This window comes from Streptomyces sp. NPDC015242 (assembly GCF_043079125.1).
Lineage (GTDB): Bacteria > Actinomycetota > Actinomycetes > Streptomycetales > Streptomycetaceae > Streptomyces.
This window is the reverse complement of the sequence record NZ_JBIBUF010000003.1, coordinates 226500-283550: the sequence shown is the minus strand read 5'-3', so window position 1 is coordinate 283550 and position 57051 is coordinate 226500. Positions and strand designations below refer to the sequence as shown.

Below are 57051 nucleotides of genomic sequence, written 5' to 3'. Positions count from 1 at the left end.
CCCGCACCGCACGGACTTCTCCGACCTCTCGCAGACCGGCCTCGCGGCCCTGTACCGCGAACTGTCCCTCAACGCCCCGGGCGCGAGCACGACCCTCGGCGGCAAGCCCGAGGGCCGCAACACCGAACTGGTCCTCAAGAAGGGCTGACACCGGCGGCGGTCCGTCACTACCGGGGCAGCACCACGACGTACGCGGCCGGTTCGCGGTCGGCGGACGCCATCAGCGCCGTGCGGACCACCGTCGCCTGCTGCTCCGGGGAGTCGCGCAGCTTCCTCGGCGTGATGTGCACGACCGTGATCCCGAGCCGCTCCAGGTGCTCGCGCTTGCGGGCGTACTCGGACCAGACCGCGTCGTCGTCCTGCCGGGGCGCCCGGGTGTCCAGTTCGACCGCCACCGCCTGGTCGGGCCAGTAGGCGTCGAGGCCGCCGAGGTAGGGGCCGCCGGGCAGGCGCAGGTCCACGTTCCACACCGGGTCGGGCAGGCCGTACTCGCGGACCATCCGGTACAGGCGGTTCTCGGCGATGGCGCGGCCCTCGGCCAGCAGGGAGTCCACCGCGTCCACCACGTGGGGGCGGCTCAGCAGCCGTGCCTGGTTCAGTTCCCGCACCACGGAGGCCGGGTCGCAGTGGCCGCCGCGCACCGCCTCCGTCAGCAGCCTGCGCACGGTCACGGCGTCCGCCAGCCCGGCCACGGCGTCGGCCAGCGCCCGGGCCACGGGGGCCACCGGGACACCCGTGACCTGCTCGGGGTCGGGCAGGGCGGGGGTGCGGACGATCCGCGCGCAGCCCGTCGAGCGCAGCCGCCGCATGCGCGGGACCAGGACGTCGAACGCGTCCAGGGACGGCAGCGGGGGCGTGGAGGAGAAGCCGTGCAGGGTCAGCGCGGCCAGGCCCGTGATCATCACCTCGGGGTAGGCGGGGGCGTGCGCCGTGCTCGCGCCGGGCTGGGCCGGGACACCGGTGCCGCGCTCCCGCGCCGCGTACATCAGCACCGCGTGCAGTCGCTCCTCGCTGGTGGGCGGGCCCGGGTGGAGCAGCACCACGCCCGGCAGGAGCTGCTGCCAGGGGCCGCCCGGGCGGCACTGCGCGTTCGTCTCGGCCGTGGGGACCCCGTGCGAGCGGAGCCGGGCGATCGTCATGACGCGGGGCCGGCCACCACCGGAGAGGTCGCGCAGCGGGCGGGGGGAGAGCGGCGTGTTCTGGGTCATGACCCGCAATTTCCCGTGTCCGGGGCGCTCTTGAACCGCTGTTACAGGTCCGTCGACAAAGACGGACAACCCAGCACTAAAGGACGGATGTTCGGATGCCGAAACCCCCTGGTCCGTTCGGGTGCGGACCAGGGGTTACGGCTCTTCGGGCACGTATCTCGTAACGAAGCCGGAACGCCCGATCTCAGGCCAAAGCTACTGGTCAGCGGCCTCGTCGCACGCCTGACCGCGCAGCGCCCGCGCCAGATCGTCCCGGGACTCCAGCACCAGCCGGCGCAGCGCCGGGGCCGCCTCCGGGTGCGCCTCCAGCCAGGCGTCCGTGGCGTCCAGCGTCCCCCGCGACTGCTGCAGCGACGGGAACAGGCCCTCCACCACGTGCATCGCGATCTGGATCGACCGCTCGGCCCAGACCCGCTCGATCGCCGCGAAGTACCGCTCCGCGTACGGCGCGAGCAACTCCCGCTGGGAGCCCTGGGAGAAGCCCGCGATGGTCGCCTCGACCATCGCGTTGGACAGCGCGTCCGACTCCACGACCTGCGCCCACGCCTGCGCCTTGACCGCCTGCGACGGGCGGGCGGCCAGACAGCGCACCTGGTGCCGCTTGCCGGAGGCCGTGTCGTCCCGGGCCAGCTCCTCGGCCAGCGCCTTCTCGTCCACGGTCCCGTGCGCGGCCAGCGGCTCCAGGAACTGCCACCGCAGCTCCTGGTCCACCGTCAGGCCCTCGACCGTCGCCGTGCCCTCCAGCAGGTCCCGCAGCAGCTCGAAGTCGGCCTCGGCGGCGGCCGTCCGGGCGAAGAAGCGCGCCCACGCCAGCTGGTGCTCGCTGCCCGGACCGGCGGCGTACAGCTCGCGCCGCGCGCCCTCGGCGAGCAGCCGGGCGGTCGTCTCCCGCCGGGCCGGCGCCGAGTAGTGCGTGACCGCCGACTCCGCCCACGCGTGCAGCATCTGCAGGACGCCGATCTCGGACTCGCGCCCCGCGAACCGCAGGACCAGGTCGACGAACGCGCGCGCCGGCAGCAGCGCGTCCCGGGTCATGTTCCACAGCGCCGACCAGCACAGGGCCCGGGCCAGCGGGTCGGTGACCGACCCCAGGTGCTCGCGCAGGGTGGCCAGCGACGTCTCGTCGAACCGGATCTTGCAGTAGGTCAGGTCGTCGTCGTTGACCAGGACCAGGTCCGGGGCGTCGGCGCCGGCCAGCTCCGCGACGACCGTCCGCGCGCCGTCGACGTCGGTCTCCACGCGCGCGTAGCGCTCCAGCGCCCCGCCGCCTCCCACCCGGTACAGGCCCACCGCCACCCGGTGCGGGCGCAGTTCCGGATGCGACTCGGCGGCCTCCTGCACCACCGCCAGCTCCGCGACGCGGCCGTCGGCGTCCAGCAGCACCTGCGGCGTCAGCGCGTTCACGCCCGCCGTCTGCAGCCAGGACCGCGACCAGGCGCTCATGTCCCGGCCGCTGGTCTCCTCCAGCACCGACAGCAGGTCGCCGAGGCGCGTGTTGCCGTACGCGTGCCGCTTGAAGTAGCGGCGGGCGCCCTCCAGGAACGCGTCCTGCCCGACGTACGCCACGAGCTGCTTGAGCACCGAGGCGCCCTTGGCGTACGTGATGCCGTCGAAGTTCAGCTTGGCGTCCTGCAGGTCGCGGATGTCCGCCGTGATCGGGTGCGTGGAGGGCAGCTGGTCGGCCCGGTAGGCCCAGGCCTTGCGGCGGTTGGCGAAGGTGACCCAGCCGTTGGTGAAGCGGGTCGCGCCGGTCAGCGAGAACGCGCCCATGAAGTCCGCGAACGACTCCTTCAGCCACAGGTCGTCCCACCACTCCATGGTGACCAGGTCGCCGAACCACATGTGCGCCATCTCGTGCAGCACCACGTTGGCCCGGCCCTCGTAGGACGCCTGCGTCACCTTGCCGCGGAAGATGAACTCCTCGCGGAACGTCACCAGGCCCGGGTTCTCCATGGCGCCCAGGTTGTACTCGGGCACGAACGCCTGGTCGTACTTGCCGAACGGGTACGGGTAGTCGAAGTGGTCGTGGAAGAAGTCCAGGCCCTGCTTGGTGACCAGGAAGACGTCGTCGGCGTCGAAGTGGGGGGCCAGCCCCTTGCGGCACATCGCGCCCAGCGGGATCTCCAGCCGCGTGCCGTCCTCGAAGACCCGCTCGTAGGTGTCCGTGACGTAGTGGTAGGGGCCCGCCACCACACAGGTGATGTAGGTCGAGATCGGCTTGGTCTCCGCGAACCGCCACACCCCGTCGGACCGTTCGCCGGCGCCGTTGCTCCACACCGTCCAGCCCTCGGGGGCCCGCACCTCGAAGCGGAACGGGGCCTTGAGGTCGGGCTGCTCGAAGGTGGCGAAGACGCGGCGGGAGTCGGCCGGCTCGTACTGGGTGTACAGGTAGACCTCGCCGTCCTCCGGGTCGACGAAGCGGTGCAGGCCCTCGCCGGTGCGCGAGTAGGCGCACTGGGCGTCGACCACCAGCTCGTTGTCCGCGGCCAGGTCCTCCAGCATGACCCGGGAGCCGTCGAAGACCTCTCCGGGGTCCAGATCACGCCCGTTGAGCGAGACGGACGTCACACTCGGGGCGATCAGATCGGCGAAGCTGCTCGCGCCGGGCTCGTTGCAGCGGAAGCGGATCGTCGTGACCGAGCGGAACGTGCGGGGCCCGTCGCCGCTGTCCTCGCCGACCGCGGACCGCAGGTCGAGGGACACCTCGTACCCGTCGACCCTGAGCAGGGCGGCCCGCTCGCGGGCCTCGTCGCGGGACAGATTCTCACCGGGCACGGGCGGAACTCCTCAAGCGTCGCTGATACGGCTGAACAGCACCGATCCTGCCACGGGCCGCTGACGCCGGTCAGCCGGGAATGGCGGGCGAGAGCGGTGGCGTTCCCTGGAGAAACGGTTTCCTCACGAGGAGAGACATGTCGGACAAGACCCCCGTCGACTTCTGGTTCGACCCGCTGTGCCCCTGGGCGTGGATGACCTCCCGTTGGGTGCTGGAGGTGGAGAAGGTTCGGGACATCAAGGTCCGCTGGCACGTCATGAGCCTTTCCGTGCTCAACGAGAACAAGCTCGACGAACTGCCCGAGAAGTACCGCGAGCTGCTGGAGACGGGCTGGGGTCCCGTCCGGGTCGCCATCGCCGCGCAGCAGGAGCACGGCGCCGAGGTGCTCGGCGACCTCTACACCGCGCTCGGCACCCGCATCCACAACCAGGGCGAGGGCCACGGCAAGGAGACCGTCGCCGCCGCCCTGAAGGACGTGGGCCTGCCCGACTCCCTCATGGAGCACTGGGACTCCACCCCGTACGACGCCGAACTGCGCGCCTCCCACAAGGAGGGCATCGACAAGGTCGGCCAGGACGTCGGCACCCCGGTCATAGCCGTGCCCGGCGCCGACGGCGAGCAGATCGCCTTCTTCGGCCCGGTCGTCACCCCGGCCCCCAAGGGTGAGGAGGCCGCCCGCCTGTGGGACGGCACCCTCGCCGTGGCCTCGGTGCCGGGCTTCTACGAGATCAAGCGCACGCGCACCAAGGGCCCGGACTTCTCCAACCTGTAGGACTCACGTCGCGGTACCGGCTCCCGGGTTCTGCAGTTCCTCCGGGAGCCGTCCCCCGGCCGCCTGGTGGTCCCACGGCTGGTACCACCGGCAGCCCGGCGCGGTGCATCGCCACAGATCCGTGCGCCGCGTCCCGATGGCCTTCCTCTCCTCGGGCTTGAGCGGCGTGAACACCTTGGTGCCGCTGCCGGGACAGGTCGGGCAGTGCTTGTCCTTGAAGAACATCAGCTCCTCCTCGCGCTCACCGCCAGGTCCGGGAAGTCGGTTACGACCGCATCGACCCCCATGTCGTAGTACAGCGCGTATTCGGCGAACGCGTCCCCGAAATCGTTCGGTCCGCTGCCGCGCCGGAACCGCTCCGGCAGGTACTGGTTCTCCGCGCGGAAGGTGTACGGCCCGATCCGCAGCCCCGCCGCGTGCGCGTCCGCGACGAGCGAGGTGCCGGCGACGGAGGACTTGTCGGGCCCGATCCAGTCCGCGTACGCGGCGATCCGCGCGAGCCCGGCCGGGCTCATCATGTCCCGGTACGTCGTCGGATCACCGGTCGACACCAGGTCGTACGGCCCGCCCGTCGTGCCGAGCGCCTGCCACAGCGGCACGCCCAGCCCCTGCGCGGCGATCCGCCGCAGGCTCGTCGGCTCGAAGGACTGCACCACGCACTCGCGCCGCCCGAGCCGGTTGCGGCGGACGGCCGCGGCCAGTTTCGGCTCCAGCGGCAGTCCGATCGAGCGGAAGTACGTGGGGTGCTTGGTCTCGGGGAAGACGGCGACGGTCCGGCCGTGCGCCTTCGACAGCCGCCGCGCCAGGTCCACCACCTCCTGGAAGGTCAGGATCCGCTCCCGCCCGTCGAAGACGGTGTTGCGGTTGCGCACCGCCGGCAGCCGCTCCACCGCCCGCAGCGTCTTCAGCTCCGCCAGGGTGAAGTCCTCCGTGAACCAGCCGGTGACCCGCCGGCCGTCGACCGTCTTCGTGGTGCGCCGGTCCGCGAACTCCGGCCGGCGGGCCACGTCGGTCGTCTGGGAGATCTCGTTCTCGTGCCGGACCACCAGCTCGTGGTCCTTCGTCGGCACCAGGTCCGGTTCGATCCAGTCGGCGCCCGTCTCCACCGCGTGGGTGTACGAGGCCGCCGTGTGCTCCGGGCGCCAGCCGGCCGCGCCGCGGTGGCCGATGACGACCGGGCCGCGCGGGCGGGCGCCGGCCGCCGGCGGGGCCGTGGCGGCCGCCACGGCCGTGCCCGGGGCCGCTGCCGCCGTGCCCGCTGCCGCCGCGAGCAGGAGGGATCTCCGTCCGGGTCGCATGCAACGTCCTCTCCTCGATGGGGCGTTCAGGTCCGTGCCCGCGCCCGTGCCTGAGCCAGCCGCTCCAGGTGCTCCGCGTAGCCCTCCGCGTAGGCCGCGGCCCGGCCGGGGTCCGGCTCGACGACCACCGTCGGCCTCGTCCACGCCTCGGCGTCCAGCCCGGCTCCGAACCGCCCGGCCGCCGCCAGCACCGCCCCCCGCGCCCCCACCTCGCCCTCGACGACCCGCAGGGGCCGCCCCAGCACGTCCGCCAGCAGCCGCGTCCAGGCGGGGCTGCGGGTGCCGCCGCCGCAGACGGCGAGGCTCCCCGTCAGGCCCGCCGCCTCCAGGCAGTGCCGGGCCGCGTACCCGATGCCCTCACAGGTGGCCCGGACCAGGTCGCCCCGGGTCGACTCCAGGCTGACGCCGGTGAGTTCGGCGCGCAGCCGCGGCTCGACGAAGGGGGCGCGTTCCCCGGAGGGCGCGAAGTAGGGCAGGACGCGGACGCCGTGCGCGCCGGGCGGGGTCCGCGCCAGCAGCCCGTCCACCTCGTCGTGCCGCACGCCGGTCGTGGACAGCACCCAGTCCAGCGCGGCCGTGCCGACCATGGCGGGCATGGCACGCAGCCAGTGCCCGGGCCGGTCCGTGGAGATGTACAGCCCGGCCGGTTCGCCGCTCAGGTCGAGCTCGGTCGTGGCGACCAGGGCGGCCAGGCAGGTGCCGACGATGAGCAGTCCGTCGCCCGGGGAGGTCACCCCGGCGCCCAGCGCGCAGGCCGGCAGGTCGTAGGGGCCGTTGGCGATCCGGGTGCCGGCGGGCAGGCCCTCGCCCCGGGCCCCGGCCGTGGCGACCGGGTCGCTGACCGGGGCGAGCAGGTCCCGCCGATGGGTCAGCCCGAGCAGTGCGACGACCCGGTCGTCGTAGGCGCGGGTGAGCGGGTCGAGGAACGGCATGGACGCGTCCGACACGTCCGTCGCCGGACCGGCCCCCGTCAGCCGCTGGAAGACGACGTCCTTGCAGTACAGGGCCGCCCGCGCGGTGTCCAGGGCCGCCGGCTCGTGGCGGTCGAACCAGGCCAGCAGCGGCCCCGGGCAGCCGGGGAACATCGCGCTCCCCGTCCGCCGGAACACCGTCTCGAAGGTGCCGTCCGCGAGCCACCGGTCGACCAGTTCGTGGGCGCGGCCGTCCATCCAGGAGGCCGCCGCCCGCACCGGCCGCCCCTCGGCGTCGACCAGCCACACCCCGTCACCCTGTCCGGTCAGTCCCGCGAACTCCACCGGCTCCTTCACCACGGCCGTCAGCGCGCCCAGCACGCCGACGACCGCCGCGTACACCTCCTCCACGTCCTGCTCGACGACCCCGCCGCGCAGGGACAGGCCCACCGGCCGCGTCTCGACCGCCACCTGGCGGCCCGCCGCGTCGAAGGCCGCCGCCTTGACCACGGACGTGCCCACATCGATACCGACGTACATGCGGCTTCCTCCTCCGGGTCCTCAGGTCAGACAGTGCGCGAGCGGCTCTCCCCGCACCCAGCGGCCCACCTCTTCGGCGGCGATCCGCGCGGCCTTCTCCGCCACCGCGCGCGAGGCGCCGCCCAAGTGGGGTGTGAGCACCACGCGGCCGGCGAACCCCCGCAGCCGGGACTCCGCCGGCAGCGGCTCCCGCGCGTAGGTGTCGAGCGCCGCCGACGACACCTGACCGCTCTCCAGCGCGTCGCACAGCGCGGCCTCGTCCAGCAGCGGGCCCCGGGCCACGTTCACCACCACCGCGCCACGCGGCAGCAGGCCCAGCTCCCGGGCGCCGATCAGCCCCCGTGTCCCGGGCGTCAGCCGGGCGTGCAGCGTGATCACCCGGGAGCGGCGCAGCAGGTCGTCGAGCGAGGTGACGCGCAGGCCGTGGATCTCGCCGTGCACGTACGGGTCGTACACCATCACCCGCGCCCCGAACGCGCACAGCACCCGCGCGACCCGGCTGCCGACCGCCCCGTACCCGATCAGCCCGACGGGCAGGTCCTCCAGCTCGAAGCCGCTCTCGTCGTACGTGTAGTACGCCGCCCCCTCCCAACTGCCCCTGCGCACCAGCGGGTCGTGGGCCTGGGGGATGCGGCGCAGGGCGCAGAGCATCAGGCCGAGGGTGAACTCGGCGGTGGCGGCGGCGTTGCGGCCGGGCGCGAAGCACACCCGCACGTCGCGCCGCTTCGCCGCGTCCAGGTTGACGTTGACCGGCCCGCCCCGGCACACCACGACCAGCCGCAGGTCCGGGCAGGCGGCCAGCACCTTCTCGGTGACCGGCCCCATCTGCGTGACCAGCACCGGCGCCCCGGCCAGTGCCTCGATCAGCTCGTCCTCGGCGTCGCAGGCCTCCCGCACCTCGGCGACGGGACCGAACGGCTCCAGCGGCCAGCCGAGCCGCAGTTCCCGCACCTCGGCCCGTTCCACCTCGTGCTCCACCGCCCGCGCGATCAGCGAGGGCAGGACGAAGTGGTCACCGGCGGCCACGACACGCACGCTGTTCCCGGCAGTCATCGCAGGCTCTCTCCTGTCTCTGCGTCGAAGACATGGGTGTGTGCGAGGTCGGCGGCGACCCGGACCCGGTCGTCGTGGGCGAGCCGCACCTCGGGGTCGGTCAGGACGACCAGATGCCGTGCCACGCCGTCGAGGGCGAGGGTGGCCAGGCCGGACTCCAGAAGGGGTTCGTGGGCGACGACCCGGGCGGGCAGGCCGGCGTCGCCGGTGAGCCGGACGTCCTCGGGACGGACGCCGACCACCACCTCGCGTCCCGGCTCCACCGGCACCGGCAGGGCGATCCGCACCGCGCCGGAGAGGCGGGCGTGACCGTCGCCGTCGGCGATCCCGGGCAGCAGGGTGATCGCGGGCTCGCCGACGAAGTCCGCGACGAACACGTCCGCCGGGCTGTCGTAGATCTCGTAGGGGGTGCCGAGCTGCCGGATCACGCCGTCCCGCATCACGGCGATCCGGTCGGCGAGGGAGAGGGCCTCCTCCTGGTCGTGGGTGACCAGGATGGTGGTGTGCCCGAGGTCCTTCTGGATGCGCCTCAGCTCGCGGCGGGTGGTGTCCCGCTGGGCCGCGTCCAGGTGGGAGAGGGGCTCGTCGAGGAGCAGCACGTCCGGTTCGCGGATCAGGGCCCGGGCCAGCGCGACGCGCTGCTTCTGGCCGCTGGACAGGCCGGCCGGGCGGGCGTCCAGCAGTCCGGTCAGGCCGACCCGTTCGGCGATGTCCCGCACCCTGCGGTCGACGTCCCCCCTGGAACCGCGGGCGGACCTGCGCCGGGCCTTCAGCCCGAAGGACAGGTTCTCCGCGACCGACAGCGGCGGGTACAGCGCGTAGTTCTCGAACGCCACCCCGATGTTGCGCTGCTGTGCGGGCCGTCCGGTCACCGACGCCCCGCCGACGAGGATGTCCCCGGCGGTGACGGACTCCAGTCCGGCGATCATCCGCAACGTGGTCGACTTGCCGCAGCCGGACGGCCCGAGCAGCCCGAGCAGTTCCCCGGAGCGCAGGCTCAGGTCGATCCCGCGGACGGCGTCCACCGGGGGCCGCCCACGCGACCGGTACGTCTTGCGCAGCTCACGTAGCTCCAGCCCCGTCATGGCCGCCCTTCATCGCGCAAACCTCGTAACGGACCTTGTGCTCGTCCAGATCCCGCAGCGCCTCCGGCGCCGCCCCGTCGTCCACCAGGACCGTGTCGAAGCGGGACAGCGGGACGACCCGGTGCAGGGCGACCCGGCCGAGCTTGGTGTGGTCGATCAGCAGCACGTTCCGGGCGGCCGCGTCGAGCATCGCCCGCTTCACGGACACGATGTGCTGCTCCTGGTGGTACGCGTAACCCCCGTGCACGGCCGACGTCGACGCGAAGCACACGTCCACCCGCAGCTGCTCGACCGCCTCCACGCACGACACCCCGAGGAACGAGGAGTGCAGCGGGTCGTAGTCACCGCCGAGGGCCATCAGGTGGATGCCTCGCTGGTCGGCCAGGAGGTTGATCGCCTCCAGGAAGTTGGTGACGACCGTCAGGGGCGTGACCTCGCCCGCGCGCAGCCGCCTGGCTATCTCCAGGGTGGAGGTGGAGTCGTCCAGCAGGATCGCCATGCCGGGCTCCACCATCCGCAGGGCGTGCGCGGCGACGGCGGCCTTCTCGGCGCGCATCGTCTTCAGCCGGTACTGCACGTTCGACTCGAAGACCCCCGACGGCTGCGCGGTCACCCCGCCGCGGAACTTCCGTACGATGCCCTGCCGTTCCAGCTCGTCCAGGTCCCGGTGGATGGTCATCAGGCTCACCCCGAACCGCTCGGCCAGCTCCGCCGCCGTCGCCGAGCCGTCGGCCAGCACCTGCTCGGCCATGGCGGCCTGCCGCGCCGCGGGCCCCTGCTGTCCACCGCTGCTGTTGCTCATGGCTGTGTCTCTATCCGTCGTCCCGGTCGTTCCGGCCGGTCGGCCTCGAACAGCAGCAGGTTCTCAGGCCGGACCACGAGCCGTACCGGATCGTCCGGACGAAGGCGCGCCGCGTCCGCCCGGGGCGCGACCAGCGACACCCGCTGCTCCCCGGTCCCGAGACGGACGGTCACCTCGACGGACCGGCCGAGCACCTCGGTGACGTACACGGTCCCGGCCAGCTCATGGCCCTCGCCGCCGAGGGCGATGTCCCGGGGCCGGATGCCGACGAGCACGTCCGTGCCCGCCGCGGCCCGCGCGCGCACCGGCAGCTCCACCCCGCCCTCCGACCGCACCCCGCCCTCCGTCACCACACCCGGCAGCAGATTGATCCGGGGCCGGCCGAAGGCGCGCGCGACCTCGGTGTCGTGGGGCCGGTACCAGATCTCCTCCCGTGGGCCCGTCTGCACGATCCGCCCCCGCCGGATCACCCCGATGCGGTCGCCGAGCGCCAGCGCCTCGACCGAGTCGTGCGTGACGTACAGCGTGGTGGTGTGCTGCACGGCCCCGATGGCCTTCAGCTCGGCCCGCATCTGCTGGCGGAGCTTGGCGTCGAGGTGCGACAGCGGCTCGTCGAGCAGGAAGGCCCGGGCCGGGCGGACCAGCACCCGGCCCAGGGCGACGCGCTGCCGCTGCCCGTTGGACAGCTGCCCGACGGGACGGTCCAGCAGCGCGGAGATGCCGAGCAGTTCGGCGATCGCGCCGATACGCTGCCGGGCCTCGGCGGCGGGCAGCCGGTACCGGGGCGAGCGCAGGGGCGAGGCGAGGTTGTCGTAGGCGGAGCGGTGCGGATAGAGGGCGTAGCTCTCGAAGCACATCGCCACGCCCCGGTCGTACGGCTCGACACCCCGCATGTCCTCGCCGTCGAGCACGACCGTGCCGGAGTCGGGCCGTTCGAGTCCGGCGACGGTCTTCAGGGTCGTCGTCTTGCCCGCGCCGGACGGGCCGAGCAGGCAGAAGAACTCGCCCTCGCGCACCTCCAGGTCGAGTCCGTCCAGCGCTACGGTCCTCCCGTACGCCTTGCGTATCCCGCTGAGCCGGATCACGACTTCACCGCCCCGAACGACAGGCCCCGCACCAGGTAGCGCTGGATGGTCAGCGCCAGCAGCAGCGGCGGGACGACCGACACGAGCGCGGCGGCGGCCGTGAGGTTGTACTTGGGCCGGTCACCGCCGAGGAAGGACAGGGCGCCCACGGTCACCGTCTGGGCCTCGCTGGAGGTGAGGATCAGCGGGAAGACGAAGTTGTTCCAGGCGAAGATGAACGCCAGCAGCGACACGGCCGCGATGCCCGGCTTGACCAGGGGCAGGGCCACCCTGAAGAAGGCCTGCTTGCGGGTGTAGCCGTCCAGCAGGGCCGCCTGCTCCAGCTCCGGGGTCAGGTCGGCGAAGTACGACCGCATGATCCACACGATCAGCGGCAGCGTCACCAGTTGCAGCACCCACACCATGCCGACGTACGTGTCGAACAGGCCGAGCTTCTGGTAGAGCACGAACAGCGGGATGATGACGGTCAGTTCGGGCGCGAAGCGGAACGACAGCAGCGTGAACATCAGGTTCTCGGAGCCCTTGAACCGCCACCGGGCGGAGGCGTACGCCGCCGGCAGCCCCACCAGCAGGGACAGCGCGACCGCGCCCACCGACACCACCAGGCTGTTGACGAAGAACCGCACGAACGGGATGCCCTCGCTGTCGCCGAGGACCGTCCGGTAGCCGTCGAGGGTGGGCGAGAAGGAGAAGTAGGTGGAGAACAGCTGGTCCGCCGGCTTCAGCGACAGGATCACCATCCAGGCGATCGGGAACAGCGCGAAGACGAAGTAGAGGATCAGGGCGGCGTCCGCCAGCCACCCGGGCAGACGTCTTCTCACGTGGTGACCTCCGCGGCCTTCCGCTGGATCTTCCCCAGGTGCTTCACCAGGACCATCGCGGCCAGGTACACCACGGCCCACAGCACGATCGTGTAGGAGATCCCGAAGGAGTAGCGCTGGAAGCGGATGGCCTCCAGGTACGCCCGGATCTGCAGCACGACGGTGGAGTCGCCCGGCCCGCCCTCGGTGAGGGCGTAGATGATGTCGAACACCTTCAGCGAGTCCATGAACCGGAAGATCACCGCGACCAGGACGTACGGCCACAGCATCGGCAGCGTCAGCCGGCGGAAGGTGTACCACCACCCCGCGCCGTCCACGGCCGCCGCCTCGAAGGGGGAGGCGGGCAGCGACCGCAGACCGGCCAGGGCGAGGATCGCCACGAACGGCGTGTACACCCACACGTCCACGGCGATCGACGACAGCAGGGCGCCCGTCGGGGTGTCGGTCCACTGCACCCCGCCCAGACCGAAGGGTCTCAGCAGGTGGTTGACCACCCCGACCGACGGCTGGAGCATCAGCTTCCAGATGATCGCCGCGATCACCGGGGCGATCATCAGCGGCAGGATCAGGATCTTCTCCAGCACCCGCCCGACGCGCGACGAGCGGTGCAGCAGTAGGGCGACGGCCACGCCGAGCACGGTCTCGGTGAGTGCCGCCCCGACCGCGTACAGCACCGTCACCCACGCCGAGTTCCAGAACGCCTCCTGGGTGAAGACGGCTCTGTAGTTCTCGAACCGCACCATGTCCGGCTGCGGTTTGCTCGCCGAGAAGTCGAACAGCGTGTAGTACAGCCCGAGCCCGAACGGGTACAGGATCCCGCAGGTCAGCAGCAGGGCCGGGACGATCAGGAGGTACGGGCGCAGCGCGAGCCGCATGGCTAGCCCACCTTGCCGGCGAGGTCGTCCGCCAGCCCGTCCAGCACCGGCCGTGCGTCCTTGCCGCCGTAGATCTCCTGGAGGGCGGCGGCCCAGCTGGTCGTCGCGTCGAAGAACTGCGCCTGCGGGGTGAACTGGATCTTCGTCTGGTCGACGACCGTCTCGAAGGTCTCAAGGAAGCCGGGCAGGTGGCGCATCTTGTCCTTGTAGGCGGCGTCCTCGGCGACCGACCTGCGCACCGGGTCGATGTGGTTGTGGGTGATCGCGCCCTTGCGCAGGTGCTCCTTGCCGGTCGCCCACTGCAGGAACAGCCAGCTGGCGCTCTTCTTCTTGCTCTTGGCGTTCATGCCGAGCGACCAGATCCACATGTTGGTGGCGAGGGAGCCGTCCGGGCCCTTCGGGCCGGGGTGGAAGGCGATCTTCCCGGAGGCGGGGCTCGCGCCCTTCACCGCCTGGAAGTAGGCGGCCGTGTCGGCGTCGAACAGCATCCCGGCCTTCTTCGCCCCCAGGTCGCTGGAGCACTGGTACCAGGTGTAGGAGGTCCAGGACGGCGGCCCGCCGCGCTTCACCATCCGTGCCCAGTCCTCGGTGAAGGCGACGGCCTCGGGGCTGTTCATCGCGGGGGTCAGCTTCCCGCCGCCGACCGTGAAGTCCTTCAGCCCGTTGCGGGCGTACATCGTCATGAAGCCCGGGTGGATGGTCGCCCAGCTGCGCGAGCCGCGCACGGCGATCCCGTACATGCCGTCGAAGCCGGCGCCCGGCGCCTTCCGCTTGATGGTGGCGGCCAGTTCGGTCAACTCGTCGAAGGACTCCGCCGGTTTCAGGCCGAGCCTGCCGAACACCTCGGTGTTGTAGGCGACGACGTTGGTCTCCCAGCCCCACGGCAGCGCGTACTGCCCGCCCTGCCCCAGCGGCGCGCCCGCCTTCAGCGACCACTGGCCGGCCTGGAGGAGGTTCGGGAAGAAGTCCGCCTGGTCCCATTCGGCGCCCGTCGCCGCCGAGTTGCGCATCCAGGGCCCGAGGTCCTCCAGCCAGCCCGGCGGCCCGTACTGCCACACCATGTACGCGCCGAGCATGAAGACGTCGTAGGAGGCACGCCCGCTGGACAGGTCGACGGTGAGCTTGTCGAAGTAGTTGTCCTCGGGGAAGACGTCGTACTCGACCTCGATGCCGGTCCGCGCGGTGAAGGACTTCAGGTCGGCGATGAGGGCGTCCGTGTAGGGGTGCTTGTTGAGCAGCGCCTTGACGGTCGTGCCCTTCTCGCGCTTCCAGTCGAAGGAGCCGGTGATGTCGTCGGCCGCGGACCCGTCGCTCTTGCTGTCGTTCCCGCCGAAACCGGCGCCGCAGGCCGTGAGCAGCGGGGCCGCCGCGGCCGAGGCGGCGAGGGCGAGGAAGCGCCGGCGGTCGTGCACGTGCGTGTCCATCCGTACCTCCGCGTGGAGCCTGGTTAACACGTCGAGTCGACTCGCTAACAGAGAGTGGAACGGCCGAAGTTGGGCGTCAATCCCTCGCGCACGGGAAAATATCGGGGCACAGTGAGAACTTCACAGATCCGGCTGCGACGGTGTGGGAGGTTCCGGATGGCGGACGAGGGTGCGGCCTGGCTGGGCGTCGACCTCGGCACGCAGAGCGTCCGCGTGCTGCTCGTCACCGCCGACGGCACGGTCCTCGGCAGCGGCTCGGCCCCGCTGACCGGGCGCCGGGACGGGGTGCGGCACGAGCAGGACCCGCTGCGCTGGTGGGCCGCGCTGTGCACGGCGTCCCGGGCGGCCCTCGGCGCCGCGCCCCCCGGCACGCCGGTCGGCGGGCTCGCGGTGTGCGGCACGTCCGGCACGGTGCTGCTGACGGACGCCTCGGGCCGGCCCGCCGGCCCGGCGCTGATGTACGACGACGGGCGCGCGGCGCGGGAGGCGGCCCGGGTCCGGGAGGCCGGGCTCGCGGTCCAGGACACCTGGGCGCTGCCCAAGGCCCTGTGGCTGCTCCGGGAGTACGGCCCGGGCCTGCGCCTCGCCCACCAGCCCGACCTGGTCATCACCCGCCTCACCGGCAGCCCGCCCCCGGCCGACTCCAGCCACGCCCTGAAGACGGGCTACGACGTCGAGCACGCGTCCTGGCCGGAGGGGGCCCTGGACGGACTGGGCGTCCCCGAGGGCCTGCTGCCCGAGGTCGTACGCCCCGGGGCGAGGCTCGGCGAGGTCGGCCGGGCCGCCGCCGACGCCACCGGCATCCCCGCCGGCACGCCGGTGTTCGCCGGGATGACCGACGGCTGCGCGGCTCAGATCGCCTCGGGCGCGCTGCGGCCCGGCTCCTGGAACTCGGTGCTCGGCACGACCCTCGTGCTCAAGGGCGCGGCCCGCGACCCGGTCCGGGACCCGGCGGGCGTGGTCTACAACCACCGCGCCCCGGACGGCACCTGGCTGCCCGGCGGGGCCTCCAGCGTCGGGGCCGGTGCGCTCGCGGCGCACTTCCCGGGCGCCGACCCCGCCGCGATGGACGAGCGGGCGGTGGCGTACGAGCCGTCGGGCGCGGTGGCCTATCCCCTCGTCTCACCGGGGGAGCGCTTCCCGTTCCGGGCGCCGCAGGCCACCTCCCTCCTGCTCGGCGACCCGGCGGACGACGCCGACCGGTGGGCCGCGCTGCTCCAGGGCGTCGCCTTCGCGGAACGGCTGTGCCTGGACTACCTGCACCACCTCGGCGCCCCCCTCGACGGCCCGCTCACCTTCACCGGCGGCGGCGCGCGCAGCCCGTACTGGAACCAGCTGCGCGCCGACATCCTGGGCCGTGCGGCCCGCGTCCCCGAACAGACCGAACCCGCCCTGGGCATGGCGGCGCTGGCCGCCCACGGGGCGTCGGGCACCGGGGCCCTGGCGGACGTCGCCGAGCGCATGGTCCGCGTGCGGACCGTCCTCGAACCCCGCCCCGGCCGCACGGCGGCCTTCGCCGAGCCGTACGCGCGTCTCGTCGACGCCCTCCGGGACCACGGCTGGCTCCCCGCTCCGGTGGCGGAACACGCCCGGGCCCGGCTGCACCCGGAGGCCGGGGAAGCATGACGAGGACCGACCGGACGCGGGGGAGGCATGACCAGGACCCCGGAGCGGCCCGGCACCGCGGTGCCGGGCGGCCCGATGCCGCCTGACGCCGACGGGCCGCCCGGGACGGCGTCGCCCCGCACCCACCACCCCACCGCACGCGAACGGACCGCCCCATGACCACGACCCTCCTGCTGGCCCGTCACGGGCAGACCGTCTGGCACGCCGAGAACCGCTACGCCGGCGTCAGCGACATCGGCCTCACCGACACCGGCCGCGCCCAGGCCGAGGCCCTCGGCCGCTGGGCCGCGGCCCATCCGGTCGACGCGATCCGCACGTCCCCGCTGTCCCGGGCCGTCGCCACCGCCGACCCCGCCTGCCGTGCCCTCGGACTGACCCCTCAGCTGGAACCGGACCTGCGCGAATGCGACTTCGGCGTGGTCGAGGGCCGCACGCTCGCCGAGTTCGAGGCCGAGGACCCGGAGTGGGCCGCCGCCTACCGGGCCGACCCGGTGGCGCACTCCTTCCCCGGTGCCGAGGACCCGGCGGCGGCAACGGCCCGGGGCGTGCGGGCACTGCGGCAGATCGCCGCCTCCCACCCCGGCGGACGCGTGCTGGTCGTCGCCCACAACACCCTGCTCCGCCTGGTGCTGTGCGGCCTGCTGTCGATCCCGGCACGGGAGTACCGCAGGGTGTTCCCGCGGCTGCGGAACGCGGCGATCAGCGAACTGCTCATGCGTCCCGACGGGTCCGCCGCGCTTCTCTCCCTCAACGTGCCGTGCGATCCGGACCTGCCGTAGCGCGGAAGACCCCCGCGAGTCCTGTCCTCGCGGGGGTCTTCTTCTCTCCGCCTGCCGGTCGTGAAGGGTGAGAAGACGATCACGAGGCAGGACGCTTCAGGGGAGGCCTCGAAGCCTCAGGGGGCGAGCAGCAGCACGTCGGTGCGGGACTTCGCGGCCGCGTAGCGCCGGGCGACGTCCTGCCAGTTCACGACCTGCCACATGGCCTCGATGAAGTCCACCTTCTGGTTGCGGTACTGCAGGTAGAAGGCGTGCTCCCAGGCGTCGAAGACCAGGATCGGGGTCGCGCCCTGGCCGACGTTGCCCTGGTGGTCGTAGACCTGCTCCACGATCAGCCGCCCGCTCAGCGGCTCGTGGGCGAGCACGCCCCAGCCGGAGCCCTGCGTGGTCGCGGCGGCCTTGGACAGCTGGGCCTTGAAACGGGCGAAGGAGCCGAAGGACTCGGTGATCGCGTCCGCGAGCTCGCCCACGCCGTCCTGCGCGAGCGGCTCCCCGCCGCCCTCCTTCGGACCGGTCATGTTCTGCCAGTAGATGCTGTGCAGGATGTGCCCGGACAGGTGGAAGGCCAGGTTCTTCTCCAGCCCGTTGATCGACCCCCAGGCCTCCTTGTCCCGCGCCTCGGCGAGCTGCTCCAGCGTGTCGTTGGCGCCCTTCACATAGGCCGCGTGGTGCTTGTCGTGGTGCAGCTCGATGATCTCGGGGCTGATGACGGGGGCGAGTGCCGCGTAGTCGTACGGCAGGTCGGGCAGCGTGTAGACGGGCATGGCGGGTTCCCCTCCGGACCTCTTATTGCAAGTCTGTTGCAACTGCACGCTAGCAGCAAGAATCCGTGACGGGTGCCCCGGGCATACGAAAAGGCCCCCGCGTGTCGCGGGGGCCTTCTTCCGGCGCCGAGATCCCTACCGCCGGGCGCGCGCCTTCTGCCAGGCGTACCCGACGGCCGCCAGGGCCAGGGTCATCCCGCCCGTCGAGTACAGCTGCACCCGCGTGTCCGGCTCCCGGGCCATCAGGACGAACACGGCGGCCATCCCGGCCAGCGCGAGCCACGTCAGCCACGGGAACGCCCACATCCGCACGACGAGCTTCCCGGGCGCCTCGCGCTCCAGCCGGCGGCGCAGCCGCAGCTGCGAGACGGCGATGAAGATCCACACGACGAGGATCACCGCGCCGATCATGTTCAGCAGCCAGGCGAAGACGTCGTTCGGCCGCCAGTAGCTCAGCAGCACGCACAGGAACCCGAACACCGAGGAGGCCAGGACCGCGATCCGCGGCACCCCGCCCGAGACCCGGCCGAGCCCCTTCGGGCCCTGGCCGCGCTCCACCAGTGAGTAGGCGATGCGGGAGGCCCCGTAGATGTTGGCGTTCATCGCGGACAGCAGGGCCACCAGCACGACCACGTTCATCAGCTGCCCGGCGCCGGGGATGCCGAGTTCGTCGAGGGCGGCGACGTACGGGCCCTTCTCGACGACCTCCTTCGAGTCCCAGGGCACCAGGGTGACGATGACCGCCATCGAGCCGATGTAGAACAGCGCGATGCGCCACATCGCGGTGCGCACCGCGCGCGCCACGCCCTGGACGGGGTTCTCCGACTCGGCCGCGGCGATCGTCACCGTCTCCAGGCCGCCGTAGGCGAAGACGGAGGCGAGCAGGCCGATGACCAGTCCTTCGCCGCCGTTGGGCAGGAAGTCGGTGAGGTTGCTCGCGCCGGGGGAGTCGGTGCCGGGCAGGACGCCGAGGATCGCCAGGACGCCCAGCACCAGGAACAGCGTGATCGCGGCGACCTTCAGCGCCGCGAACCAGAACTCGAACTCGCCGAAGTTCTTCACCGCCGCGAGGTTCGTGCCGCAGAAGACGAGCATGAACAGCGCCACCCACGCCCACTCCGGCGTGCCCGGCAGCCAGCCGCTGACGATCTTCGCGGCGCCGATGCCCTCCAGGCCGACGGCCGTGCACAGCAGTACCCAGAAGGCCCAGCCGGCCGTGAACCCGGCCCAGGGGCCGATCGCCCGCTCGGCGTGCGCCGAGAACGAGCCCGACGAGGGATACGCGGCCGACATCTCGCCGAGCATCCGCATCACCAGCATCACCAGGAGGCCGGAGAGGGCGTAGGCGACGACGATCGACGGGCCGGCGGCGGCGATGCCGGCCCCGGAGCCGACGAACAGACCGGCGCCGATCACCCCGCCGAGGGCGATCATCGACAGGTGGCGCTGCTTCAGGCCGTGGGAGAGGGAGACGCCGTCCGTGCCGGTCGGCGTCTCCTGGGTGGTGCTGCTGGGCATGGGCGCGGCTCGTCCAATGCGTGAGGTGCGTACGAGGGCAAAAACGCCGCCAGTCTCGGACGCCTCCCCGCCCGGGCGGAGAGGCATCCCACGATGTGGACGTCCGTGTCGCTCAGCGTGGCTACGCGGCGACCGGCGTGTAGTGCGAGGCGTCGCCCTCGATGACGTAGCTCTGCTTGCCCTCGATCCCGGCCGGGACGTCCCCGGCGACGGTCACCCGGTGCAGCCGGCGCGGCAGGCCGTCGTAGTTGTCGACGGCGTAGTGCTGGGTGATCCGGTTGTCGAACAGGACGAGCTGGTCCGGCGACCAGCGGTGGCGCAGGACGTGCTCCGGCCGGGTCACGTACGCCTGCAGCAGATCGAGGATCCTGCGGGACTCGCCGGGTGAGAGGCCCACGATCCGCTGGGCGAAGCCGCCGATGAACAGCCCCCGCTCGCCGGTGAGCGGGTGGACGCGGACCACCGGGTGGACCGTGCGGTACGTGATCGACGTGAACTCGGCGCGCCGGGCCGCCTGGTCCTCGTCGACGTCCTCGTCCGGCACGGCGTAGTCGTAGTCGTTGGTGTGCTCCGCCCACAGCGTGTCCGCGAGGCTTCGCAGCGGCTCGGGCAGGGCCCGGTACGCGGCGGCCGAGCTGGCGATCAGCGTCTCGCCGCCGTAGGGCGGGACGGTGATGCTGCGCAGGCTGGTGGCCTGCGGCGGGTTCAGGACGAAGGTGACGTCGGTGTGCCAGTGGTTGGCGGCCCGGCCGCCCTCGCTGTCCACGGGCAGCACGTTCGGGGCGCCGTCGACGGCGGCCACCGTCGGGTGGGCGGTGGTGATGTCGCCGAAGTGCCGGGCGAAGTCCTGCTGGCCCGCGTCGTCCAGGCCCTCGGCGTCGAGGACGAGGGCCTTGTGGGCGTTGAGCGCCTCGCGCAGGGCCGTGACGGTCTCCTGGTCGAGGGGCCGGGTGAGGTCGACGCCCTCGACGCGGGCGCCGATGTGCGCGGTGATCTTGTGGATCTCGATGGCCATGACGGATTCCTCTCCAGGTCAGACGAGGGCGGGGGCGAGGACGTGCTGGTTGGCGGGGCGCGGCAGGCCGTAGCGCCGGCGCAGGGTGGTGCGGGCGCCGTACTCGGTGCGCAGCAGGCCGCGGGCGCGCAGCAGCGGGACGACGTGGTCGACGAAGGCCTCCAGGCCGGACGGCAGCACCGCGGGCATGATGTTGAAGCCGTCGGCCGCGCCCGACTCGAACCAGAGCTGGATCGTGTCGGCGACCTGCTCGGGTGTCCCGGCGAAGGTGAGGTGTCCGCGCCCGCCGCCGAGCCGCCCGATCAGCTGCCGGACGGTGAGCCCCTCGCGCCGGGCCAGCTCGACGACCAGCGTGTAACGGCTCTTGGCGCCCTCGATGGCGCTCTCCGGCGGCAGATCGGCGGGGAGCGGGCGGTCCAGGTCGAGGGTGCCCGGGTCCAGGTGCAGCAGCCGTTCCAGCTGGCGCACACCGTGCGTGTGCACGATGTGGTCCTCCAGGACCAGCTCGTGCGCCCGCGCCTCGGCCTCGGTCGAGCCGATCACCGGGACGATCCCCGGCAGCACCTTGAGATGCCCGGCGTCCCGGCCGGCCGCGACCGTGCGGGCCTTGAGGTCGGCGTAGAAGGTCCGCGCGTCCTCGACGGTCTGCTGCGCGGTGAACACGGCCTCCGCGTACCGGGCGGCGAACCGCTTGCCGTCCTCGGAGGACCCGGCCTGCACCAGCAGCGGGTAACCCTGCGGGGAGCGGGGCACGTTGAGCGCGCCCTCGACGCTGAAGAAGCGGCCCCGGTGCCGGGGCGGGTGGATCTTCGTGTCGTCGCCCCACACGCCCGCCGCCTTGTCGGCGACGATCGTGTCGTCCTCCCAGCTGTCCCACAGCTTCAACGCCACGTCGAGGAACTCGGCGGCCCGCGCGTACCGTTCGGCGTGCGCCGGCTCGGCGTCCAGGCCGAAGTTGCGGGCGGCCTCGGCACCGGCGGTGGTGACGATGTTCCAGCCCGCCCGGCCGCCGCTGAGGTGGTCCAGCGTGGCGAACTTGCGGGCCAGGTTGTAGGGCGAGTTGTACGAGGTGGACGCCGTGGCGATCAGGCCGATGTGCTCGGTGGCCGTCGCCAGCGCGGTCAGCAGCGTGATCGGCTCCAGCGCCCCGGCGGGCCGCTGCGCCACGCTGCTCCACAACTGCGGGCCGTCGGCCAGGAACAGCGAGTCGAAGGTGCCCCGTTCCGCGATCCGCGCGAGCCGCACATAGTGGGCCAGGTCGACACTCGCGTACGGGTCGCTCTCCGGCAGCCGCCAGGACGCCTCGTGGTGGCCGGTGTTCATCAGGAACGCGTTCAGGTGCAGCCGTCCGCGGGTCATCGGTGGTCCTCCGTGACTCCGAGCGCGGCCAGCAGCCGCTCCCGGTACTCGCCGAGCAGGGGGTCGCGGTACGACCGCGGGTGCGGGCGGTCGATGGTCAGGTCGAGGCCGATCCGGCCCTGCTCCAGGACGAGCACCCGGTCGGCGAGCACGATCGCCTCGTCCACGTCGTGGGTGACCAGCAGCACCGAGGGCCGGTGGCGCTCCCACAGCTCCCGCAGCAGCCCGTGCATCCGGATCCGGGTGAGGGCGTCGAGCGCCCCGAACGGCTCGTCGGCCAGCAGCAGTTCCGGCTGCTGCACCAGCGAGCGGGCCAGCGCGGCGCGCTGGGCCTCCCCGCCGGACAGCTCGCCCGGCCAGGCCCGCTCGCGGCCCTTCAGTCCCACTTCCTCCAGGGCCGCCCGGCCCCGGCGCCCGGCGTCCTTGCCCTCGGCTCCGAGGAGCACGTTGTCCAGCACCCGCCGCCAGGGCAGCAGCCGGGAGTCCTGGAAGACGACCGACACCCGCTCGGGCGCGGTGAGCTGCCCGCTTCCCGTGACGCCGTGGTCGAGCCCGGCGATCGCCCGCAGCAGTGTGCTCTTGCCGGAGCCGCTGTGCCCGAGCAGGGCCGTGAGCTGGCCGGCGGGCAGGTCCAGGTCGATGCCGTCGAGGACCGTGCGGCCGTCGAACGAGCGCGTCAGGCCGCGCAGTTGCACGGCGGGGCGGGTCAGCTGCTCAGTGTGCGGCGCCATGACAGCACCCTCCGTTCGACGAGACGGACCGCGCTGTCGGAGACCAGGCCGAAGACGCCGTAGACGACCAGGCCGACGAGGATGACGTCCGTCTGGCCGTAGTTCTGCGCCTGGAACATCAGGTAGCCGAGCCCGCTGGTGGCGTTGATCTGCTCCAGCACCACCAGGCCCAGCCAGGAGCCGGTCACGCCGAGCCGCAGCCCCACGAAGAATCCGGGCAGTGCGCCGGGGATGACGACCTCGCGGATGAACCGCAGCTTCGACAGGCCCTGCACCTCGGCCAGTTCGACGAACCGGCTGTCGATGCCGGAGAGCGCGGCATGCGTGTTGAGGTAGATCGGGATGTAGACGACGATCGCGATGATGGCGATCTTGAAGGTCTCGCCGATGCCCAGCCACAGGATGAACAACGGGATCAGGCCCAGGGTGGGGATGGCCCGGTTCAGGTTCACGGTGCCGTCGATCAGCGCCTCGCCGGTCCGGGTGAGCCCCGAGGCCAGCGCGAGCAGGATCCCGCCGGTCAGGCCGATCGCGAACCCGCTCGCCGCGCGCCGCAGCGAGGTCAGGATGTCGTCCGGCAGCGTGCCGTCGGTCCACAGGCGCGTGCCCGTCTCCAGGACCGTCCACGGCGCGGGGATCGCCCCCGGGTCCAGCAGCCCGGCCGCGGAGGCGGCGATCCACAGGACGAGGACGGCGACGGGACCGACGAGCCGGGTGGCCGGCAGCCGCCGGCCGGGAGCCAGCCGCCGGCGCCTGCGCACCTGGTGCGCCTCCTCGGCAGGGGCGAGCGGGGCGGCGCCGGTCGTGTGCGTGGTCGTGGTCACGGCGCTCACCTCCGGTACTCCGCCGGCACGGCCTCGGCCGCGAGCGACTCGAAGCGGTGGTCGAACAGCCCGGAGACGTCGAACTTCTTCACGAAGCCGCCCTCCGCGAGCAGATCCGCCGTCTCCTGCTCCCACCGGATCGCCTCGTCCCAGCGCGGCGGGAACAGCGGCTTGTTGCCCAGCGCGGTCACCGCCCTCGCCTGCGCGAGGGTCAGGTTCTGCGTCCCCACGTAGAACCGCTCGTTCCACTCCTCGGGGTGCTCGTACGTCCACACCTGGGCCTTCGCCCAGTACGGGATGTACGCGGCGACCGCGGCGGCCTTCGCCCGGTCGTTCAGCACCGACACCGGCGCCCACAGCACGCTGAGCAGGTCCACCACGTCGGTCCTGATCGTGCGGGCGGACTTGTACTGCGTCAGGTATGCGGGCGCCTGCGTGTTGGCGAGCGGCGCGATGTCCACCTGCCCGGACTGCAGCGCGGTGAGGAACTGGTTGCTGGTCAGCGGCACCAGCTCCACGTCGTCGTACGCGAGCCCGGCCTGCTTCAGCGCCCGCAGCAGGACGACGCCCTGCGCCTGGCCCTGGGAGAAGGCGAGCCGCCTGCCCTTGAAGCCGGCGACCGTGCGGATGTCGCTGCCGGGCTTGGTCGCGAAGAGGTAGTTGGGCTTGCGCGTGATGTTGATCGCGACGATCTTCGCGTCGAAGCCCTGGTAGTGCGCCTGGATCGGCGGGATGCCGGCGTTGTTGGCCACATCCAGGGACTTGGCGCGGAAGGCGTTGATGACGTCCGGGCCCGCGCCGATGTTCAGCCAGTCGGACACCGTGAACGGCAATTCGTCGAACCCGGCCAGCCGGAACTGGAGTTGCTGCGCGTTCTGGTACGAGGCGATCTTCAGGCTCGTCCCCGCGGGGACCTTCGTGGCCAGGGGAGCGTCGGCAGCCGTCTCGTCGGCCGCGGCGCTGCCGTCCGCGCAGCCGCTCAGTCCGGCCGCCGCGGCCGTCACGCCGAGCAGTGAGGTCAGGAACAGACGACGGTCGAGTCCGGGGACAGGGGGAGAGGGCATGGGTGACTCCCTGGAGATGGAAGAGGGCACAGCGCGCGGAATTCCGGGCAAGGCAAAGGGCGTCTGGGAATTCACGCGAATGTCACAAAGAAAGGAGAAGGCGCTCCCTGAAGGGGCGCCGGGGGCGCGTCAACGGGTCAGCAACAGAGGGTGCGACAGCTCGTGAGCGGGCTCATGACCAGGATGTTCCTGGCCAGTGGACCGCGCTGTCAACATTCCGAGTTTCTGAATTAAATAGCCTCAGGTGAAGCGGCCAGCGGATCCCGGTAGAGCACGTCGAGCGCCACCGAACCACCGGCCACGGCCAGGACGGAATCCGGGAAGCTGATGGCTGAGACGATCCCGGCGCGACCGGGTCCGACCTCTTCGCGCACGGCCGCGAGGCAGTCCTCCCGGTACATGACCCCGATCTCCGTCACGACCACCCGTTCCGGATTGAGCACGTCCAGCAGGAGCCCCACCGCGCGGCCCAGCCGCCGCGAGCGCTCCAGCAGCATCCCGGCCGCCACCGCGTCACCGGCCGCCGCCGCACCGACCACGTGCAGCGGGTTCGCCCCGTCGGCGACCCCCGCCGCACGGGCCCGTCGGCACAGGGTCCGCTCGCTCAACTCGGCCTGCAGGCAGCCTGTCCGGCCGCAGTCGCAGCGCTCCGTGCCGCCCGGCACCGGCAGATGGGCGATGGCCCCGGCCTGGGAGCGCGGCCCGTGATGCACCTCGTCATGGGTGGCGAAGGCCGCGTCGACCACGTTGCCCGCGAACAGGTGCAGCAGGCTCCGGCTGCCCCGGGCCCGCCCGAACAGCCGCTCCGCGTTGACCAGCGCCCGCGCGTGCCCGTCCACATGCACCGGCAGCCCGGTGCGCGCGCCGAGCAGCTCGCGCACCGGCACCTCACGCCAGCCCAGCAGCGGATGCTCCACGACGGTGCCCGAGTCCCGGTCCACCCAGCCGCCCGCCGCGAAACCCACGCTCAGGGCCGTGCTGTTCGCGGCCCGGCCGAGCAGCGCCGCCAGCCCTTCGGCGGCCCCGGCCAGCACCCGCGCGGGCTCGGTGCCCTCGTGCTTCAGCTCGCGCCGTGCCACCACGCGCCCGCGCAAATCCAGCAGCGCGACCGTGGTGTGCGGCACCGCCACGTGCACCCCGCCCACGACGAACCGGGAGTCGTCCAGGTCGACCGGCAGGTGCGGCCGCCCCACCCCCTTGGAACGCCGCAGCACGGCGGACTCGCGGATCAGGCCCAACTCGGCGAAGCGGGCGCAGTAGTCGGTCACCGACGCCGGCGACAGACCGGTGAGCCGGGCGATGGTGCTGCGCGCGACCGGCCCGTGCTCCAGCACGGACCGCAGGACGACGCTCGCACTGGTGCGCCGCCGGTCGCTGTCGGCGACACGGGGGATGGGGGAGGTCACAAGGGGAGCCGCGGTACGGGGCATGGGAGTCTTCCTGGGGCCGGTCCGACACTGCGCCGTCTCGTGCGGCGAGCCGGATCCGTCCGCCCCGCCTCACACCGGGCGGCGACAGGTGGCCGTGCCCTGGCGACGCAGGTCGACGTACCGACGCTGCGAGAAGAACCGGGCCTGGGCATCCATGTCCGCGACGCTAGCAAAACGGCCCGGGGCTGCCCAGACGGCGACCGACGGGCGAGACGGCGGGCCGGGCGCCTTTGGGGGAAACCTACAGACGACTTCCGTGCCCCTCTCGTGCCCCACGGCACCCGAGCACCGTGACCGGCGTCACGCCGTACTCGGTGTAACCCGCATTCTTTGTACGGAGCCGACCAAGCCCCGGTTCGCGCCTTTGTCGACCGCTGACGGTGATCCGGCCGAGGGCGCTGGGATAGCGTCACGGTGTCCCACCGGCCCTCACCCTCGCGGAGTCCCCATGAGCACCGCCGCCGCCACATCCGCCCGCACCGGACAGGTCCTCGCCGACCTGCTCCCCGCCTCCCGTGTCCGGGACGCGGCCCTCGTGCTGGGCGGCGCCGCGCTCACCGGCCTCGCCGCCCAGCTCTCCGTGCCCGTGCCGGGCTCCCCGGTGCCGGTGACCGGCCAGACCTTCGCCGCGCTGCTCGTCGGCACGTCCCTCGGCGCCGGCCGCGGCTTCCTGGCCCTGGCGCTGTACGCGGTGGCGGGCCTCGCCGGGGTGCCGTGGTTCGCGGGTGCCTCCTCCGGCGTCGCCCCCTCCTTCGGCTACATCCTCGGCATGATCCTCGCCGCGACCGTCGTGGGCGCCCTGGCCCGCCGCGGCGCGGACCGCTCGGTGTGGCGCATGGCCGGCACGATGCTCGTGGGCGAGGCGATCATCTACGCCGTCGGCGTGCCCTACCTGGCCCTGGCCACCGGCATGTCCGCGACCGCCGCGATCGCCGCGGGTCTCACGCCGTTCCTCATCGGTGACGCGCTGAAGGCGGCGCTGGCGATGGGCGCGCTGCCGACGGCGTGGAAGTTCGCGAACAAGCGCTGAGCGCGCGGGAGTCGTAGGGGGCCCGCCGGGACGAACCGTCCCGGCGGGCCTCTTTCCGTGTGCGTCCCGCGCCTGGCCGGATCAGCTCTCCCGCACCCCCGGCCGCCGCCGCTGCGACCACCACAGACCGGCCGCACCCGCAGCCAGCAGCGAGGCACCGGCCGCGCCCAGCGGCAGCAGTTCACGCGCCGGGCCCGTCCTGGGCAGCTCCTTGCCGCCCGGACCCGCCGGCTCGTTGTCCGTGCCGAGCAGCAGGGGAGTGGCCGGGGCGTCCGGCGACGGATTGGCGGTGCCGAAGGGCACCGGGCCCTGCTGCCAGAACGTCTTCTTCCCGTCGCCCGTCTGAACGGGCAGACAGATCTTCCCGGTCTTGCCCAGGTCGTACGTCGCGTCGACGGCGTACGACTTCGACTCACCCGCCGCGAGATGGTCGAGTGGGCATGCGAAACCGCTGTTCGAACCCTCCGGAAGGTCCTTTTCGGCTATCGCGGAACACCCTTCGACGCTCTTGACCACAAGCCCGTCGAAACCGACGACCAGCAGCCTGATCTTTCCGCTGTCCTTGGTCCCCTCGTTCTTCACCGTGGCGGTTATTGCCGTCTTTTCGGAGCCATTGTCGACCGAGATCCTCCCGGGCAGCAGCGTGGTGAGCTCCACCCCGCTCGGTGCCTCGTCGACGACCTTTCCCCCCTTGCCGCTCGCGGGCCCTTCGTCCTGTGCGCCGGCGGTGCCGGAAAGGATCAGCACCGTTGAGAATGATGCCGCGACCAGCGATCCCATGACCACGGCCGTACGACGAGAACTCATGTTCGTCCCCCCTTGCGTCCCCCTGGACTGCGCCTGAACTCGCAGCACTGAAAGAGGTACCACAAGATTTCACCGCACTATCCTGGTGCGGCGCGAAGTGTGACCGTTGTGTTTCACTGGAGTCGGTCGCGGCGTCGTGGAGGGGGTGCAGCGGATTGCCGGGGAATGCGAACAGCGGCGGTGTTCCAGGGAAATTGGTGACGGGACGCTATCGGTTGGTCGAGAGTATCGGCCAGGGGGGAATGGGGCGGGTGTGGCGAGCCGCCGACGAAATACTCGACCGGCAGGTCGCCGTCAAGGAAATGCGCATCGACGGGTCCGACGCGGAGGACAGCAGGACGCGCCGCGAACGGACCCTGCGCGAGGCCAGGGCCACGGCCCGCATCGACCATCCCAACGTCGTACGGATCTACGACGTCGTCGACGAGGGCGAACGCCTGTGGATCGTCATGGAGCTGGTCGCCGGCCGCTCCCTGGAACGCGTCCTCGCGGACGAAGGCCCTCTCGGCCCCTGCGAGACGGCGCGGATCGGGCTCGGCCTGGTCGCGGCGCTGCGGCAGGTGCACGAACGGGGCGTGCTGCACCGGGACATCAAGCCCGGGAACGTCCTGGTGGAGCGCGCGGACGCGGGGGCCGGACCCGGACGGGCCGAGGGCGCCGCCCCGGCCCCGGGCTCCCGCGCCCAGCGCCGTCGCGTGGTCCTCACGGACTTCGGCATCGCCGCGATCCAGGACGCCAAGGCGCTCACCATGGTGGGCATGCTGGTCGGCTCGCCCGACTACATGGCTCCCGAGCGCGTCTCCGGCCGCCCCCAGGGCCCGCCGTCCGACGTCTGGTCCCTCGGCGCGACCCTCTGCGCGGCCCTCGGCGGCCGCTCCCCGTTCTCCCGCGGCACCACGCTGGCCACCCTGCACGCGGTCCTCTACGAGGAGCCCGACCTCCCCGCCGCCGCGGGCCCGTTGCGCGGCGTCCTCGCGTCCCTCCTGGAGAAGGAGCCGGCGACCCGCCCGACCCTGGAGGAGCTGGAAACGGTCCTGGAACCGGTGGCGTTCCCGGTGCCGACGCCCACGGTGGCGGTGGGCAGGGAGCGTCCCGGCCCGCCGGGGCCGGACTTCACGCCCGTCCCTGACCCGGATCCCGTCCCTGACCCGGATCCCGGCCACGACCCCGCCCCCGACCACCCCGCCCCCCTCACCACCGGCCCCGCCCCCCGCCCCGTCTCCCTCACCCGCGCCCAGGCGGAGACCGAGCGCCGCCCCCACCCCGCGCCGGTGCCGCCCCCCGCGCCGATGCCGCCGGGTGAACTCCCGGGCCCCGCCACCCCCGGTGCCCGCACGACGGCCCGTCACCGCCGCCGCACGGTGCTCACGGCCGCGGCGGCCACGGTCGCCACCGCTGGCACGGTCGTGGGCATCCTGCTGGCCACGTCCGCCACCCCACCGGACGGGAAGACGAGCCGCGCGGGCTCCACGGCGACCGCGTCCCCCGGCACGTCGCCCTCGTCCTCACCCACCGTCGGGGGAACCGCCAGGCCGCGGAGCCTGCCGCCCGGCGCGCACCGGGAGGCGGGCGGTTTCGCCTGGGCGACCCCCGACGGCTGGCGGCGGGACGTGAAGACGGGCGCGGAGGTGCACTACACCGCCCCGGACGGCTCCCAGGAACTCGTCGGCAAGTCGTCCCTGGCCCGCGGCGACCTCCTGGAGACCTGGCGCACCTCGGAGCGCGACGCCCAGCAGGGCCAGGACTACCGCAAGATCCGCCTGGAGGAGACGGCGTTCCGCGGCCACCCGGCGGTGGTCTGGGAGTACACGTTCACGCTGAAGGACGTCCACTGGCACGCCCGCCTGCTCGGCTTCACCGTGCGCGGGAAGTCGTACCAGGTCAACACCTGGTACGACGCGGCGGCCGAGGACGAGGCCCTGCGCGTCTACGGCAGGGTCAAGGACAGCTTCACGGTGCTCTAGGACCACGGGCCCTGCCGTCCGGACGGGAACGGCGAACGCCCGCGGGCTCAGCCGGCCGAGACCTCGTCCCGGGCCGCGGCCTCGTCGGCGGCCCGCCGCCCGCCGCGCACCTTCTCCTTGACGAAGGCGATGACGAGCACGACCGCCGCGACGAGCAGCGACAGGGAGATCGTCGTGCGCCCGTCGTGCTCGGTGTCGGTGAGCATGTAGCCGAGGATGAAGACGATCAGCGCGGCCGTCGCCCAGGTCAGGTACGGGTACAGCCACATCTTCACGACGAGCTTCTCCGGCGCCTCGGCCTTGATGATCTTCCGCATGCGCAGCTGCGAGAAGCAGATCACCAGCCACACGAACAGGGCGACCGCACCACTGGAGTTCACCAGGAACAGGAAGACGGAGTCCGGGAACTTGTAGTTGAAGAACACGGCGACGAAGCCGAACGCCACGGACGCGAGGATCGCCGTGCGCGGCACGCCGTTGGCGGTCGTACGGGCGAAGGACTTCGGCGCGTCCCCGCGCTGGCCGAGCGAGAAGGCCATGCGGGAGGCGGTGTAGAGGCCCGAGTTGAGGCAGGACAGCACCGAGGTCAGCACGATGAAGTTCATGATCTGACCGGCGTGCGCGATGCCGAGCGAGTCGAGCGCCGCGACGTACGAGCCGTCCTCCGTGATGGACTTGCTGTCCCACGGCAGCAGGGCGACGACGACGAAGATCGAGCCGAGGTAGAAGACGGCCACACGCCAGATGATGCTGTTGGTCGCCTTCGTGACGGCCTGCTGCGGGTTCTCCGACTCGCCGGCCGCGAGGGTCGCGATCTCACTGCCCATGAAGGAGAAGACGACGAGCAGCACGCCGGTGAGGATGGCCCCGGGCCCGTTCGGCAGGAAGCCGCCGTGCTCGGTGAGGTTGCCCAGCCCGGCCTGCTCGCTGTCGACACCCGGCAGCAGGCCGAACACGGCCAGCCCGCCGATGACGATGAAGGCGGCGATGGCGACGACCTTGATGCCCGCGAACCAGAACTCGAACTCACCGTAGGAGCCGACCGAGACGAGGTTGGTGGCGGTCAGCACGACCATCACGATCAGGGCCCAGGCCCACTGCGGCACGGCCGGTATCCAGCCCTCCAGGATCACGGCACCGGCGGTCGCCTCGACCGCGAGCACCACGACCCAGAAGAACCAGTACAGCCAGCCGATGGAGAACCCGGCCCAGGGGCCCAGCGCCCGGTCGGCGTGGGCGGAGAACGAACCCGAGGTCGGGTTGGCGGCCGACATCTCACCCAGCATCCGCATCACCAGCACCACGAGCGTGCCGACGAGGGCGTAGGAGAGCAGGATGCCGGGACCGGCGGTGGCGATGCCGGAGCTGGACCCCACGAAGAGGCCGGCGCCGATCACACCGCCGATGGCGATCATCGACAGATGCCGGTTCTTGAGACCGGCCTGCAGCCCGGAGCCGTGCGCCCCGGGTTCGCCGGGGCCTTGGGGTTCGTTTCCGGTCGTCTTCATCGTCGGCTGCGAGGTCATGGAGCGGATTTCCTTTGCGCCGGGGAGTGGTACGTCCGTACGGAACCGCCCGAGCCGTGCGAACGGGGTGTGTCGCGGCACGACGGTGTACGGGTGCCCGTACGAGCGGTGTACGAGCCGGTCCAGTGAATCGGAGGCGAACGTTTAGGAGAACCTTTGAATCCAGATTGTTACTTGAGGTTTTCCTGAGCTTCCGTAATGCGGCTCACATTCGCCTCATGTTTTCGTGAGCGCCACCCCGCGCGCTTTCCCCGAAACGCCCGTGTCACACTCGTCCCATGCGCGTGTACCTCGGCTCGGACCATGCCGGCTACGAACTGAAGAACCACCTCGTCGAGTGGCTGAAGGAGGCGGGCCACGAGCCCGTCGACTGCGGTCCGCACATCTACGACGCCCAGGACGACTACCCGCCGTTCTGCCTCCGCGCCGCGGAGCGCACGGCCGCCGACCCGGACTCCCTCGGCATCGTCATCGGCGGCTCGGGCAACGGCGAGCAGATCGCCGCGAACAAGGTCAAGGGCGTTCGCGCGGCCCTCGCCTGGAGCGAGGAGACGGCGTCGCTCGGCCGCCAGCACAACAACGCCAACGTGGTCGCCGTCGGTGCCCGCATGCACTCCCAGGACGAGGCGACCAAGTTCGTCGAGGTGTTCCTGAACACCCCGTTCTCCGGTGACGAGCGTCACATCCGCCGCATCGACATGCTGGCGGCGTACGAGACGACCGGGGACCTCCCGCCGATCCCGGCGCACCACCCGCAGCAGTAACAACCGCCCGGCGGACCCGGCCCGAAGGGCGGGTCCCGGCGCTCGGCCCGGGCCGGGGCGAACCCCCGAGCGGGGTGCGGCGGAGGCAGCCCCCGCCGGGGCGCGGGGCGGGGCCCCTGAGCAAGCCGGGCCCGCTGCCCGACCGTGTCCGGCGGGTGGGCGGGCGAGGATCCGGGGTCCGGGGCGGAGGCCCGGGGCTTGTCCCGCCCGGCCCGTGAACGAACCGCGCCGGACGGGCGGGTGGGCACAACCGTAGCGACCCGATGGAGCACCCCGTGCCCGAAGGCCACACCATTCACCGCCTCGCCCAGGACTACGCCCGGGCCTTCCGCGGCACGACCCCCCACGTCACCAGCCCCCAGGGCAGGTTCACCCCCGCCGCCGCCCTCCTCACCGGCACGGAACTCACCGCCACGGACGCCCACGGCAAGCACCTGTTCCTCGGCTTCGGCGACACCCACTGGGTCCACATCCACCTCGGCCTCTTCGGCAAGGTCACCGCGGGCCCGGCCCCCGCGCCCCCGCCCACGGACACCGTCCGCCTCCGCCTGGTGAACGACACCGCCTACGTCGACCTGCGCGGCCCCACCACCTGCGCCCTGATCACGCCCCCGGAGAAGCAGGCGATACACGACCGCCTCGGCCCCGACCCGCTGCGCGACGACGCCGACCCGGACCGCGCCTACCGCCGCATCAGCCGCAGCCGTACGGCGATCGCCGCCCTCCTCATGGACCAGAAGGTCATCGCCGGCGTGGGGAACGTCTACCGCGCGGAGGTCCTGTTCCGGCACGGCATCGACCCGTACCGCCCCGGCAAGGACATCACCTCCGCCGAGTGGCGGGCGATGTGGACGGACCTCGTCGCCCTCATGCGCGAGGGCGTCCGCGCCAACCGCATCGACACGGTCCGCCCGGAACACACCCCGCAGGCCATGGGCCGCCCGCCCCGGGTGGACGACCACGGCGGCGAGGTGTACGTCTACCGCAGGGCCCACCTGCCCTGCCACCTCTGCGGCGGCGAGATCCGCACCGCCGGTCTCGCCGCCCGCAACCTCTTCTGGTGCCCGGCCTGTCAGCGGCCCTGACCCTGCGGCGCCGTCAGAACCCGTGCGGCAGCCACGGCGCCAGGCCGCCGGCCCCGCCACCGGCGAATCCGAGGGAGGCCTCGGCCAGCGCCCCCCGCCGTACCTCCCGCACCCGGCCCGCCGCCGCCAGCGCGGCCAGCGACACGCCCCCGAGATACGCCGCGCCCAGCTCCCGTACGGACAGCACGATGTCCGCCGCGTCGGCCGTACGCTCGCAGGACGCCCCCTTCTGGTCCCCGCTCAGCCGCCAACGCCCGGCGTTCCAGGGGCAGAAGGCGTCCTCCACCTCGAACACGACGTCCACCGGCGTCTGATACGTCCGCGCCTGCAGCGCGGCCCCCACCTCCACCGGCCGGACGTACAGCGAGTCCCGCAGCCGCGGCAGGCACCGCCGGATGTCGGACACCAGGTACTGCCACGCGTCGTCGACGGGCCGCCCGCGCACCACCAGCTTCGACGTCAGGTCGACGTCGAAGAGGAAACGCCACAGCGCCGCGTCCGCCGCGGGGTCCAGCGCGGCCAGGTGCTCCAGCACCACCGTGCCCTCGGGCCCGGCGGTCTCCCACTGCGGCTTGATCCGGTACCGCGCGTATCCGACGGTCTCGCCGTCCCGTTCGGCGACGACGCACTGCAGCGGAGACGCCCCACCGCGCTCGCTCTCCGGGTCGAGCACCCCGAGCCGCTCCCAGCCGGGCCGCCGCGCGAGCATGCCGGGCCGCGACGGCACCAGCCGGGCGTACACCGCCTCGCACGCGTCGAGCACGTCGGCCGGCTCGGCGAACCGCAGCCGTACGCCGTCCGTACCGGGCGGCACCGACAGCCGTACCCGGCTGGTGTCGATCTCGGCGTTCAGGTGGAAGGTCGCGTTGCCGTACCCGAACCGGCCGTAGATCGCGGGCTCGCTGGCCGTGAGCACCGCCAGGGGCTCACCCCACGCGCGCACGTCGTCCAGCTGCCGGCGCATCATCGACGTCAGCACACCCCGGCGGCGGTGCGTGGCGGCCACGCTCACCATCGTGACGCCCGCGGCCGGAACCAAGGCCCCGCCCGGGACGGTGAGCCGGAACGTGAACGCCCCGGCCGTCCCCACGCACGCGTCCCCGTCCCACGCCCCGAGTGAACGGTCGAACTCGGTCAGTGAGTTCCACAACTGCCGTTCCTCGGTGGACTCGGGCACTCCGCCGAAGCCCCGTATCAGGGTGTCGTAGAACTTGTCCCATTCGTCCTGCCGGAGCACCCGCAGGTCGGCCGAAGAGCCGGTCGCGTCAGTCGCCATGGCCCATGCCTACCAGGGCGATGCGGGACGAGCGAGGGAATTTCTCCCGGGCGACGGCGGGGCGGCGCGCTGTGACGTTCACTGTGAAGTGCGCCCTCGGACGGGGGACAAGTAGGACCTCCCGTGCCAAGGGGCCGGTCCGATGGATAGGGTCCCGAACTAATGGCAGCAGGACGAGAGCGGCGCGCGGAAGCCGAGACGTTCACGGCCCGGTTGAAGAAGCAGTGGCACCGGGCCCGCGTCGGCGTGCGCCGGGCCGCCGTGGACTACTTCCGCGGCGACGGCTCGGACTGGATCGCCCTGGCCGGTCTCCTGCTGATGGTCCCGGTGATCGCGGCGGCGACCCTGGCCAACTCGGTGTGGTTCTCCCCGGCCGCGCTGGTCCTGCCGGTCGTCGTGGGCGGTCTGCTGCTGCGCCCGGCGAGCCTGCTCGGCCTGTACGCGGCGGCCGCCACGGCGCTGATCGTGGAGTCGGTGCGCCTCGGCCCCTACACCGAGGGCCCGTCCCGGGTCACTCCGGGCGTGGTGCTGGTGGTCGCGGCCTGCGGGTTCTTCGGGCTGCTGCTGGCGCAGTTCCGCAGCCGGGTCGGCGTGCCCTGGCGGCGCGGCGGCACCATGCTGTTCGACCTGCGTGAACGCATCCGGGTGCAGAGCAAGCTGCCCGGCCTGCCGGACGGCTGGCACCGCGAGATGGCCCTGCGCCCGGCGGGCGGCCAGTCCTTCTCGGGCGACTTCGTGGTGGCGGCCCGCACCAACGGCGGCCGCACGCTCGAAGTCGTCCTCACCGACGTCTCCGGCAAGGGCATGGACGCGGGTTCCCGCGCGCTGCTGCTGTCCGGCGCCTTCGGCGGCCTGCTCGGCTCCCTCCCGCCACACGCCTTCCTGCCGGCCGCCAACGGCTATCTGCTCCGCCAGGACTGGGACGAGGGCTTCGCCACCTCCATCCACCTGGTCCTCGACCTGGACTCCGGCGACTACGAGCTCTACTCCGCCGGCCACCCGCCGGGCCTGCAACTGAGCGCGGGCACCGGACGCTGGGAGGAGAAGGCCGCCGAGGGCCCGCTCCTCGGGGTGTACGACGGCGCCCAGTTCGACCCGGTGAAGGGCTCGCTGCGCCCCGGGGACGTGCTGATGCTGTTCACGGACGGCCTGGTGGAGACCTCCGACCGGGACATCGTCGAGGGCATCGACCGCCTCACCGGCGAGGCCGACCGCTATGTGGCGGGCGGCTTCCACGGCGCCGCCTGGCACCTCATCGAGGCCGTCGCGAAGGACGTCAACGACGACCGGGCCCTGCTGCTGATCTGCCGCGAGGGCCCCACGGCCGCCGCCGCGCGCTGAGGCGCCGTCGCCCGGCGGGGCACACTGGAGCCGTGACCGAGACACCCCGAACACCGCTGACGCTGGCCGAGGTCGAGGCCACCGCCCGTGCCGCGCACGCCGGCCAGACGGACAAGGCCGGACGGCCGTACGAGGAACACCTGCGGGCCGTCGCCGAGGGTGTCCGGGCGCGCGGCGGGGACGAGGAACAGATCGCGGCGGCCTGGCTGCACGACGCCGTCGAGGACGACGCCCTGCCGGATCGGTGGCTGCGCGAGGCGCCGCTGGGCAGCCGGACCAAGGACATCGTGCGTGCGCTCACCAAGCGCGCGGGGGAGCCGCCCGAGGCGTACGCGGCCCGCGTCCTCGCCACACCCGGCGCGCTGCTGGTGAAGGAGGCGGACCTGGCGCACAACGCGGACCCGGCGCGCCTCGCGGTCCTCGACGAGGCGACCCGCACACGACTGACCGAGAAGTACGCGCGGATGCGCGCACTCCTCGGTCTCGTCGGCTGAGGCCCGCGGGTCGGTCAGGCGTCGACCTTCTCGCGCTCGCGCTCGCGCCGCTCGGCGCTCTGGCGCTCGCGGGCGAGTTCGGCCGCGTCCCGCTTGAAGGCCCACTCCATCCTCGGTTCCATCGCGAACCGGAACACGCGCTGGACCGGCTTGGTGCACAGCACGGTGACCACCGCGGCCGCGAGGACGGTCACGGCGATCTCACCGGCCGGGTGGTGCAGCCAGGAGGCCTCGAACCAGCCCTGGTAGTCGCCGGCCTTCACCAGGAAGCCGTGCAGCAGATAGCCGTAGAGCGTGCCGGCGCCGAGGGCGGTGAACCACATGTGGCGGCGCGGCACCCAGGCGAAGAAGCACGCCGTCAGCACCAGGGAGCAGCCGAACAGCGCGAGCACCATCACCGGGCCGGTCCACCACGGGGCGCCCAGTTCCTGCGCCGAGTCACGGTGGTAGAACCACGCGGTGTTCATCCGCGGCACCGCCCACCAGCTGACCGCGAGCGCCGCCGCGAACACGGGCACCGACGCGATCCGCACCGACCGGCGGCGCACCATGTGGAAGTGCTCGGGCTTCATCGACAGGCCCAGCACGAAGAACGGCAGGAACTGCAGGACGCGCTGGAGGTCGAGGTCGTCGCCGATCGAGGGGCTGACGGTCGCCAGCATGGCGAGGCCGAGCGCGAGCGGCAGCGGCCAGCGGGCCAGCTTCCAGATGGGGGTGGTCAGCCGCCAGACGAACAGCGCGACCAGGAACCAGGTCAGGTACCAGGGGTCGAGGAGGCTGATGTCCTGGCCCGGGTCGTCGTCGATCCAGCGCTTGAAGAGCGGGTAGGCCGTCTCGAAGACGATGTACGGCACGGCGACGCCGGTGATCAGGCGCTTCAGCCGGTCGGGCCGCATGTCGAAACTGCGGGAGAAGTAGCCGGAGATGATGATGAACGCCGGCATGTGGAACGCGTAGACGACCTGGTACGCGGCCTCGAGTATGCGGCTGTCGCCCTTGAGCGGTTCCCAGGCGTGGCCCATGGCCACCAGCACGATCGCGAGGTACTTGGCGTTGTCGAAGAACGCGTCGCGCTGCTTGCCGTTCTGCTTCTTCTGCGGGCTGTGCGGCGAGCGGGGGCTCGGCACTCCGTCGGCCGGTGACCGGGCCGGGGGAAGTGGCGCCCTGCGGTCGCCGTTCGGTCGCAGCGAGTTCGTCACAGACCCTCCCACCAGGAGCTCGGGGAGACGATCCGGGACCTCGCTGCGCATACGGGGGACGAGGCAGCGTGGAACATCTGAGGCACCCTAGCGTTCCCTGCGGCTATTCGTAAAACGCCGGATGTGAATCCTGGCTATTCGCTGCGGGTACCCCGGATTAGGGGTAGTTGACATCGTCATCGGAGTGATGGCCGACACATCGCCCGCTCACGGATGGTGCACGCTGCCAGGTCCAGCTTGTCGGGATACTTCCGGACTAAGTGATGCATAAGACCAGCAGGCGACTCCGGCGGAATGTCCGCTTCAGTGCCGTTCGGGGCTGCGGCGCAAGGCGGTTGATGAGGCCTCGGCAACAATTCGAATTAATGGCGAACGCGTTGTGTGGAGACGGAAACGGTCCGGTCGAATTCCCCGCGCGGGTGGCCTGTCGAAATTCCGTACGATCAAACGCCGTTGAGTCGCCGCACCGGGGCGGCGTCCCCGCCTCCGGGCGACACGGAGGCGGCCGATGCGTCAGCGGCCGCATAGCCAGGCCGGGTTGGTGGCACGATGGTTCTGGCGGGGTGCGCGGGGTCGCGTCCCCGGGCCGGGAGAGCGAACCGACCGAGGGTGTGATCAGTTGTGGCCATTTCACTGTCTGTGGTGCTGCTGTTGGCGATCATCCTTGTGGTGTTGCTGAGAGGCGGCTCCATCAAGGCAGGCCCCGCGATCGTGGCGGTCCTCTTCGGGTTCTTCCTCGCCTCGACCGGCATGGCCGACGACATCCAGCGGTTCCTCAACTCGATAGCGGAGACCATCAACTCCATCAGCTTCTGACGGCCGGCACGGGCCCGCGCCACCCCGGCCCGGGGCCCGCGGCACGGACGGATACGCTCACCCCGACCACAGGACGGTGCGTGACGGGGGGAACGTACGGGGATGGCGCTGCGCGAGACCGACCCGCCGGAGGTGGGTGGCTACCGCATCGAGGAGCGTCTCGGCTCCGGCGGCATGGGCGTGGTCTACCTCGCCCGCTCGGCCTCCGGCCGGCGCCTGGCGATCAAGGTGGTGCACGGGCAGTACGCCGAGGACGACGAGTTCCGCACCCGCTTCCGCCGCGAGGTGGCCGCCGCCCGCCGGGTGAGCGGCGCGTTCACGGCCCCCGTCGTCGACGCGGACGCCGACGCGCGGCGCCCCTGGATGGCCACGCTCTACATCCCCGGCGCCGACCTCGGCACGCACGTCCGCGAACACGGCCCGCTCCCGCTGCCCCGGCTGCGTGAACTCGCCGCCGGCCTCGCCGAGGCCCTGCGTGACATCCACCGCGCCGGAGTCGTCCACCGCGACCTGAAACCGGCCAACGTGATGCTCGCCGAGGACGGCCCGCGCGTCATCGACTTCGGCATCTCCCGCGCCGCCGAGTTCGCCGCCGCCGACGCCCTCACCCAGACCGGCCGGGTCATGGGCACGCCGCCCTTCATGTCCCCGGAGCAGTTCGCCTCACCCCAGGACGTCGGCCCGGCCGCCGACATCTTCTCCCTCGGCTCGGTCCTCACCCACGCGGCCACCCGCCGCGGCCCCTTCGACAGCCCGAGCCCTTACGAGACCGCCCTCCGCGTCGTCGAGGGCGAACCCGACCTCTCCGGCGTCCCGGCCGAACTGCTCCCCGTCATCCGCCCCTGCCTGGAGAAGCGGCAGGCGTCCCGCCCCACGGCCGGCGAACTGTTCGCCCTGCTCCGTGAAGGCGCGCCCGTCACCGCCTCGCACCGCCCGGCCCGCCCCCGGCCGGGCGCCCGCCCCACCGAGCCCTCGGTGACGGCGTGGCCGGACCCGCCCGGCACGGCCCGCGGCGACGCCGTGCTCCCTCCGCCGGCCGAGCCGGAGGCCGGCCGCGAGGACGACCGCCCCCGCGGGCAGGACAGGACCCCGGACGGGCGCGGCGCGCCGCCCGGCGTCCCGGCGGACGAACCGGCGCCCCGGGCCGGACGCCTGCGCCGCAGGCACGGCCTGCTGCTGGTCTGGGCCGCAGCGGCGGTCGCCCTGGCCGCGCTCGTCACCACCACCGCCGCCCTGGTCCAGGGCGGCGGGCGCACGCCCTCGTCCGGGGCGGAGCCCGCCGACCTGCCGCGGGGCTGGAAACCGTGGGTGTCCCGGGCCGAGGCCCCGGAGGGCGCCCGCATGTACCCGGGCGAGTCCTCCTTCCGGCACTGCGCCGCCGTGGACACGTCACTGGTGTGCGCGGGGGCCCAGACGATGGCTGCCCGCTTCGATCTGGCGCACGGCGGCAACACATGGACCCGGTTCGTCGATCCCACCGCGCCCGACGGCCTGTCCAGCTCCCCGGGCGGGCTCGTCGGCACCGGCGGGAACCGCGTCTTCGCCTACGAGGCGGACGAGGCGGAGCTGGCCGACGGGGCGGGCCCGGTGTTCACCTACACGGTCGCCGCGCTCGCCGCCGACACCGGCAAGGTGCTCTGGCGGACCCGGACCGCATACGGACAGACGGCGAAAACACCCGACCGGGACCAGGGAGGCGCCACCACCGTCCCCGAGGGCGTCGTCACCTTCTACGGGGGGCAGGGCGACCAGTACGCACTGCTGGCCGCAGGCACCGGCGAGGTGGTCTGGAAGCGCCCCGAGCCGCAGGGCGCGGGCAACTGCGCGCTGCGCGCCGAGGACGGCCGGGCCTATCTGATCTGCACCGACCCCGAACGCGCGGAAGGCACCCCCCGCACCCGCGTCTCCCAGCTCAGCGCCGCCACCGGCGAACCGGACTGGACGGTCGAGACGAAGGGCACCCTGGACCTGCTCGGCCGGGCCGGGGACCAACTGGTGCTGGCGGACGCCAGGCGTCCCGGTGCCGGGCTGACCCGCATCCACCTGTCCACGCGCGCGCTCACGACCCTGCGGATCACCGGCAGGGCGTCCGCCGCGTCCGCCGCGCACCTCGTCCGCGGGACCGTCTACTTCACCCACGCCGGCGGCGGCATCAGCGCGGTCTCGCCCCGCACGGGCCGGACCCGCTGGAACAGCAATTCCACCGTCGAACAGCAGGGCCCCCCGGCCGCCTCCGCCACCCACCTGTACGTCGCGTCCCCGAACGGCCGCGTGGCCGCCCTGGACCTCGCCACCGGAGAGGTCGACGCCACCCGGGCCGGCCGTGACGACAGCGCGGCCGCCCCCGGCACCACGGGAGCCCCCCTCGTCCTCGTCGGCGACGCCCTCTACGTCCCCTACGGCACCCGCACCGTGTACACGGCGAACGTGCGGGACCTCTGAACCACGCGGAGAACACCTCGGGCCCGGTTCCGCAGAACCGGGCCCGAGGCTTCGAGAGCGGGCGACGGGAATCGAACCCGCGTAGCTAGTTTGGAAGACTAGGGCTCTACCATTGAGCTACGCCCGCACAGCACGCGCCGCAGGTCGGAGTGACCGCGGCACTGGAGGCATCGTAGCGGGTCGGGCCCGCCCCTCGCACACCGCATTTCCGGCCCCGCGCCGACGCGGTCCGGGCCCCGCGCAAATGCGGCGGCCGCACGGCCTGGCGGCATGTACCCTACGTGTCGCACCAGACGGGGTGTGGCGCAGCTTGGTAGCGCGTCCGCTTTGGGAGCGGAAGGCCGTGGGTTCAAATCCCGCCACCCCGACCAGCCACCCGACCACCTCGGGTGATCCTCTTTCCGATCACTCGCGTGATCGCCTTTTGGGCGGTGTAGTCGCTGCCGTTACTATGCAAGCTGCACGCCCGTGTGTCTCATCGTCTGAAGTCCTCCGGGCGGCGAAATCCGCCGGGCCGCTCTGGCCCCGGCAGAAACCAAGAAGTCAGCCACAAGGAGACCGAACCGTGAAGAGCGCCGTGGAGACCCTGAACCCGACTCGGGTTCGGCTCACTGTCGAGGTGCCCTTCGAGGAGCTCAAGGACAGCCTCGACGCGGCGTACAAGAAGATCAACCAGCAGGTCACGGTGAAGGGCTTCCGCAAGGGCAAGGTCCCGGCCCGGGTCATCGACCAGCGGTTCGGCCGCGGTGCCGTGCTGGAGGAGGCCGTCAACGACGCGCTTCCGAAGTTCTACACCGAGGCGGTCAACGAGGCCGAGCTCAGCCCGCTGGGCCAGCCCGAGGTCGACATCACGGAGCTGAAGGACGGCGAGACGCTGAACTTCACCGCCGAGGTCGACATCCGCCCGGCCATCGAGATCCCGGACTACTCCGGCATCGAGGTCGAGGTCGACGCGGTCGAGGTCACCGACGAGGACGTCGACAAGGCCGTCGAGGAGCTGCGCGAGCGCTTCGCCTCCACCGCCCCGGTCGAGCGTGCCGCCGAGGACGGCGACGTCGTGACGATCGACCTGGAGGCCAAGGTCGACGGCGAGGTCCTGGAGGACGGCGTCGCGAACGGCGTCTCCTACACGATCGGCTCCGGCGAGCTGCTGGACGGCATCGACGACGCCGTGAAGGGCCTGGAGGCCGGTGGCGAGGCCACCTTCACCTCCGAGCTCAAGGGCGGCTCGGCCGCCGGCAAGGAGGCCGAGGTCACCGTCAAGGTCACCCAGGTCGCCAAGCGTGAACTGCCCGAGCTGGACGACGAGTTCGCGCAGCTCGCCTCCGAGTTCGACACCCTCGAGGAGCTGCGCGCGGACAGCCGCAAGCGCCTGGAGAACATGAAGCAGTACGACCAGGCCACGCAGGCCCAGGAGCGCGTCCTGGAGAAGCTGCTGGAGCTCGTCGAGGTGCCCGTCCCCGAGAAGCTGCTCGAGGACGAGATCAACACCCGCAAGCACAACCTGGAGCACCACCAGCTCGGCCAGATGGGCCTCGACCTCGCGAAGTACCTGGAGATCCAGGGCAAGAGCGAGGAGGAGTTCGAGACCGAGACCCGTGAGGCCGCGGTCAAGGGCATCAAGACCCAGTTCGTCCTCGACGAGCTGGTCAAGCAGGAGAAGCTGAACGTCAACCAGGAGGAGCTCACCGAGCACCTCATGCGCCGCGCGGCCTCCTCCGGCATGTCCCCCGACCAGTTCGCCCAGGCGGTCGTCGAGGGCGGCCAGGTTCCGCTCCTGGTCGGCGAGGTCGCCCGCGGCAAGGCCCTGGCCGTCGTGGTCGAGAAGGCCACGGTCAAGGACACCAACGGCGAGATCATCGACCTCGACGACGAAGAGGACGAGACCGCCGCGACCGAGTCCGCCGCGACCGAGTCCGCCGAGGCCGAGGCCACGGAGGCCTCCGCCGAGGAGAAGACCGAGGGCTGAGCCCCGGCAGCGACGAGTTCGTGAGAGAAGGCCCTGGGGCACGCCCCAGGGCCTTCTTGTCACCGGCGGGGGCGGCGCACCTCGCTACGCCCCCGGCGAACACTCCCATCTCCGGGATTCCCCGAAGGGACCCGCGCGTTAGGGTCCATGAATACCAGGGCAGTGGAGTCTCCGATACGGCTCCCGCCCCGCAGGGAACACGTGAGACGGCCCGGCGCCGTCGTAAGACGAGCAGGTGGATACGTGACGAATCTGATGCCTTCAGCCGCCGGCGAGCCTTCCATCGGTGGTGGCCTCGGCGACCAGGTCTACAACCGGCTGCTCAACGAGCGGATCATCTTCCTCGGCCAGCCGGTCGACGACGACATCGCGAACAAGATCACCGCACAGCTGCTGCTCCTTGCCTCGGACCCCGACAAGGACATCTACCTCTACATCAACAGCCCCGGCGGTTCGATCACGGCCGGCATGGCGATCTACGACACCATGCAGTACATCAAGAACGACGTGGTGACCATCGCCATGGGTCTCGCGGCGTCCATGGGCCAGTTCCTGCTCAGCGCGGGCACCCCCGGCAAGCGCTTCGCGCTGCCGAACGCCGAGATCCTGATCCACCAGCCCTCCGCCGGCCTCGCCGGCTCCGCCTCGGACATCAAGATCCACGCGGAGCGGCTGCTGCACACCAAGAAGCGCATGGCCGAGCTCACCGCCCAGCACACGGGCCAGACGGTCGAGCAGATCACCCGCGACTCGGACCGCGACCGCTGGTTCGACGCCTTCGAGGCCAAGGAGTACGGCCTCATCGACGACGTGATCGCCACGGCCGCCGGTATGCCGGGCGGCGGCGGCACCGGGGCCTGAGCGGCCTTACGGGGCTCCATGAGCCCCGTAGGACCCCGCCCGGGCCCGTGAGGGCCCGGGGCGCCCCAGCAGCCCCAGCCGACCGCCTCAGCCCCTTTTCAGGAGACACCGTGAACGCATTCCCCGGCAGTGGGATCTACGACCGTACGCAGGCCGCGCAGGCGAGCGCCGCGCAGGGCCGCTACACCGGCCCGCAGGCCGAGTCCCGCTACGTCATCCCGCGCTTCGTCGAGCGCACCTCCCAGGGCATCCGCGAGTACGACCCGTACGCGAAGCTCTTCGAGGAGCGCGTGATCTTCCTCGGCGTCCAGATCGACGACGCCTCCGCCAACGACGTCATGGCGCAGCTGCTGTGCCTGGAGTCGATGGACCCCGACCGGGACATCTCGGTCTACATCAACAGCCCCGGCGGTTCCTTCACGGCGCTCACGGCGATCTACGACACGATGCAGTACGTGAAGCCGGACATCCAGACGGTCTGCATGGGCCAGGCCGCCTCCGCCGCCGCCGTCCTGCTGGCCGCCGGCACGCCCGGCAAGCGCATGGCCCTGCCGAACGCCCGCGTGCTGATCCACCAGCCGTACAGCGAGACGGGCCGCGGCCAGGTGTCCGACCTGGAGATCGCCGCGAACGAGATCCTCCGGATGCGCACGCAGCTGGAGGAGATGCTGGCCAAGCACTCCACCCAGGCGATCGACAAGATCCGCGAGGACATCGAGCGCGACAAGATCCTCACGGCCGAGGACGCGCTGAACTACGGGCTGATCGACCAGATCATCACCACCCGGAAGATGGACAACTCGAGCCTGCGCTGAGGCGCGAGGCTGTATCGTCTGCCGCCCCTTGGCACGGTTTGGCCCGGTTCACGTCAAAGCGAACCGCGCCAAGGGGGGCCCGGACGGGGGGCCCGGCAAGGTACCGTCGGACATAAGGCAGCACCAGGAGTCCGTTGGACGTCGACGTCCAGGAGTCTCCCAGGCGAAGGGGAAGCACACCGTGGCACGCATCGGTGACGGCGGCGATCTGCTCAAGTGCTCGTTCTGCGGCAAGAGCCAGAAGCAGGTCAAGAAGCTCATCGCAGGGCCCGGTGTCTACATCTGCGACGAGTGCATCGATCTCTGCAACGAGATCATCGAGGAAGAGCTGGCGGAGACCAGCGAGGTCCGCTGGGAGGAACTCCCGAAGCCGCGCGAGATCTACGAGTTCCTCGAGGGCTACGTGGTGGGCCAGGAGGCCGCCAAGAAGGCCCTGTCCGTGGCGGTGTACAACCACTACAAGCGCGTCCAGGCCGGTGAGAACGGCGGGGCGAACGGCCGCGACGACGCCATCGAGTTGGCGAAGTCCAACATCCTCCTGCTGGGCCCCACGGGCTCCGGCAAGACCCTCCTCGCGCAGACCCTGGCGCGGATGCTCAACGTCCCCTTCGCGATCGCCGACGCCACGGCCCTGACGGAGGCCGGCTACGTGGGCGAGGACGTCGAGAACATCCTGCTGAAGCTGATCCAGGCCGCCGACTACGACGTCAAGAAGGCCGAGACCGGGATCATCTACATCGACGAGATCGACAAGGTCGCGCGGAAGAGTGAAAACCCCTCGATCACCCGCGACGTCTCGGGCGAGGGCGTGCAGCAGGCCCTGCTGAAGATCCTGGAGGGCACGACGGCGTCGGTCCCGCCGCAGGGCGGCCGCAAACACCCGCACCAGGAGTTCATCCAGATCGACACGACGAACGTGCTGTTCATCGTGGGCGGTGCCTTCGCCGGCCTGGAGAAGATCATCGAGTCGCGGGCCGGCGCCAAGGGCATCGGCTTCGGCGCGCAGATCCGCTCCAAGCGCGAGATGGAGTCCAAGGACCAGTTCCAGGAGGTCATGCCGGAGGACCTGGTCAAGTTCGGGATGATCCCCGAGTTCATCGGCCGTCTCCCCGTCATCACCTCGGTCCACAACCTCGACCGCGAGGCCCTGCTGCAGATCCTCGTCGAGCCGCGCAACGCGCTCGTCAAGCAGTACCAGCGCCTGTTCGAACTCGACGGCGTGGAGCTGGACTTCGAGCGCGAGGCGCTGGAGGCCATCGCCGACCAGGCCATCCTCCGCCAGACCGGCGCCCGCGGCCTGCGCGCCATCATGGAGGAAGTCCTCCAGGGCGTGATGTACGAGGTCCCGTCCCGCAAGGACGTGGCCCGGGTCGTCATCACGGCCGACGTCGTCCAGTCGAACGTCAACCCGACGCTGATCCCGCGCGACGCGCGCGGCCGCGGCCCGGGCGAGCAGAAGACGGCGTGACACGGCAGACATGACGAAGGGCCCCGGTCACCGACCGGGGCCCTTCGTCATGTCCGTCGAGCGCGTGGCCGTCAGGCCTTGACGCGGATCTCCGGGCGGATCTTGGTGGTGAGGTCGATCGCGGTGTCCTTGGAGACACTCCCGCCGGCCTGTCCGGGCGACACCAGCACGATCGTGCTGTAGTCGGCCCAGGCGCAGAACCAGTCGGTCTTCTCCTTCTTCGTCGCCGGGTCCTGGCCCTTGGCGGCCTGGCACTTCATGACCGCGCCGTCGAGGTCGGCCTCCTCCGGCTCGCCGATCAGCTCGGTCTTGCTGCCGCTGCTGCCGGAAGAGCCCTCCTCCGCCGACTTCTTGAAGTTGGCGAAGAAGGTGTCCAGCGCCGCCTCGGGGTCGGAGACCTCGCCGTACAGACCGATGAACGTGACGGTCTTGGCCGTTGCCATCTGGGCGGCCGACGACGGGTCGGTCGGGTCGTAGTCGCTCAGGTCCGCGGTGGAGTAGGAACCGATCGCCGACTTGGCGTTCTTGACGCCGCTCTTCTCCAGCTCCTTGGTGGAGTCGTCGCCGGCCGTCTGCCCGTCCTTGGTGAAGCGCTTGTACTCGCTCAGCACCTTCGCCGGGGTCGCCAGCTTGTGCGGCCCGTCGTCCTCGACGGCCCCCGCGCCGCCGCCCCCGCCGAGCACGAAGTACGCGCCCACGCCGAGCGCCGCGACCACGGCGACCGCGCCGATGATGATGCCCGTCTTCTTCTTGCCGCCGCCCGGGGCCGGGGGCTGGGGCATGCCGTACGGGGCCTGGCCGTAGGGCGGCTGCTGGCCGTACGGGGGTTGCTGGCCGTACGGAGCCTGCTGGGGCGGGACGCCCTGCGGGGGCTGCTGCGGGTAGCCGTAGCCCGGCTGGGGCGGAGGGGCCTGCTGGGGGTAGCCGTAGCCGGGCTGGGGCGCCTGCGGCGGCTGGCCGTACGGACCCGGCTGGCCGTACGGTCCGGGCTGCTGGGGCTGCCCGCCGTACGGGCCCGGCTGGTTGTAGCTCATGTTCTGGGTTCCCCTCCAGATGCTTACGTGTTTCCGACATCCTGGCGCAGACCCGCCGTGTGCATGGCATCGGGCCCCCCCACCGTTACAAAGGAAACGCGTTTCGGGACGGGGTCGTGACACCTCTAAACTGAGCCCCGTGACCGAGAACGCTCAGCAGCAGCCACCAGCGCCCAGCACCGACCTGCCGACCCAGTACGCGCCGGCCGACGTGGAGGGGCCGCTGTACGAGCGCTGGGTAGAGCGGGGTTACTTCGAGGCGGACGCCAAGAGCGACAAGCCTCCGTACACCATCGTCATCCCGCCGCCGAACGTCACCGGCAGCCTGCACCTCGGGCACGCCTTCGAGCACACCCTCATCGACGCCCTGACCCGCCGTAAGCGGATGCAGGGCTACGAGACGCTGTGGCAGCCGGGCATGGACCACGCCGGCATCGCCACCCAGAACGTCGTCGAGCGCGAGCTCGGCAAGGAGGGCAAGTCCCGGCACGACCTGGGCCGTGAGGCCTTCGTCGAGCGGGTCTGGCAGTGGAAGGGCGAGTCCGGCGGCCAGATCAGCGGCCAGATGCGGCGGTTGGGCGACGGCGTCGCCTGGTCGCGCGAGCGCTTCACGATGGACGAGGGCCTCTCCCAGGCCGTCCAGACCATCTTCAAGCGCCTCTACGACGACGAGCTGATCTACCGCGCCGAGCGCATCATCAACTGGTGCCCGCGCTGTCTGACGGCCATCTCGGACATCGAGGTCGAGTACCAGGACGACGACGGCGAGCTCGTCTCCATGAAGTACGGCGACGGGGACGAGACCATCGTCGTCGCCACCACCCGTGCCGAGACGATGCTGGGTGACACGGCCGTCGCCGTCCACCCCGAGGACGAGCGCTACAAGCACCTGGTCGGCAAGCTGGTCAAGCTGCCGCTGACCGACCGCTCCATCCCGGTGGTCGCGGACGAGCACGTCGACCCCGAGTTCGGCACGGGTGCCGTCAAGGTCACCCCGGCGCACGACCCGAACGACTTCGAGATCGGCCAGCGCCACGACCTGCCGGCCGTCACGATCATGGACGAGCACGCGGTCATCACCGCGCACGGCCCGTTCCAGGGCCTGGACCGGCTGGAGGCCCGCTCGGCGATCGTCGCCGCGCTGCGCGCCGAGGGCCGGATCGTCGCCGAGAAGCGGCCCTACGTCCACTCCGTCGGCCACTGCTCGCGCTGCAAGACCACCATCGAGCCGCGCCTGTCGATGCAGTGGTGGGTCAAGGTCGGCCCGCTGGCCAAGGCGGCCGGTGACGCCGTCCGCGACGGCCGGGTCAAGATCCACCCGCAGGAGATGGAGAAGCGCTACTTCGACTGGGTCGACAACCTCCACGACTGGTGCATCTCGCGCCAGCTGTGGTGGGGCCACCGCATCCCCGTCTGGTACGGCCCCGACGGCGAGGTCGTCTGCGTCGGCCCCGACGAGGAGCCGCCGAGCGGCGAGGGCTGGCGCCAGGACACCGACGTCCTCGACACCTGGTTCTCCTCGGGCCTGTGGCCGTTCTCCACGCTCGGCTGGCCCGAGCAGACCGAGTCGCTCGCGAAGTTCTACCCGAACTCCGTCCTGGTCACCGGTTACGACATCCTCTTCTTCTGGGTCGCCCGGATGATGATGTTCGGCCTGTACGCGATGGACGGCACCCCGCCGTTCCACACCATCGCCCTGCACGGCATGGTCCGCGACCAGTTCGGCAAGAAGATGTCGAAGTCCTTCGGCAACGCGGTCAACCCGCTGGACTGGATGGACAAGTACGGCTCGGACGCCCTGCGCTTCACCCTGGCCCGCGGCGCCAACCCGGGCGTCGACGTGCCGATCGGTGAGGACTGGGTCCAGGGCTCGCGCAACTTCGCCAACAAGATCTGGAACGCCACCCGCTTCGCGCTGATGAACGGCGCGACGGTCGAGGGCCCGCTGCCGGAGCCGTCGGAGATGTCCCCGACGGACCGCTGGATCCTCTCCCGGCTGAACTCGGTCGTCGCCGAGGTCGACGCGTACTACGACGACTACCAGTTCGCGAAGCTGTCCGACTCCCTGTTCCACTTCGCCTGGGACGAGGTCTTCGACTGGTACGTCGAGCTGTCCAAGACGACGTTCCAGGCGGGCGGCGAGCCGGCCGAGGTCAGCAAGCGCGTCCTCGGCGAGGTCCTCGACGTCACGCTGAAGCTGCTGCACCCGGTGGTCCCGTTCGTCACCGAGACGCTGTGGACGACGCTGACCGGCGGCGAGTCGGTCGTCATCGCCGAGTGGCCGAAGGACAGCGGCTTCCGGGACGCCGGCGCCGAGCGTGAGATCGCCTCGCTCCAGTCGGTCATCACCGAGGTCCGCCGCTTCCGCGCCGACCAGGGCCTCCAGCCCGGCCAGCGGGTCCCGGCCCGGCTCACCCTGGACGGCACGCCGTTCGCGCCGCACGAGGCGGCCATCCGCCAGCTGCTGCGCCTGCAGCCCGAGGGCGAGTCCTTCACGGCGACGGCGACCCTCCCGGTCGCCGGTGCCGAGGTCGCCCTCGACCTGTCCGGCACGATCGACGTGGCGGCGGAGCGCAAGCGCCTCGCGAAGGACCTCGCCGCGGCCGAGAAGGAGAAGGCCCAGGCGAACGCCAAGCTCGGCAACGAGGCGTTCCTCGCGAAGGCCCCCGACCACGTCGTGGACAAGATCCGCACCCGCCTCGCCAAGGCGGAGGAGGACATCACCCGCATCCGGTCCCAGCTGGAGCGCCTGCCGCAGGCGTAGTCGCCCGTACCGGTCGTGAAGGCCCCCGTGCTCGTCGGCGCGGGGGCCTTCACGCAGTTCAGGGGCGCGGGGAACCGCGCGACCAGCCATGGACGGCCCGCACTCGCCCGACGACACAAGCCACCCCCGACCGACGTCACCCAGCCTCCGTAGACTGGCCCCGTGAGCGAGCTCCCCCCGGACCACAGCGCCGACGACCAGCCCGACCCCCTCAACGCCTTCGACGAGATCATCGCCGAGGAGACCACCCGCGACCCCGACCTCGCGGTCATCGAGGCCGGCAGCCGCACCCTGCGCACCCAGGGCGGCCCGCCCGACGGGGACATCCCCGCCCGGCCCGCCGACCCCGAGGTCGACAAGGCCCTGCGCGAGGTCGAGGCGGAGCTCGCCACCCGCTGGGGCGAGACGAAGCTGGAGCCGTCGGTCGCCCGTATCGCCGCCCTGATGGACGTGCTCGGAGAGCCGCAGCGCTCGTACCCGTCGATCCACATCACGGGCACCAACGGCAAGACCTCCACGGCCCGCATGATCGAGGCCCTGCTCGGCGCCTTCGAGCTGCGCACCGGCCGCTACACCTCACCCCACGTGCAGTCGATCACCGAGCGCATCAGCCTGGACGGCGCGCCCATCTCCGCCGAGCGGTTCATCGAGACGTACCAGGACATCAAGCCGTACGTGGAGATGGTCGACGCGTCGCAGGACTACCGGCTGTCGTTCTTCGAGGTGCTCACCGGCATGGCGTACGCGGCGTTCGCCGACGCCCCGGTGGACGTCGCCGTCGTCGAGGTCGGCATGGGCGGCTCCTGGGACGCGACGAACGTGATCGACGGTGACGTCGCCGTCGTCACGCCCATCGACCTCGACCACACCGACCGGCTCGGCGGCACGTACGCCGAGATCGCCACGGAGAAGTCCGGCATCGTCAAGCAGGACGCGACCGTCATCCTGGCGCAGCAGCCGGTCGAGGCGGCGCAGGTGCTGCTGAAGAAGGCCGTCGAGGTGGACGCGACGGTGGCCAGGGAGGGCCTGGAGTTCGGTGTCGTGGACCGGCAGGTGGCCGTCGGCGGCCAGCTGCTGACCCTGCGCGGCCTGGGCGGCGAGTACCGCGAGGTGTACCTGCCGCTGCACGGCGCGCACCAGGCGCACAACGCGGCCGTGGCGCTCGCCGCCGTCGAGGCGTTCTTCGGCGTCGGCGCGCAGCGGCCCGACCCGCTGGACCTGGACACGGTCCGCAAGGCGTTCGCCGCCGTGGCCTCGCCCGGCCGGCTGGAGGTCGTGCGGCGCTCCCCGACGGTCGTGCTGGACGCCGCCCACAACCCGGCGGGCGCCCGGGCGGCGGCCGAGGCGATCGGGGAGGCGTTCCAGTTCAGCCGCCTGATCGGTGTGGTCGGCGCGAGCGGCGACAAGAACGTGCGGGGGCTGCTGGAGGCCTTCGAGCCGGTGTTCGCCGAGGTCGTCGTCACGCAGAACTCCAGCCACCGCGCGATGGACGCCGACGAGCTGGCCGGCATCGCCGTCGAGGTGTTCGGCGAGGACCGCGTCCAGGTCGAGCCGCGGCTGCCCGACGCGCTGGAGGCCGCCATCACGCTGGCCGAGGAGGAGGGCGAGTTCGCGGGCGGCGGTGTGCTCGTCACCGGTTCGGTCATCACCGTCGGCGAGGCCCGACTGCTCCTGGGGAGAGGCTGAGATCCCATGCGCACCCTGTGTTCTTCGACCCTGATCGGCGAGTTCTTCGTCATCGGCTTCGCCGGGCTGGTCGCCATGAAGGATCCCGGCCTGTCCATGAGCACCGTGTGGACGGTGAGCGGCATCGCGATGTTCCTGTGCCTGCTGCTGTGCGGCCTGGTGACGCGCCCCGGCGGGGTCGCGCTCGGGTGGGCGCTGCAGCTCGCGCTGATCGCGTCCGGCTTCATCGTGCCGACCATGTTCTTCCTCGGCGCGATCTTCGCGGCCCTGTGGTGGGCGTCCGTGCACTACGGGCGGAAGGTGGACGAGGCCAAGGCGAGATTCGCCGCCCAGGCCGCTTCCTCCACACCTGACGCTGCGTAACAGGCGCCCCGACACGCCGGGTAATCTCGTCCCACCGCATCACCGCATCACCGCACAGCCTTGACGCATAAGGAGCCCCGTCGTGACCCAGCGCACCCTCGTCCTCCTCAAGCCCGACGCCGTCCGTCGTGGCCTGACCGGCGAGATCATCAGCCGCATCGAGCGCAAGGCGGGCTGGACGATCACCGCGCTGGAGCTGCGCACCCTGGACCAGGACACGCTGGAGCAGCACTACGGCGAGCACAAGGGCAAGCCGTTCTACGAGCCGCTGGTCGCGTTCATGGCCTCCGGCCCGGTCGTGGCGATGATCGTCGAGGGTGAGCGGGTCATCGAGGGCGTGCGCCAGCTGGCCGGCCCGACGGACCCGATCGCGGCGGCGCCCGGCTCCATCCGCGGCGACTTCGGCGTCATCGTCCGGGAGAACCTGATCCACGCCTCCGACTCCGAGGAGTCCGCCGAGCGCGAGGTGAAGATCTTCTTCCCCGGCCGGGCGTAACGTCCGCACTCCACCAGCACAAACGGCAGGTCCGGGGGCGCCCGCCCCCGGGCTTTGCGGCATATGCGTGGCGTACGAGGGAACGATCGCCCCCGAACGCCCGTCTCCACAAGCGAAGCCGCACAGCATCTGCTGACAATGGCGGAGACCCTCCCGCAGTGTTCGCGAAGGCGCGTCTACCATGGAAGCCTTCACGTCACAGCACCCACCTTTGCCGACCTGAAAAGCCCTCAAAAGCTCATGGGAAGGCCAGACGAATCCTGATGGGGAACTCAATGTCGTTCATCGGCCGTGACATGGCTGTCGACCTCGGGACCGCCAACACGCTGGTGTACGTCAGGGGTCGCGGGATCGTACTCAACGAGCCGTCCGTTGTCGCGATCAACACCAACACCGGTGGCATCCTCGCGGTCGGCGCCGAAGCGAAGAAGATGATCGGGCGCACGCCCGGCAACATCGTTGCCGTGCGTCCGCTGAAGGACGGCGTGATCGCCGACTTCGAGATCACCGAGCGGATGCTCCGCTACTTCATCCTGAAGATCCACAAGCGGCGGTATCTGGCTCGTCCGCGGGTCGTCGTCTGTGTGCCCTCGGGCATCACGGGCGTCGAGCGCCGTGCCGTCATCGAGGCGTCGTCCCAGGCCGGCGCCCGCCAGGTGCACATCATCGAGGAGCCGATGGCCGCGGCCATCGGCTCCGGCCTGCCGGTCCACGAGGCCACGGGCAACATGGTGGTCGACATCGGCGGCGGCACGACGGAGGTCGCGGTCATCTCCCTCGGCGGCATCGTCACCGCCCAGTCCATCCGTGTCGCCGGCGACGAACTGGACAACGCGATCATCCAGCACATCAAGAAGGAGTACTCCCTCCTGCTGGGTGAGCGGACGGCCGAACAGATCAAGATCACGATCGGTTCGGCGTACGACCTCGACACCGACGAGCACACCGAAATCCGCGGCCGGGACCTGGTGTCCGGGTTGCCGAAGACCGTCGTCATCTCCGCCGCCGAGGTCCGCAAGGCGATCGAGGAACCGGTCAACGCCATCGTCGACGCCGTCAAGACGACCCTCGACAAGTGCCCGCCGGAGCTGTCCGGCGACATCATGGACCGAGGAATCGTTCTGACCGGCGGCGGAGCGCTGCTGCGGGGCCTGGACGAACGGCTGCGCCGGGAGACCGGGATGCCGATCCACATCGCCGAGGACCCGCTGGACAGCGTGGCGCTCGGATCCGGAAAGTGCGTCGAGGAGTTCGAGGCGCTGCAGCAGGTGCTGGACGCCCAGCCGCGCAGATGACATAACTCTTCGATTCCGCCGTACGGGACGATCTCCTCTCGTACGGCGGATCGTTGATATAGAGGCATAAGCTCCCACAAAGCAGCCCCTCGGTATTCCCTGGGGCTTCCCGAATTCCTATGAGGAAGGGCACGGCCGCCGCACGTGAGGGACACACGAGAGAGCCGGCTGCTCCTGGTGCTGCTGATCGCCGTCGCGTTCGCGTTGATCACGGTGGACATCCGCGGTGGGGAGGACTCGCCCGTCGACGGTGCCCGGCAGGCCGCGGCGACGGTCTTCGGCCCGATCGAGAGCGGCGTGTCGTCCGCGGTCGACCCGGTCGGCAACGCGGTCTCCGCCATCCGCGACTCCGGCGAACGGCACGACCGGCTCGCCATGCTGGAGAAGGAGAACGCCGCCCTGAAGGCGCGGCTCGGCAGCGACGACCGCGCCCGCAGCCGCCTCAAGCAGCTCGACAGGATGCTCAAGGTCGCCGGGCAGGGCCAGTACGGCATCAAGGGCGCCGAGGTCATCGCGATCGGGGCGGCGCAGGGATTCTCCTGGACCATCACCATCGACGTCGGCGCCGAGGACGGCATCAAGCGCGACATGACCGTCCTCAACGGCGACGGACTCGTCGGCCGCGTCACCACCGTCGGGCCGCACACCGCCACGGTCCTGCTCGCCAGCGACCCCGACTTCACGGTCGGCACGCGCATGGAGTCCGGCGACGAGCTCGGCTTCGCCTCCGGGCAGGGCGACCGCCCGCTGCGCGTCGAACTCCTCAACGGCAAGGCCGAGGTGAAGAAGGGCGACCGGCTCGTCACCTTCGGCTCGCAGGCCGACCGGCCGTTCGTGCCCGGCGTGCCCGTCGGCGTGGTCTCCCGCGTCGACCCCTCCGGCGGCGGCCTGACCCGCACGCTGTACGTCACGCCGTACGTCGGCTTCACCAAGCTCGACATCGTCGGTGTCGTCGTCGAGCCCCCGAAGAAGGACCCGCGCGACACGGTGCTCCCGCCCAAGCCCAAGCCGACCCCGAGGCCGACGGTGACGGTGACCGTGACGCCGTCCGCCGAGGCCCCCGTGGACGGCCAGAACCAGCAAGAGCAGTAGGAGCTGTCACCCCCATGCGCGTCAACCGGATCCTGCTCTCCTCCGCCCTGGTCGTCGTCGCCCTGGTGATCCAGGTGAGCGTCCTCGCCCGCCTGCACCTGCCCGGCGCGGTGCCCGACCTGCTGCTGCTCACCGTCCTGGGCCTGGCGCTGGTGTACGGGCACGTCGGCGGTGCCCTCGTCGGGTTCGCCGCGGGTCTGCTCGCCGACCTGGCCCCGCCCGCCGACCACGCCGCCGGGCGGTACGCCCTGGTGCTGTGCGTCATCGGCTACCTCGCGGGCCTGGTGAAGCCCGAGACCGGCCAGCTGAAGTCCGCGACCGGCCCGATGGTCGTGGTGGTCGCCGCCGCGGTCGGCTCGACCCTGCTGTACGCCGGGGTCGGCGCCCTCGTCGGGGACACCGCCGCCCGTCACGTGGGCCTGGGCGGCCTGCTGTTCACGGCCGCCCTGTACGACCTGCTGCTCGCCCCGTTCGTGGTGCCGGGGGTGATGGCGCTGGCCCGGCGCGCGGAGAACGATCCGCTCGCCGAGTCCACGTCGGCCGCCAAGGCCACGGACATCTCCTCCGGCTGGCTCTCCGGCGGCACGGGTCTGCGGATCGGCAGCCAGCGCAACGGACTGCGGGTGAAGGCGGCCCGCGCGCGGATGGCGCGGGCCGGACGCATCAAGGGGGTCAAGCGGCTGTGACCCGGGGGAAGTTCACCCGAACGGTGCGGTCCGGCAGGAACGCCGGCGCGTGGGCCCGTCGTTCCTCACTCGACACCGCGCACACCTGTCCGGACAGACCGACGTACTCGCACATCCGTACACGCAGGGAGAGGGGGAGGCAGCCGCAGTGACCAACATTCCCGAGACCGGGCGGAACCCACGGGTCCAGATCCGGCTCGTCGTCATCCAGGTCCTGGTCCTGTCCCTCCTGCTCACCCTCGGCGGACGCCTGTGGTACCTCCAGATCCGTGAGGGCGCGGCCTACGCCAAGGAGGCCTCCGGCAACCACGTCCAGCAGGTCGTCCAGCCCGCCGTGCGCGGCTCCATCCTGGACGCCCGCGGCGTGGCCCTCGCCGACAACGAGACGCGCCTGGTGGTCTCCGCCTCCCGCACCGACCTGCTGAAGATGAAGGACGACGGCAAGGAAGTCCTCACCAAGCTCGCCGCGGTGCTCGGCATGTCACCCCAGGAGGTCATGCGGAAGGTCCGGCTGTGCGACGCCAAGACGCCCCAGCCCTGCTGGAACGGCTCGCCGTACCAGCCCATCCCCATCACCGACGAGGCCACCGCCAAGCAGGCCCTGCAGATCCGCGAGCGCGCCGAGGACTTCCCCGGCATCACCGCCGAGCCGCAGGCCGTGCGCCGCTACGCGAGCCCGGGCAAGGCCAACACCGCCCAGGTCCTCGGCTACCTCTCCCCGGTCACCGACGAGGAGATCAAAAAGGCGCAGAACACCGACTCGCCGTACCTGCGCTCCGACCAGGTCGGCCGCTCCGGCCTGGAGCGCCAGTACGACAAGCAGCTGCGCGGCAAGGCCGGCGTCACGCGCTACGAGGTCGACAACCTCGGCCGCGTCATCGGCCAGGCCGAGGCCGACCCCGCCCAGCCCGGCGACAACCTCGTCACCAGCATCGACGCCCGCGTCCAGCGCATCGCCGAGTACGAGCTCAACGAGGCCATGAAGCAGGCCCGCAAGGAGCACGACCGCAACACGGGCACGAACTACAAGGCCGACTCCGGCGCCGTGGTCGTCATGGAGGCCAAGACCGGCCGCGTCGTCGCCATGGCGTCGAACCCGACCTACGACCCGAACGCCTGGGTGGGCGGCATCTCCGCCAAGGACTACGCCCGGCTCACCGGCAAGAAGTCCAACTACCCGCTGCTCAACCGCGCCATCCAGGGCCAGTCGGCGCCCGGCTCCATCTTCAAGGTCATCCCGACGGCCGCAGCGGTCAACGCCGGCTACTCCTTCAACGGCCCCTACGAGTGCTCCAGCTCGTACTCCATCGGTGGCCAGGTCTTCAAGAACTTCGAGTCCAAGGGCTACGGGGCGATCAGCCTCGGCCGGGCCCTGGAGGTCTCCTGCGACACGGTCTTCTACCGCCTCTCGCACGAGGAGTGGAAGCGCGACGGCGGCACCAAGCCGAAGAAGAACGCCAACGACTGGTTCTACAAGACCGCCCACCAGTTCGGCCTCGGCGAGGAGACCGGCATCGACCTGCCCAACGAGGTCACCGGCCGCGTCCCCGACCGCCAGTGGAAGCTCGACTACTGGAAGGCCAACAAGGACGTCTGGTGCCGCACCGGCAAGCGCAACGGCAGCTACGCGGAGAAGATCGCCTACGAGAACTGCCTCGAGGGCAACCGCCTGCGCGCCGGTGACTCCGTCAACTACTCCATCGGCCAGGGCGACACGCTCGTCACGCCCATCCAGATGGCCACCATCTACGCCGCCATCTCCAACGGCGGCACGATGTACACGCCCTCCGTCGGCAAGGCCGTCATCAGCGCCGACGGCAGGACCGTCACGCCGATCAAGCCCCAGGCGCACGGCAAGCTGCCGATGAGCCAGAAGACGCGCAACGAGATAAGCGATGCCCTCGCGGGAGTCGCCACCCGCGGTACGGCCGCCTGGAGGTTCGGCGGCTGGCCGCAGGACAAGATCCCGATGCACGCCAAGACGGGTACGGCCGAGGTCTACGGCAAGCAGACGACCT

The 57051-nt window shown here is 71.6% G+C and carries 49 protein-coding genes and 2 tRNA genes (2 of these 51 running past the window's edge); 25 read left to right on the top strand and 26 right to left on the bottom strand.

Features of this window, described 5'->3' with window-relative positions:
• A protein-coding gene (locus tag ACF07N_RS12815) for a TIGR03767 family metallophosphoesterase (protein ID WP_392111629.1) crosses the window boundary here: on the top strand, nucleotides 1-148 show its final stretch. Its footprint begins 1610 nt before the window's first position; 148 of the gene's 1758 nt are visible here — the last part of the coding sequence; its start codon lies beyond the left edge, outside the window; its stop codon occupies nucleotides 146-148.
• Between the two features lie 19 nt (nucleotides 149-167).
• On the opposite strand, the gene ACF07N_RS12810 is transcribed toward ACF07N_RS12815, so the two are convergent.
• Together ACF07N_RS12810 and pepN are read right to left on the bottom strand one after the other, a co-directional pair.
• Complete coding sequence (locus tag ACF07N_RS12810; protein WP_392111627.1) at nucleotides 168-1208, bottom strand: hypothetical protein; 1041 nt, start codon at nucleotides 1206-1208, stop codon at nucleotides 168-170.
• 195 nt (nucleotides 1209-1403) lie between these two features.
• Nucleotides 1404-3983, bottom strand: coding sequence for an aminopeptidase N (gene pepN / locus ACF07N_RS12805; protein ID WP_392111624.1), 2580 nt, complete (start codon nucleotides 3981-3983; stop codon nucleotides 1404-1406).
• Nucleotides 3984-4120: 137 nt separating this feature from the next.
• On the opposite strand from pepN, the gene ACF07N_RS12800 reads away from it, so the two are divergent.
• Nucleotides 4121-4756 (top strand): DsbA family protein, encoded by a 636-nt coding sequence (locus ACF07N_RS12800; RefSeq protein ID WP_311686648.1) that lies wholly within the window; start codon nucleotides 4121-4123, stop codon nucleotides 4754-4756.
• 3 nt (nucleotides 4757-4759) lie between these two features.
• Here the strand turns inward: ACF07N_RS12800 and ACF07N_RS12795 are convergent, their stop codons facing one another.
• From ACF07N_RS12795 to ACF07N_RS12750, 10 genes are read right to left on the bottom strand one after another with little or no spacing between them, the layout of a single operon-like run.
• Nucleotides 4760-4981 (bottom strand): hypothetical protein, encoded by a 222-nt coding sequence (locus tag ACF07N_RS12795; protein WP_392111621.1) that lies wholly within the window; start codon nucleotides 4979-4981, stop codon nucleotides 4760-4762.
• Nucleotides 4981-6054, bottom strand: a complete 1074-nt coding sequence (locus tag ACF07N_RS12790) for a glycerophosphodiester phosphodiesterase family protein (RefSeq protein ID WP_392111618.1) — start codon at nucleotides 6052-6054, stop codon at nucleotides 4981-4983. The genes ACF07N_RS12795 and ACF07N_RS12790 overlap by 1 nt, the downstream gene beginning before the upstream one ends.
• 26 nt (nucleotides 6055-6080) lie before the next feature.
• Entirely contained in the window at nucleotides 6081-7505 is a 1425-nt protein-coding gene (locus ACF07N_RS12785) for an FGGY family carbohydrate kinase (RefSeq protein WP_392111615.1), read from the bottom strand.
• A 21-nt stretch (nucleotides 7506-7526) separates the two neighbouring features.
• The gene (locus tag ACF07N_RS12780; RefSeq protein WP_392111612.1) at nucleotides 7527-8558 is read right to left on the bottom strand and encodes a 2-hydroxyacid dehydrogenase; all 1032 of its coding nucleotides are present in this window, start codon (nucleotides 8556-8558) and stop codon (nucleotides 7527-7529) included.
• Nucleotides 8555-9643, bottom strand: a complete 1089-nt coding sequence (locus tag ACF07N_RS12775; protein WP_392111609.1) for an ABC transporter ATP-binding protein — start codon at nucleotides 9641-9643, stop codon at nucleotides 8555-8557. The genes ACF07N_RS12780 and ACF07N_RS12775 overlap by 4 nt, the downstream gene beginning before the upstream one ends.
• Nucleotides 9621-10445, bottom strand: a complete 825-nt coding sequence (locus tag ACF07N_RS12770; protein WP_383327861.1) for a DeoR/GlpR family DNA-binding transcription regulator — start codon at nucleotides 10443-10445, stop codon at nucleotides 9621-9623. Before ACF07N_RS12770 ends, ACF07N_RS12775 begins: the two co-directional genes overlap by 23 nt.
• A complete protein-coding gene (locus tag ACF07N_RS12765) occupies nucleotides 10442-11530 on the bottom strand; it encodes an ABC transporter ATP-binding protein (protein WP_392111606.1) in 1089 nt (362 codons plus the stop codon). Before ACF07N_RS12765 ends, ACF07N_RS12770 begins: the two co-directional genes overlap by 4 nt.
• Nucleotides 11527-12351 carry a carbohydrate ABC transporter permease gene (locus ACF07N_RS12760; RefSeq protein ID WP_392111603.1) on the bottom strand — a complete coding sequence of 275 codons (825 nt, stop codon included), beginning with the start codon at nucleotides 12349-12351 and terminating at the stop codon, nucleotides 11527-11529. The genes ACF07N_RS12765 and ACF07N_RS12760 overlap by 4 nt, the downstream gene beginning before the upstream one ends.
• Nucleotides 12348-13226, bottom strand: coding sequence for a carbohydrate ABC transporter permease (locus ACF07N_RS12755; protein ID WP_383327852.1), 879 nt, complete (start codon nucleotides 13224-13226; stop codon nucleotides 12348-12350). Before ACF07N_RS12755 ends, ACF07N_RS12760 begins: the two co-directional genes overlap by 4 nt.
• Nucleotides 13227-13228: 2 nt before the next feature.
• On the bottom strand, nucleotides 13229-14650 hold the full coding sequence (locus ACF07N_RS12750) for an ABC transporter substrate-binding protein (protein ID WP_392111600.1): 1422 nt from the start codon (nucleotides 14648-14650) through the stop codon (nucleotides 13229-13231).
• A gap of 156 nt (nucleotides 14651-14806) precedes the next feature.
• On the opposite strand from ACF07N_RS12750, the gene ACF07N_RS12745 reads away from it, so the two are divergent.
• A complete protein-coding gene (locus ACF07N_RS12745; protein WP_392111597.1) occupies nucleotides 14807-16276 on the top strand; it encodes an FGGY-family carbohydrate kinase in 1470 nt (489 codons plus the stop codon).
• A gap of 155 nt (nucleotides 16277-16431) precedes the next feature.
• Complete coding sequence (locus ACF07N_RS12740) at nucleotides 16432-17055, top strand: histidine phosphatase family protein (protein WP_392111594.1); 624 nt, start codon at nucleotides 16432-16434, stop codon at nucleotides 17053-17055.
• A gap of 116 nt (nucleotides 17056-17171) precedes the next feature.
• Here the strand turns inward: ACF07N_RS12740 and ACF07N_RS12735 are convergent, their stop codons facing one another.
• The 8 genes from ACF07N_RS12735 to ACF07N_RS12700 all read right to left on the bottom strand — a co-directional run bounded on the left by ACF07N_RS12735 (nucleotide 17172) and on the right by ACF07N_RS12700 (nucleotide 25760).
• Nucleotides 17172-17819 (bottom strand): superoxide dismutase, encoded by a 648-nt coding sequence (locus tag ACF07N_RS12735; protein ID WP_392111591.1) that lies wholly within the window; start codon nucleotides 17817-17819, stop codon nucleotides 17172-17174.
• A gap of 135 nt (nucleotides 17820-17954) precedes the next feature.
• On the bottom strand, nucleotides 17955-19337 hold the full coding sequence (locus tag ACF07N_RS12730) for an amino acid permease (RefSeq protein ID WP_392111588.1): 1383 nt from the start codon (nucleotides 19335-19337) through the stop codon (nucleotides 17955-17957).
• Between the two features lie 121 nt (nucleotides 19338-19458).
• Nucleotides 19459-20352, bottom strand: coding sequence for a TauD/TfdA dioxygenase family protein (locus tag ACF07N_RS12725; RefSeq protein ID WP_392111585.1), 894 nt, complete (start codon nucleotides 20350-20352; stop codon nucleotides 19459-19461).
• Between the two features lie 18 nt (nucleotides 20353-20370).
• Nucleotides 20371-21711, bottom strand: a complete 1341-nt coding sequence (locus ACF07N_RS12720; RefSeq protein ID WP_392111582.1) for an LLM class flavin-dependent oxidoreductase — start codon at nucleotides 21709-21711, stop codon at nucleotides 20371-20373.
• Nucleotides 21708-22442 (bottom strand): ABC transporter ATP-binding protein, encoded by a 735-nt coding sequence (locus ACF07N_RS12715; RefSeq protein WP_383327829.1) that lies wholly within the window; start codon nucleotides 22440-22442, stop codon nucleotides 21708-21710. The genes ACF07N_RS12720 and ACF07N_RS12715 overlap by 4 nt, the downstream gene beginning before the upstream one ends.
• On the bottom strand, nucleotides 22418-23275 hold the full coding sequence (locus tag ACF07N_RS12710; RefSeq protein ID WP_392111579.1) for an ABC transporter permease: 858 nt from the start codon (nucleotides 23273-23275) through the stop codon (nucleotides 22418-22420). Before ACF07N_RS12710 ends, ACF07N_RS12715 begins: the two co-directional genes overlap by 25 nt.
• Nucleotides 23272-24330: an ABC transporter substrate-binding protein gene (locus ACF07N_RS12705; RefSeq protein WP_392111576.1), complete on the bottom strand. Its 1059-nt coding sequence runs from the start codon at nucleotides 24328-24330 to the stop codon at nucleotides 23272-23274. The genes ACF07N_RS12710 and ACF07N_RS12705 overlap by 4 nt, the downstream gene beginning before the upstream one ends.
• Before the next feature lie 230 nt (nucleotides 24331-24560).
• Nucleotides 24561-25760 (bottom strand): ROK family protein, encoded by a 1200-nt coding sequence (locus ACF07N_RS12700; RefSeq protein ID WP_392111573.1) that lies wholly within the window; start codon nucleotides 25758-25760, stop codon nucleotides 24561-24563.
• 448 nt (nucleotides 25761-26208) lie between these two features.
• Here ACF07N_RS12700 and ACF07N_RS12695 point away from each other — a divergent pair, with 448 nt between their 5' ends.
• Nucleotides 26209-26790, top strand: a complete 582-nt coding sequence (locus ACF07N_RS12695) for a biotin transporter BioY (protein ID WP_392111570.1) — start codon at nucleotides 26209-26211, stop codon at nucleotides 26788-26790.
• An 81-nt stretch (nucleotides 26791-26871) separates the two neighbouring features.
• On the opposite strand, the gene ACF07N_RS12690 is transcribed toward ACF07N_RS12695, so the two are convergent.
• Nucleotides 26872-27597, bottom strand: coding sequence for a hypothetical protein (locus ACF07N_RS12690; RefSeq protein WP_392111567.1), 726 nt, complete (start codon nucleotides 27595-27597; stop codon nucleotides 26872-26874).
• 242 nt (nucleotides 27598-27839) lie between these two features.
• Between ACF07N_RS12690 and ACF07N_RS12685 the strand changes: the two genes are divergently transcribed.
• On the top strand, nucleotides 27840-29561 hold the full coding sequence (locus tag ACF07N_RS12685) for a serine/threonine-protein kinase (protein WP_392112402.1): 1722 nt from the start codon (nucleotides 27840-27842) through the stop codon (nucleotides 29559-29561).
• Nucleotides 29562-29608: 47 nt separating this feature from the next.
• Here ACF07N_RS12685 and ACF07N_RS12680 read toward each other — a convergent pair whose 3' ends face one another.
• Nucleotides 29609-31087: an amino acid permease gene (locus ACF07N_RS12680; RefSeq protein WP_392111565.1), complete on the bottom strand. Its 1479-nt coding sequence runs from the start codon at nucleotides 31085-31087 to the stop codon at nucleotides 29609-29611.
• A 278-nt stretch (nucleotides 31088-31365) separates the two neighbouring features.
• Between ACF07N_RS12680 and ACF07N_RS12675 the strand changes: the two genes are divergently transcribed.
• Nucleotides 31366-31851: a ribose-5-phosphate isomerase gene (locus ACF07N_RS12675; protein ID WP_392111562.1), complete on the top strand. Its 486-nt coding sequence runs from the start codon at nucleotides 31366-31368 to the stop codon at nucleotides 31849-31851.
• Nucleotides 31852-32126: 275 nt separating this feature from the next.
• Nucleotides 32127-32936: an Fpg/Nei family DNA glycosylase gene (locus tag ACF07N_RS12670; protein WP_392111559.1), complete on the top strand. Its 810-nt coding sequence runs from the start codon at nucleotides 32127-32129 to the stop codon at nucleotides 32934-32936.
• Nucleotides 32937-32949: 13 nt separating this feature from the next.
• Here the strand turns inward: ACF07N_RS12670 and ACF07N_RS12665 are convergent, their stop codons facing one another.
• Complete coding sequence (locus ACF07N_RS12665; protein WP_392111556.1) at nucleotides 32950-34212, bottom strand: GNAT family N-acetyltransferase; 1263 nt, start codon at nucleotides 34210-34212, stop codon at nucleotides 32950-32952.
• Between the two features lie 162 nt (nucleotides 34213-34374).
• Between ACF07N_RS12665 and ACF07N_RS12660 the strand changes: the two genes are divergently transcribed.
• Nucleotides 34375-35553, top strand: coding sequence for a PP2C family protein-serine/threonine phosphatase (locus tag ACF07N_RS12660; RefSeq protein WP_383322404.1), 1179 nt, complete (start codon nucleotides 34375-34377; stop codon nucleotides 35551-35553).
• Nucleotides 35554-35585: 32 nt separating this feature from the next.
• On the top strand, nucleotides 35586-36047 hold the full coding sequence (locus tag ACF07N_RS12655; RefSeq protein WP_392111553.1) for an HD domain-containing protein: 462 nt from the start codon (nucleotides 35586-35588) through the stop codon (nucleotides 36045-36047).
• 14 nt (nucleotides 36048-36061) lie between these two features.
• Here the strand turns inward: ACF07N_RS12655 and ACF07N_RS12650 are convergent, their stop codons facing one another.
• Nucleotides 36062-37246 (bottom strand): acyltransferase family protein, encoded by a 1185-nt coding sequence (locus ACF07N_RS12650; RefSeq protein WP_383535538.1) that lies wholly within the window; start codon nucleotides 37244-37246, stop codon nucleotides 36062-36064.
• A gap of 621 nt (nucleotides 37247-37867) precedes the next feature.
• Between ACF07N_RS12650 and ACF07N_RS12645 the strand changes: the two genes are divergently transcribed.
• Nucleotides 37868-38062 carry a hypothetical protein gene (locus ACF07N_RS12645; RefSeq protein ID WP_003990237.1) on the top strand — a complete coding sequence of 65 codons (195 nt, stop codon included), beginning with the start codon at nucleotides 37868-37870 and terminating at the stop codon, nucleotides 38060-38062.
• A gap of 102 nt (nucleotides 38063-38164) precedes the next feature.
• On the top strand, nucleotides 38165-40504 hold the full coding sequence (locus ACF07N_RS12640) for a protein kinase (protein WP_392111548.1): 2340 nt from the start codon (nucleotides 38165-38167) through the stop codon (nucleotides 40502-40504).
• Nucleotides 40505-40560: 56 nt separating this feature from the next.
• On the opposite strand, the gene ACF07N_RS12635 is transcribed toward ACF07N_RS12640, so the two are convergent.
• A tRNA-Gly gene (locus ACF07N_RS12635) sits at nucleotides 40561-40631 on the bottom strand.
• 167 nt (nucleotides 40632-40798) lie between these two features.
• On the opposite strand from ACF07N_RS12635, the gene ACF07N_RS12630 reads away from it, so the two are divergent.
• From ACF07N_RS12630 to clpX, 5 genes are all read left to right on the top strand, one after another.
• A tRNA-Pro gene (locus ACF07N_RS12630) sits at nucleotides 40799-40875 on the top strand.
• Nucleotides 40876-41069: 194 nt separating this feature from the next.
• The gene (gene tig / locus ACF07N_RS12625; protein ID WP_392111545.1) at nucleotides 41070-42473 is read left to right on the top strand and encodes a trigger factor; all 1404 of its coding nucleotides are present in this window, start codon (nucleotides 41070-41072) and stop codon (nucleotides 42471-42473) included.
• A 255-nt stretch (nucleotides 42474-42728) separates the two neighbouring features.
• Nucleotides 42729-43334, top strand: a complete 606-nt coding sequence (locus tag ACF07N_RS12620; RefSeq protein WP_031114129.1) for an ATP-dependent Clp protease proteolytic subunit — start codon at nucleotides 42729-42731, stop codon at nucleotides 43332-43334.
• A 110-nt stretch (nucleotides 43335-43444) separates the two neighbouring features.
• Complete coding sequence (locus tag ACF07N_RS12615; RefSeq protein WP_392111542.1) at nucleotides 43445-44149, top strand: ATP-dependent Clp protease proteolytic subunit; 705 nt, start codon at nucleotides 43445-43447, stop codon at nucleotides 44147-44149.
• Nucleotides 44150-44330: 181 nt separating this feature from the next.
• Nucleotides 44331-45617 (top strand): ATP-dependent Clp protease ATP-binding subunit ClpX, encoded by a 1287-nt coding sequence (gene clpX, locus ACF07N_RS12610; RefSeq protein WP_010041898.1) that lies wholly within the window; start codon nucleotides 44331-44333, stop codon nucleotides 45615-45617.
• Between the two features lie 71 nt (nucleotides 45618-45688).
• On the opposite strand, the gene ACF07N_RS12605 is transcribed toward clpX, so the two are convergent.
• Nucleotides 45689-46651, bottom strand: coding sequence for a hypothetical protein (locus ACF07N_RS12605; protein ID WP_392111539.1), 963 nt, complete (start codon nucleotides 46649-46651; stop codon nucleotides 45689-45691).
• A gap of 139 nt (nucleotides 46652-46790) precedes the next feature.
• Between ACF07N_RS12605 and ACF07N_RS12600 the strand changes: the two genes are divergently transcribed.
• From ACF07N_RS12600 to mrdA, 8 genes are all read left to right on the top strand, one after another.
• Nucleotides 46791-49415, top strand: a complete 2625-nt coding sequence (locus ACF07N_RS12600; RefSeq protein WP_392111536.1) for a valine--tRNA ligase — start codon at nucleotides 46791-46793, stop codon at nucleotides 49413-49415.
• A gap of 162 nt (nucleotides 49416-49577) precedes the next feature.
• On the top strand, nucleotides 49578-51101 hold the full coding sequence (locus ACF07N_RS12595; protein WP_383322427.1) for a bifunctional folylpolyglutamate synthase/dihydrofolate synthase: 1524 nt from the start codon (nucleotides 49578-49580) through the stop codon (nucleotides 51099-51101).
• A gap of 6 nt (nucleotides 51102-51107) precedes the next feature.
• Nucleotides 51108-51464, top strand: coding sequence for a DUF4233 domain-containing protein (locus ACF07N_RS12590; RefSeq protein ID WP_383322430.1), 357 nt, complete (start codon nucleotides 51108-51110; stop codon nucleotides 51462-51464).
• An 82-nt stretch (nucleotides 51465-51546) separates the two neighbouring features.
• Nucleotides 51547-51960: a nucleoside-diphosphate kinase gene (ndk, locus tag ACF07N_RS12585; RefSeq protein WP_383322433.1), complete on the top strand. Its 414-nt coding sequence runs from the start codon at nucleotides 51547-51549 to the stop codon at nucleotides 51958-51960.
• Nucleotides 51961-52235: 275 nt separating this feature from the next.
• A complete protein-coding gene (locus tag ACF07N_RS12580) occupies nucleotides 52236-53255 on the top strand; it encodes a rod shape-determining protein (protein ID WP_006133575.1) in 1020 nt (339 codons plus the stop codon).
• Between the two features lie 144 nt (nucleotides 53256-53399).
• Nucleotides 53400-54347: a rod shape-determining protein MreC gene (gene mreC, locus ACF07N_RS12575; protein WP_383322438.1), complete on the top strand. Its 948-nt coding sequence runs from the start codon at nucleotides 53400-53402 to the stop codon at nucleotides 54345-54347.
• A gap of 14 nt (nucleotides 54348-54361) precedes the next feature.
• A complete protein-coding gene (mreD, locus tag ACF07N_RS12570; RefSeq protein ID WP_383322441.1) occupies nucleotides 54362-55033 on the top strand; it encodes a rod shape-determining protein MreD in 672 nt (223 codons plus the stop codon).
• Between the two features lie 148 nt (nucleotides 55034-55181).
• A protein-coding gene (gene mrdA / locus ACF07N_RS12565) for a penicillin-binding protein 2 (RefSeq protein ID WP_392111529.1) crosses the window boundary here: on the top strand, nucleotides 55182-57051 show its 5' portion. Its footprint extends 377 nt past the window's final position; the window shows 1870 of its 2247 coding nt (coding positions 1-1870); the start codon lies at nucleotides 55182-55184; its stop codon lies beyond the right edge, outside the window.

What these genes read in the sequence shown, in the direction of transcription:
- ACF07N_RS12725 (WP_392111585.1), bottom strand. Translation starts at nt 20,352, where the DNA reads ATGGCCATCGAGATCCACAAGATCACCGCGCACATCGGCGCCCGCGTC.
- ACF07N_RS12800 (WP_311686648.1), top strand. Translation starts at nt 4,121, where the DNA reads ATGTCGGACAAGACCCCCGTCGACTTCTGGTTCGACCCGCTGTGCCCC.
- ACF07N_RS12660 (WP_383322404.1), top strand. Translation starts at nt 34,375, where the DNA reads ATGGCAGCAGGACGAGAGCGGCGCGCGGAAGCCGAGACGTTCACGGCC.
- ACF07N_RS12755 (WP_383327852.1), bottom strand. Translation starts at nt 13,226, where the DNA reads ATGCGGCTCGCGCTGCGCCCGTACCTCCTGATCGTCCCGGCCCTGCTG.
- ACF07N_RS12775 (WP_392111609.1), bottom strand. Translation starts at nt 9,643, where the DNA reads ATGACGGGGCTGGAGCTACGTGAGCTGCGCAAGACGTACCGGTCGCGT.
- ACF07N_RS12690 (WP_392111567.1), bottom strand. Translation starts at nt 27,597, where the DNA reads ATGAGTTCTCGTCGTACGGCCGTGGTCATGGGATCGCTGGTCGCGGCA.
- ACF07N_RS12810 (WP_392111627.1), bottom strand. Translation starts at nt 1,208, where the DNA reads ATGACCCAGAACACGCCGCTCTCCCCCCGCCCGCTGCGCGACCTCTCC.
- ACF07N_RS12750 (WP_392111600.1), bottom strand. Translation starts at nt 14,650, where the DNA reads ATGGACACGCACGTGCACGACCGCCGGCGCTTCCTCGCCCTCGCCGCC.
- ACF07N_RS12590 (WP_383322430.1), top strand. Translation starts at nt 51,108, where the DNA reads ATGCGCACCCTGTGTTCTTCGACCCTGATCGGCGAGTTCTTCGTCATC.
- ACF07N_RS12780 (WP_392111612.1), bottom strand. Translation starts at nt 8,558, where the DNA reads ATGACTGCCGGGAACAGCGTGCGTGTCGTGGCCGCCGGTGACCACTTC.
- ACF07N_RS12735 (WP_392111591.1), bottom strand. Translation starts at nt 17,819, where the DNA reads ATGCCCGTCTACACGCTGCCCGACCTGCCGTACGACTACGCGGCACTC.
- ACF07N_RS12715 (WP_383327829.1), bottom strand. Translation starts at nt 22,442, where the DNA reads ATGGCGCCGCACACTGAGCAGCTGACCCGCCCCGCCGTGCAACTGCGC.
- ACF07N_RS12730 (WP_392111588.1), bottom strand. Translation starts at nt 19,337, where the DNA reads ATGCCCAGCAGCACCACCCAGGAGACGCCGACCGGCACGGACGGCGTC.
- ACF07N_RS12685 (WP_392112402.1), top strand. Translation starts at nt 27,840, where the DNA reads ATGGGGCGGGTGTGGCGAGCCGCCGACGAAATACTCGACCGGCAGGTC.
- ACF07N_RS12620 (WP_031114129.1), top strand. Translation starts at nt 42,729, where the DNA reads ATGCCTTCAGCCGCCGGCGAGCCTTCCATCGGTGGTGGCCTCGGCGAC.
- ACF07N_RS12785 (WP_392111615.1), bottom strand. Translation starts at nt 7,505, where the DNA reads ATGTACGTCGGTATCGATGTGGGCACGTCCGTGGTCAAGGCGGCGGCC.
- ACF07N_RS12605 (WP_392111539.1), bottom strand. Translation starts at nt 46,651, where the DNA reads ATGAGCTACAACCAGCCGGGCCCGTACGGCGGGCAGCCCCAGCAGCCC.
- ACF07N_RS12790 (WP_392111618.1), bottom strand. Translation starts at nt 6,054, where the DNA reads ATGCGACCCGGACGGAGATCCCTCCTGCTCGCGGCGGCAGCGGGCACG.
- ACF07N_RS12665 (WP_392111556.1), bottom strand. Translation starts at nt 34,212, where the DNA reads ATGGCGACTGACGCGACCGGCTCTTCGGCCGACCTGCGGGTGCTCCGG.
- ACF07N_RS12695 (WP_392111570.1), top strand. Translation starts at nt 26,209, where the DNA reads ATGAGCACCGCCGCCGCCACATCCGCCCGCACCGGACAGGTCCTCGCC.
- ACF07N_RS12795 (WP_392111621.1), bottom strand. Translation starts at nt 4,981, where the DNA reads ATGTTCTTCAAGGACAAGCACTGCCCGACCTGTCCCGGCAGCGGCACC.
- ACF07N_RS12580 (WP_006133575.1), top strand. Translation starts at nt 52,236, where the DNA reads ATGTCGTTCATCGGCCGTGACATGGCTGTCGACCTCGGGACCGCCAAC.
- ACF07N_RS12745 (WP_392111597.1), top strand. Translation starts at nt 14,807, where the DNA reads ATGGCGGACGAGGGTGCGGCCTGGCTGGGCGTCGACCTCGGCACGCAG.
- ACF07N_RS12680 (WP_392111565.1), bottom strand. Translation starts at nt 31,087, where the DNA reads ATGACCTCGCAGCCGACGATGAAGACGACCGGAAACGAACCCCAAGGC.
- ACF07N_RS12705 (WP_392111576.1), bottom strand. Translation starts at nt 24,330, where the DNA reads ATGCCCTCTCCCCCTGTCCCCGGACTCGACCGTCGTCTGTTCCTGACC.
- ACF07N_RS12740 (WP_392111594.1), top strand. Translation starts at nt 16,432, where the DNA reads ATGACCACGACCCTCCTGCTGGCCCGTCACGGGCAGACCGTCTGGCAC.
- ACF07N_RS12700 (WP_392111573.1), bottom strand. Translation starts at nt 25,760, where the DNA reads ATGCCCCGTACCGCGGCTCCCCTTGTGACCTCCCCCATCCCCCGTGTC.
- ACF07N_RS12720 (WP_392111582.1), bottom strand. Translation starts at nt 21,711, where the DNA reads ATGACCCGCGGACGGCTGCACCTGAACGCGTTCCTGATGAACACCGGC.
- ACF07N_RS12770 (WP_383327861.1), bottom strand. Translation starts at nt 10,445, where the DNA reads ATGAGCAACAGCAGCGGTGGACAGCAGGGGCCCGCGGCGCGGCAGGCC.
- ACF07N_RS12640 (WP_392111548.1), top strand. Translation starts at nt 38,165, where the DNA reads ATGGCGCTGCGCGAGACCGACCCGCCGGAGGTGGGTGGCTACCGCATC.
- mreD (WP_383322441.1), top strand. Translation starts at nt 54,362, where the DNA reads ATGCGCGTCAACCGGATCCTGCTCTCCTCCGCCCTGGTCGTCGTCGCC.
- ACF07N_RS12675 (WP_392111562.1), top strand. Translation starts at nt 31,366, where the DNA reads ATGCGCGTGTACCTCGGCTCGGACCATGCCGGCTACGAACTGAAGAAC.